Below are 57671 nucleotides of genomic sequence, written 5' to 3'. Positions count from 1 at the left end.
ACCGCCTGCTCGACGTGCTGCCGGTCTTCGAGGGTGACGCCCGCATCACGCGCCGCTTCACCCTCGTGCCCGGCTCCGCCTTCGGTACGGACGCGCTCGCCGCGGTCGGCGCGGCCGGTGGGCGGACGGTGCCGTGGGAGGAGGCGTGCGAGCGGCCGTACGACCTGATCCTCACCGCGAGCCCCAAGGGCGCGCTCCAACTGCTGTCCGGCAAGCGCGTGTTGCTGCCGCACGGTGCGGGCTTCGGGAAGGCCCTGCCCGCGGAGGGCTCGGCCATGATCGCGTCCGGCCTCGACCCGGCCTATCTGCCGCAGGACGACCAGCACCTCGTACTGCACGCCCTCGCGCACCCCGGCCAGATCGCCCAACTCGCCGCCGCCGCACCGCATGCCGCCCCGCGGGCCACCGTCGTCGGCGATCCGACCCTCGACCGGATCCTGGCCTCGCGCTCGCTGCGCGACGGCTACCGCCGTGCGCTGGGCACGGGCGGGCGGCGGCTCGTGGTGCTCGCCTCGACGTGGGGCGAGCAGTCGCTGCTGGAGCGACGTCCCCGGCTGGCGGCCGAGTTGGCCGCCGTGCTCCCCGTGGACGCCTACCAGCTCGCGCTGGTCGTACACCCCAACGCGCGTGCCGCGCTGGGCGACTTCGACCTCGCGGAGCGTCTCGCGCCCGCGCGCGCCGCCGGGTTGGCGGTCGGCGCGGGGTACGAGGAGTGGGCCGCCCTCCTCGTCGCCGCCGACGTCCTCGTGACCGACCACGGCTCCGTCGCCCTCTACTTCGCGGCGGGCGGCCCGGAACGCCCGGTGCTCGCCGCGTGCGACGGCGGGGGCGAGGTCATACCGGGCAGCCCGATCGACATGCTGCTCGCGGGGGTCCCGCGGCTGGCGCGGGCCGCGGACCTGCCCGGGGAGCTCGCGGCGTACGGACCGGCGGTCGCCGGGCGGGCGGCGCGGGCCGCCTTCGCGGAGGACCGGCTCGGCCGCTCCCTCCCCCGGCTGCGCGCCGAGCTGTACGCGCTGCTGGGCCTCGACCCGCCCGCGGGCACCGTACGGCCCCGGCCGCTGCCGCCGCCCGCGCCCCCGGCCCGCCTCCCGGCCGCCTTCGACGTGCACGTCCACCGCACGGGCGGCGGCGTACGGGTCGAGCGCGTCCCCGCCGGGCTCGGGCCCGCCGGGCACCACCTGGCCGTCGAACACGGCACCGCGGGCGAGCACTTCGCGCGCACCGCGGGCGTCCTCTACCGCAGGGCGGCGGCGCCCGGGCCCGGCCCGCACCGCGAGAGCTGGACGGCGGAGGGCTGGACCGGCGCCGTACTCGACGACTACGCGGGCTGCCACACCGCGGCGGCGATCCTCCCGGACGGCACGTGCGTGCTGCGCCGCCGCGGCGACCCCGCCCTGTGGGCGCTGCGCACGGCACCCGCCGCGCACGCGGGCCGCGTCGTCCACCCGGACCCGGCGGCGGCCCTCTCCGCCGTCCACGCGGCCCCCGCCACGCTGACCGCGCCGCTGCACGCGGGCACGTACGACTGCCTGATCGGCGACCGCGCCTTCCGCCTCACCCTGGGCCCGGCGCTCCCGGCGCAGGCGGCGTACGTCCTCTGAGCAGGCCGCTACTCCAGCCCGTTGCGCTCCCGGACCGCGGCGGACGCGGTGCGGTGGGCGGCGGCTTCGGCAGGGCGTCCGGCCCGCTCCTCCAGCGCCGCGAGAGCGTCGAGGACGCGGGCCCGGTCGAAGTCGGAGCCGCGGCGGTGGGCGCCGTCCAGGGATGCGCCGTACAGCACGCGAGCCTCGTCCAACGCGCCGCGCCCCGCGAGCAGATGGGCCAGCGCGAATCCCGTGCGGGCGGTGATGCGGTCGCGCCCGTCCGCTTCCGCGGCGGCGTGCGCGCGGGTCAACAGGGCCTCGGCCGCGGCGACTTCGCCCAGCTCGGCGAGGGTCTGGCCGAGGCGGTAGTCCTGGAGCAGGACGCCGTAGTCGTTGCCGATGGAATCCTGGAGGGTGCGCGACTCGGCGTAACGGCCTGCCGCGGAGGCGAGATCGCCCTTGCGGGCGTCGAGCATGCCGCGGAATTCCAGCGCGGAGGCGCGGAGCTTCACCGAATCGTCGTCGCCGGGGAGGAGTTCGGCGGCGGCGAGCGCGGCGGCCATCTCCGGTTCTGCGGCGTCCGGGTCGGACGGCCAGAGCCAGCGGGCGAGTTGGCACCGCATGCGGATCGCGCCGGGAAGATCCCCGGCACGCAGGGCGCTGTCCCGACCGAGCCGGAAGACGTCCAGCAGATCCGCCTTCGGCGGGTGGTCCTGCGCGTACGTCCAGGCGGCCTCGCACAGGGCCACGCACAGCGCGTCCTCCCCCACGGCGTGCGCGAGCCGCACGGCGGCGAAGAGGACGTGCCGGTCCTCGTACATCCACCGCGACGGCGACGGTACGCGCCCGGCCCGCCCGCCGGACGCGGGTACGTCGCCGCTGCCGGGCTCGGCCGCAACGCCGGGTACGGGACCCGCGCCGGGTGAGGCACCGGCGCCGGGGTCGAGCGCAACACCCGCCCCTGCCCCCGGCGCAGCGGCATCGCCGACGGACACTCGTGCCGCGCCCGGCGGAACACCGGCACCCGCGCTCGGCGCAGCACCCGCCTCCGCGCCGGGCGAAACACCAGCCCCCGCGCCAGGCGCAACACCGGCACCCGCCCCCGGCGCATCACCCGCCCCCGCCCCCGGCGCATCAACACCCGCAGCGGGCGCAGCACCGGCGTCGCCGCCGGGCACCCGTGCCGCGCCCGGGCCCTCGCCCGGGGCTCGCGTGGCGAGGAGGACGTCGGGGGCTCCCGGCTCCTCCGGGAGGAGGGGGTGGACGCGGAGGCGCGGGCCCGCGAGGAGGAGGTCGGCCTGCTGCCACTGGCGGGTCTCCCAGCGCAGGAAGCGGCGCAGGGCGGCGGCGCGGTCGTGCGGGCCCGTGGCGGTGGGGGCGGAGTCGGCCGTGCGGCGGGCGTGCGCGCGGCGGGCGTAGGACAGGCGCAGCCGCGCCGCGGGGTCGCGGAAGGCGTCGCGGACATCGGCGAGGCCCTGCGCGTGCAGCTCCTCCAGCGCGCTGTCGCACGCGTCGGCCCCGCGGCCGAGGAGCGCCGCGGCCGAGGCGCGGGTGAAGGAGGGTCCGGGATGGAAGGGCAGCAACCGGTACAACTCACCCGCGGAGGCCGACAGTTCGCCGTAGCCGACGTCGAGGACGCGGTCGACGACCGGTGCGACCTCCTCGTCCAGGACGCCGCGCACCTCTCCGAGCAGCCGGGTCAGCGGGCGCAGCCCGTGCCGGCGCAGCGTGCAGGCGGCGATGCGCAGCGCCGAGGGCGAGCCCTCGCACAGCCGCACCAGCGCGTCCACGGCCTCGGGTTCTGCGGCGAGGCGGCCGTCTGTGACGATGCCCTCCAGCAACTGCCGTGCGGACGCGTCGTCGAGCGGCCCGACCGGCAGGTCGAGGCCCGCGCCGCCGTCGAGGTCGTGCAGCGGGCGGTGGCCGGTGGTGATGAGCACGCCGTCGGAGGCGGGCAGTAGATCGGCGACCTCGGAGCCGTACCGCGCGTTGTCCAGCACGAGGACGACCCGGTTGCGCGCGGTCACGGCGCGGTACTGGCGGCGGCGTGCGGCGAACGCGGCCTTCACGCTCTGCGGTTCGACGTCCAGCGACTCCAGCAGCTGGGTCAGCACGTCGCCGGTGTCGAGCCAGCCGTCCGGGCCGCGGTAGTCGTCGAGGTCGACGGTCAGCACGTGCGTGTAGCCGCCGCTGTCGTGCAGGGCCCGGCCGATGCGGTAGGCGAGCGCGCTCTTGCCGACGCCGGGCGGCCCGCTCAGCGACAGGGCGACGGCCCGGCCGCTGCCCGCGCCCTCGCGTGCGGCCCGCTCGGCGCGGGCCCGCTCCTCGTCCCGGTCGACGAACGGGCGTGGTGCGGCGGGCAGTTCAACCGTCATCGCGAATCCGCTCCCGCCGTCCGCGGCCGTCCCGGCAGCGCCGGGCCCGCCCTTGAGATCCTCGTCCTCACCCTAGATGCCCGGCCGGGCACACCGGGTGCGAACCGCCCACGACGTGCTCCGGCGCCTCGCCGTTTCAGCCGACCGAGGGGGGCGGCGGCGTCCAGCGGCGGGTGCGCGGGACGGCGTCGGACACCCCGTAGTCCTTCCGCAGCTGCTCGGGGATGGCGTAGTGCATGACGCGGCCGCGGGTGAGGGAGGAGAGTTCCAGGGCGGTGGTGAGGTGGCCGAGCCGGTCCAGCGCCCAGGCGCCGAGCGGCGAGCGGTCCTCGATCGTCTCCAGGACGTTCAGCAGGTGCGGGACGGTGCGGACGACGGTGTCCCACGCGGTGTGCGGGACGCGCAGCCAGTCGCCGCACGTGTCGCCGACGAGGTAGCGGATGAGGGCGGAGACGAGCGGGTCGAAGAGCGTGCCGGGCACCACTTCCTCGTACAGGTCGATGAGTTGCCGGGTCAGATGGGCGCCCTCCTCGGACGGTCCCATGTTCGCGACCATGTAGCGGTCGAGGAACAGCCGTGCGTCGTCGAGGGACTTGGGCACGGCGTCCTGGTCGACGCCGAGCATCGCGCCGACGACGCGCCACGCGTAGTAGTAGGCCTCCGCGCCCTCCTGCGTCATGTGGACGCCGAGCCGGTGCAGGCTGTCGAGCACGAGCATCGAGAAGAACATCTGCCCGCCGATCATGTCCTGCTGGCAGATGGGTGTGCCGAGTTCGGCCGCGTCCCAGTGGTCGTCGCGCCGCAGGTGGTGCCGGATCGACGCGTGCAGCAGCCGCACCTTCTGCGCGGCGGGGACGAATTTGCCGCCCGCCTCGAACGCGTCGGGCTGCATCAGGTGGACGGTGAACTGCCCTGTCTCCGCCATGCGTTTGGAGGGGTAGCTGAGGCCGTGCGTCATGGACAGCAGCCGGGCGACGCGCGGCACGACGTAGCAGGCGGGCATGGCGGCGAAGGAGAGGGCGGTGGAGATGTGGACGTTGTTGTCGATGAAGAAGAGCCGCGCCCGCTCCATCTCGCCCCAGTCCACCCACGACGGGGGTACGCGGGTGGCCTCCAGGTAGTCGCGCGCGACGTCCGGGAGCCCGTCGGGCAGCGGTGACCCGGCGGTGGAGACGTACCGCATGAGGGTGTTGAAGGTGCCGACCTCGCCGCGTTCGAAGAGCGCGGCGACGGTGGCGTCGGCCAACTCGTCGCCCGCGTGCAGCAGGGCGTCCATGGAGGTGTCGTCGTCGGTGGCGGTCATGGCGGGGCTCCTCGGCTTGGCGCGCGGATCGCACGCGCGGGTCCTACGCGGCGGAGTCGTCGTGGTCGGGTACGGCGGCGGGGCGCAGTAGCGGGCGGCGGGCCCCGCGCAGGCGGCTGGCCCCACGCGGGGCGCTTGCGCGGGCGCTCAGGCTGTGCGTTCGGTCGCCGAGTGGGCCAGCGCGGTCAGTGCGCCCGCCGCGTACGCCGGGACGTCCAGGCCGCGCAGCGCCTCCAGCGACGCGGCGACCCGCGCGGTGATCATCTCCTCGACGCGTTCGGGCGCCCGGAGCCGCCGCATGACCTCGCGGACGGCCTCCAGCGCGGCGGCTCCCGCGTCGCGCCCGCGGCGGCCGAGGGCGGCGCGCAGCCTGGCCCGGTCGGCGGTGCCCGCGAGCTGCCAGGTCTGGGCGAGCAGCGCGGTGGGGCGGCGGCCGCGTATGTCGTCGGCGGCGTTCTTGCCCGTACGGTCCGGGTCGCCGAAGATGCCGAGCAGGTCGTCGCGCAGCTGGAAGGCCTCGCCGAGCGGCAGCGCGTACGCGGAGTAGCCCGCGCGCAGCCGGCCGCCCGCACCGGCGAGGGCGCCGCCGATCAGCAGCGGGTGCTCCACGGTGTATTTGGCGGTCTTGTAGCGCACGACCTTCAGCGAGGCCTCGGTGTCGGCGGCGGCGCCGGTGCGCAGGATCTCCAGGCACTCCCCGGCGATCAGCTCGCGCGCCATCACCGACCACAGCGGGCGGGCCCGCGCGAGGTAGGCGGCGGGCAGCCCGCTGGTCGCGAACATCTGCCCGGCCAGCGCCATGAGCAGGTCGCCGACCAGCATCGCGAGCGAGCGCGCGGCCGCGGGCGCCCCGGGAAGGCCGCGGACTGCGGGGCGCAGCGCGAGGTGCGCGGTGGGGCGGCCGTGCCGCAGCGGGCTGTCGTCGATGAGGTCGTCGTGCACGACGGCGGCGGCGTGCACCAGTTCCATGGACGCGGCGGCGCGCAGCAGCGCGTCGCTCTCCGGCTGCCCGGCGGCCCGCCAGCCCCAGTAGCAGAAGGCGGCGCGCAGCCGCTTCCCGTCCACCGCGGCGGCCGCGACCTGCTCGGCGACCGGCGCCAACTGCGGGTCGATGGCCGCGAGTTGCGCGGCCTCCGGGCCGACGAAGTCGTGCAGCACCTCGTCCACCCGGGATTTGAACGCCGCGGGATCCCACCGCTGCGACCAGCGCTCCGGCCCGCGCCCCAGCCACTGATCAGGGCCGCGCTCAGGCACCGCCCCCACCGGCCCCCCGCGCCGCCGCGCGCGACTGCCGGGCCAGCACCTCCAGATGCGCGGGCGGTACGTGCACATGCCGGTCCAGCGCCAGCCGCCCCCGCGCGGCGAGGTCCCGCCCCGCCTGCTCGGCGAGTTCGGGCCCGTCCGCCCGCCCGAGCAGATCCCGCAGCGCCCCGACGGCCGCCCCCAGCGCCCCGAGCGCCACATCGGCGACTCCGGCGGCGACCAGCACGGCCTGCCCGTCCAACCCCGCCCGCATTGCCGACCGTTCCGCCATCGCAACCCCCGTAGGCTCGCAACTTCCGCGCGGCACATGCCAGATGCCGTCCCCACGAGCGTCACCCGGCGATGTCGGGTCCCGAGGGCGGAACTCACGAACGAGGTATCAGGCCGTTCTGACGTGCGAATCCGGCCATCGGCGCGTCGCGTGCTCACGGAACGGGAAGCTCCGGCCCCGTATCCAGGTTTCTGCAAGCTTCCTGCAAGGGTCCCGCCAGAAATCCGTCCACGCGCCCGGGCATCCCGTCACCAGTGCGGGCGGCGGTCCGCAGCCCGCGGCAGACAGACAAATCCTGGGGGATTTCGTGTCAGCGTTACGACCGATCGGGAGGATACCGGGTGCGTCGACGCGCCAGTATCTGACGGTTGTCGGGTGCAAGAGGATCCTGGTGGTGGCCCAGACCGTCACCTACGTCAAGCGGCTCACGGACGTGCTGTCCGTGGTCGACGGGGACTTCCGGGTGCAGGTGGTCTTCACCGTGCCACCGCACCCGTTCGGGGACGAGGTACCGGCCTTCCTCGCCCGCATGGGATGCGCGGTCATCCCGTGGGAAGAGGCCCTGCGGATGGAGTTCGACCTCGCGCTCGCCGCGGGGCGGATCGGTGCCGGAGGGATACGCGCGCCGCTGGTGACCATGCCGCACGGCGCCGCGTACCTCAAACGTGTGCTCGGGACGAGCGATCCCGGTGTGGCCGGGCTGCGCCGGGTGGACCTGACGGCCGCGGGGAAACTGCCCGCGGCCGTCGTCCTTCCGCACCGCGCCGACCTGCGCGACCTGCGGCGGCAGTGCCCGGAGGCGGTGCCGCTCGCGCGGGTGGTCGGCGACCCGGTGCACGACCGGATCGTCGCGAGCCTGCCGCTGCGCAGACGCTTCCGCCGCGCGCTCGGGCTCACCGGGGGCCGCCAGCTCGTGGTGGCCGCCTCGACATGGGGGCCGTGGTCGTCCTTCAGCCGCTTCGAGGCGCTGCTGCCGCGGCTGCTCGGCGAACTGCCGCGTGAGTCGCACCGGGTGGCGATCCTCGTGCACCCGAACGTCTACGCGGGGCACGGCGCCTACCAGGTACGTTCGTGGATGGCCAGCTGCCGGCGGGCAGGCATCGCGCTCGTGCCGCCCGAGGCGGACTGGCGCAGCGTGCTCGTCGCCGCGGACGGCATCATCGGCGACCACGGATCGGTCACTCTGTACGGAACGCTGACGAAAGCGGCGCTGCTGCTCGCCGGTCCCGTCACGGAGGAGACCAACCCGGCCTCGCCCGCCGCCGCGCTCGCGCGCACCGTACCCGCGCTGTCGCCGGGCCACCCGCTCGTCGACCAGCTCGCCTACGCCGCCGCCGAGCGGCGGGAGCCCGAACGGGCCGCCATCGCGGCCCGGATCACGTCGGAGCCGGGCCGCTTCCTGCGCAACATGCGGACGCTGCTCTACCAGCTCATGGGCCTGGGCGAGCCCGCGCACGCCGCGCTGACCGAGCCCCTGCCGGTGCCCCCGCCGTGGCAGGCGCTGGTGGGCGGCCCGGACCGGAGGTCGGCATGACGGGCCTCGTGACCGTACGCCGCCACCCGCCGGGCACCCTCCCGCCGGGTACGGCCGGGGTGACGGTGACGCTGCGCTGGGGGGTGCGGCGGGTGACGCTCACCGCCGTGCCGGGACCGGCGGGCCCGCCCCCGGCGGTGGGCGCGCTCCCCGCGTACGCCGCCGCGCTCGACGAGCACTTCGCCGTCGACACGGACACCTGCGCGGACGGGTGCGCGGCCGCGTACGCCGACGTGCTCACCGGCAGCCGCCCCCGCACGGCGGCCGAAGCACGCGCGTGGCTCGCGACGGCACTGGAGCGGCACCCCGGCGCGGCGCTCGCCGCCGTCCCCCGCACGGAGGGCGGCTGGGCGGTGGCCGGGGCGGCGCACCCCGCCCCGCTCGTCCTGGGCGCCCCGCCCCTCAGCCCGGCGCGGCACCCGGCCCACCACCCGCTGCTGCCGTCCTGCCTGCACGCCTGCCTCGTCCTCGTCCCCGGCGCGACCCTGCGCGGCCTCGCGGCGGCGGCGATCACGGTCACGCGCTGCTGCCCGGAGCCGTGCCGGGACGCGTGCGGGGCGGGTTGTACGGGTCGGCACCCGTCGGGCTGCCCGGAGCCGTGTCGGCACCCGGCGAACTGCCCGGAGCCGTGTCCGCACCCGCCGGGCTGCCCGGCGCCGCATCCGGAGCCGCACCCGCACCCGGCGGGCTGCCCGAATCCGCACCCGCATCCGGCGAACTGCCCGGCGCCGCACCCGGACCCGCGTCCGGACCCGCGTCCGGACCCGCGTCCGGAGCCTCGCCCGCCCGCGCGAGCACGCTCGCATCCGTGGGCCGGTCCGCTGCTGCCCGTCCCGCGGGGTGCGGCTGCGCGGGCAGAGCGGCCCGCAGCCGGTCGGCGTCCGGCGGGCTGGTGAGCTCGTAGCAGGACAGCGCCCGCGCGTGCAGGGCGGCCGCCGCAAGGTGGTCGCCGCGCTCGCGGGCGCTGTCGCCGAGCATCTCCAGGGTGCGGGCCTGCCAGTGCGCCGCGCCGGACGCGGTGAAGACGGCGAGCGCGCCGTCCATCGCGGCCGCGCCGCCCTCGTGGTCGCCGCCCATCGCGCGGGCCCGGCCCAGCAGGGCCTGGTTGCGGGCGGCGTCGTGCGTGTCGCCCACCGCCGTGTGCACCGCGCGGGCCCGCGCGAAAAGCTCCGCGGCGCTCTCGGGTTCCCGCGCGGCGAGCGCGATCTCGCCGAGGACGGTACGGGCCAGGGCCGTACCCCGTACGTAACCGCACGCGTCCCAGCGGGAGATGGCCTGCTCCAGGTACGGCACGGCCGCCGCGGGACGGCCCGCCTCGCGGTGGCAGCGGCCGATGCCGAGGAGCGCCTGGCCCTCGTCGCGGATGTCGCCCGCCGCGTGCGCGGCCCGCCGCGACTCCTCGTAGCGGGCGATCGCGGCGTCGAAGCGGCGGGCGGCGTTCAGGCCGATGGCACCGGAGTTGAGCATCTGCCGCTCGGCGCGCGCGTCGCCGTCGGCGCGGGCGGCGGCGAGCCCGATGTCGTACGCCTCGATCCACAGGTCGTGGTGGCGCATGCGCAGGAAGAGCGGCCACATGGCGTCGGCGGTCTGCCAGGCGAGGGCGTGCCAGCCGCGGGCGGCGGCCGTCCGCAGCAGGGTCATGAGGTCGTGGCGGCGGGTGTCGAGCCAGCGGGTCGCGCCGAGGTCGTCGGTGAAGGGCGGCGGCAGCTCCGCAGGCGGGTGGACGTAGTCGCGCGGGAGTACCAACTGCACTGCGGTCAGGCGTGCTTGGGCCGCCGTGGCGGTGTGCAGGTACCAGTCGCAGACGCGCCGCAGCGCCGTGTCGGGCCCGCCGTCGGCGGTGTCGGCGGCGCCCAGCGCACCGGCGTGCACGCGGACGAGGTCGTGGAAGCGGTAGCCGGGGCTCTGGCCGCCGTGCTCGGGGCCGGTCGCCTCCAGCAGGTTGGCCTCGGTGAGCTGGTCGAGGCGGTCCTCGGCCCAGCGCTGCGGGCGGGCGCACGCGGCCGCGGCGGTGGGCGGGTCGAAGACGGCGAGCGGGAGTTGGCCGAGCCGGCGGTAGAGGAGCGCGGCGTCCGGGCCGAGGGTGGCGTAGGTCGCGTCCAGGGCTTTGCGCACGGTGGTCTCTCCTTCGACGTCGAGGGCGTCGAGCCCTTCCGCGTCCGGGGCGAGCGCGTCGGCGAGGGCCGCGACGCGCTGCCGCGGGCGGGAGGCGAGCCGCGCGGAGGCCAGGCACACGGCGAGCGGCAGGCCCGCGCACAGGTCCACGATCCGATGGGCGTCGGCGATCTCGCCGCTGACACGCTCGGCGCCGATGCCGCGGGAGAGCAACTCCACCCCGTCGGCCCGCCCGATGCCGTGCAGGCGGTGGAAGGCGGCGCCGTCCAGGCCGAGTCCGGTGAGCCGGCTGCGGCTGGTGACGACGGCGACGCTGCCCGGCCCCACGGGCAGCAGCGGGCGTATCTGCGCGGCGGTGAAGGCGTTGTCGAGCAGCACCGCGACCCGCAGGCCCGCGCAGCGCGTGCGCCACTCCGACGTCTGCTCGGCGAGGTCGGCCGGTACGGCCGCGGCGCCCAGCGCGCGCAGGAAGCGGCCCAGGACCTCGCCGGGCGGCGCGGCCCCCTCCGTGGTGTGGCCGCGCAGGTCGGCGTAGAGCAGCCCGTCCGGGAAGTCGGCGGCCCGTCCGCCGAGCCAGCGGGAGACGAGCGTGGTCTTGCCCACGCCCGCGGGCCCGTTGACGACGATCAGCGGCACCGCGCCCGCGCTCGTACCGCCCGGCCCGGCCACCAGCGCGTCGAGGTCGGCGAGTTCGGCGCGGCGGTTCACGAAATGGCCGGGAACAGGCGGTAATTGCCGCGGCACGGCGCGCGGCGCCGCCGCGTGCAGGTGCACCCCGCCGTGGATGTCCCTGGCCTGGATCGCGGGCCCGCCGAGCTGGGCGTCTCCCGCGATGCTGTTGCGGTGGGTCTCGTACGGCGAACGGTCCATCTGCGCCCCTTTGTCGGCCCGCCGGTGATCCGGCCAGCACGGCGCATGTGCGCCGCGCATATGCCAAACGCGCGCACGGCGCACAGGAGACGCACGCCCGGGCCGCCGCGGCAGCTATTCGGCCAGCCCGTCCACGGTCCCTGGTGACCATTCGCACGTTCGTGTCATGCTCATCATCAAGGAGAACCAGCGGGGAATGAAGGACGGCCAGCCGGGGGAAGGCGGGCGCTGGTGGATTTCCGACTGCTCGGACCGGTGGCGGTGCACACCGGCGGACAACACCTCGCGCTCGGCTCGCCGAAGGAGCGCACCGTCCTCGCCGCGCTCGCGCTCGACGTCGGCCGCGCGGTCCCGATCGACACCCTCATCGGCCGCCTCTGGGACGGCGCCGCCCCGCCCCACGCACGCGACAACACCCACTCGTACGTCTCCCGGCTGCGCGGCCGGCTGAGCCGGGCCGCCCGCACCCCCGACGCCCCGCGCATCGCCCGCCGGGACCACGCGTACGTCCTCGAAGCCGACCCCGAGGCCGTCGACTGGCACCGCTTCCAGCACCTGCTGCGCCGCGCGGCCCAGGCCGACGACACGACCGCGCTCCGCCTCTACCGCGAGGCCGACGACCTCTGGCAGGGCGAGGCCCTGACCGGCCTGACCGGCCTGTGGCCCGAGACCGTACGGCGCTCGCTCGGCGAACGCCGGCTGGCCGCCGCGGTCTCCCGCATCTCCCTGGACCTGCGCCTCGGCCACTACCGCGCCCTCGTCCCCGACCTCGACCAGCTCGCCGCCGAGCACCCGGACGACGAGACGCTCCTCGGCCTGCTCACCCTCGCCTACTACGGCAGCGAGCGCTACACCGACGCCCTCCGCGTCTACGACCGCGCCCGGCAGCTGCTCATGGAGCAGTACGGGACGCGCCCCGGCGAAGCCCTCAAGCGCATCTACGTGGGCGTCCTGCGCCAGCGGCCCGTCGCGGACCTGATCCGCGAGGCCGTCGCGCCCCGTCCCCCGGCCACGGCCGCCGCTCCCCCCGCGCCACCCGCGCAAGCCCCCGCCCGGCACGTCCCGCGCGTCCTGCCGAACCAGCCGCCGCTCATCGGGCGCCAGGACGAACTCCGCCTGCTCACAGCGGCGTTCAGGTCCCCGGCAGGCACGGGGGAGGGCACCGTCGTCGCCCTGGAGTCGGTGAGCGGCATGGGCGGCATCGGCAAGACCGCGGTCGCGGTGCAGAGCGCGGTGGCCCTCGCCCCGCACTACCCCGACGGCTGCGTGTGCCTCGACCTGCGCGGCCACTCCGCCGTCCAGGAGCCCATGACCACCGCCGACGCACTCACCCGCCTGCTGCGGGAGTTCGGCACACCGTCCGCCGAACTGCCCCTGGACGTCGTCGAACTGGCCGAGTTGTGGCGTACGACGCTGACGCGGCGGCGGGCGGTCGTCGTCCTCGACGACGTCGCCGACGCCGAGCAGGTCCGCCCGCTGCTGCCGCACGGCACACCCTCCCTCATCATCCTGACCAGCCGCCGCCACCTCACCGGCCTCCCGGCCGCGCGCGCCCTCCACCTCGACGTCCTCCCGCCCGCCGACGCGGCCGCCCTCTTCCGCCGCTTCGCCGGCGACGACCGCACGTCCGACGACGCGGCCGTCGCCCGCATCGTCCACCTCGCGGGCCTGCTGCCGCTGGCCATCGAACTCGTCGCCAACCGCTTCCAGGCCCGCCCCGCCTGGACCCTGGCCACCCTCCACGACCGCCTCACCGGCCCCGACCGCCTGGACCAGATCCACGACACGGCCGGCACCGCCCTGCGCACCGCCTTCCAGCTCTCCTACCTGGGCCTCCCCCTCCCCCAACGCCAGGCCTTCCGCCGCCTCAGCCTCCACCCGGGCCCGGACATCACCGTCCCGGTGGCGGCGGCGATCCTCAACGTCGCGCCGGGCGACGCGGAAAGGCTCGTCGAGGGGCTGCTGTCCGCGCACATGCTGCGCGAGCCGGTGGCGGATCGGTGCACGTTTCATGATCTTCTGCACGAATACGCCGTTCAATTGGTCACGAGCGAGGACGACGAGCCGCTGCGCGAGCACATCGCCCTACGGCTGATCCACTATTACGCGCAGACCGCGGACCGGGCGGACCGCATCGCCTACCGCCGCGAGCCGCACGATTCCGCGGACGCGGCGGCATCCCTCGCGGTCTTTGCTGACGCCCCCTCAGCAATAGCCTGGCTGACGGCGGAACGGGAGAACGCGCTCGCGGTGCAGCGGATGGCACTGGCGCGCGGCCACACCGCGCTCGCGGCCCAACTCGCTTTCTCCCTGGCGGGATACCTCAACGCGGAGTGCTACTGGCCCACCGCGGTGGACCTCCTCACCCGCGCGGTGACCCAGTGGCCCCCCGACGCCCCCACCCCGCACCTGTGCCGCGCCCTCCTCCGCCTGTCCGACGCCCTGGCCAGCACGGCCCAGTACGACCGCGCGGCCGACGCCGCCCGCCGCGCCCTCGACCTGGCGGTGGCGCTGGCGGACACGGCGGCGGAGGCGGAGGCGCTCCGCGCGGTGGGTTCGATGCACTGGCATCGGGGGCAGCATCAGGACGCCCTCCGGCATTACCAGCGGGCTTTCGTTTCCGCGACGCATTCCGGAAACGCGCAGCTGGTCATTCGCCTGCACAACAACCTGGGAGTGGCCCGCCTCTATCTGGGGGACAACGACCGCGCCCTGGAGCATTTCCGCCGCGCGCGGAGCGGTTTCGACGAACTCGGGGACGACAAGTTCGCCGCGGTGGTCATGAACAACATCGGCGACCTGCTGCGCCGGAAAGGCGAGCTCAATCGCGCGCGTGAAGCGTTCGAGGAATCGGTCGCCCTGCTCGACAGCGTGGGAAATCGGTACGAGCAGGCCACCGCCCGGGGCAGTCTCGCCGACCTCCTCGTGGAACTCGGGGATTCCGCGGCGGCTCTCGAACTGTGCCGGGCGGCCCTTCCGGTCTACAGGTCACTGGCCGACAGCAAGAGCGAGGCCGACACCCTCATCAGCATGGGCGGAGCGCTGCGTCTCCAGGCCGACCACGACCGCGCCACGTCCTGCCTCGCGGAAGCCCTGCGCCTCGCGCGGGACATCGGTGCGGCGAACCAGGAGATCCAGGCGCTGCGCGGGCTCGGCCACGTCGACCTGGACGCGGGGCGGCTCGACGCCGCCGCACAGCGTCTGCAAGCCGCGCTCGCGACGGCGGTCGCAACGCAGGACCTCGACGAGGCCGTCGAGTGCGGAATTCTGCTGGCCGCCGTTCGCCGCGCATCGGGCTTACCCCACGAGGCCTACGCACTTCTCCGACAGGCGTTCGACGCCGCACAGGCCCAAGGACATCGCGAAACCGCAAACATTGGCCAGCGATTGACGGAGCTGGGGCGGCATCTGGCAGGATGATCTTCCGCGTTCCCAAACCGCACCGGCACGCGGATTGGGAACAGGTGTGCCTACGCATGCAATGCGCCCGAGGTGCACCTCTTTTGCACGCCCGCGTGCCGAAGCCCGGTGCAATGGTGCGGCAGTCACCCGTTATTCGCACGTCAGGAACAGCGTGAAAATCACCTGCACCAGAATCGCCGTTGCCTCCGGGCTCTGCTGTCTCGCATGGCTGGCCGCCGGCCAGACCGCCACCGCGGCGGCACCGCCGCAGACCGGCCTTGCAACGGTCGCCAGCATTCCGCATATGCCACTGGCAAGTCAAGCCATAGCCGTGGCCCTCCCGGCACGGATCGCGGCGGACGCCTCCGAGGCGATGGAACCGGACAGGTGCATGGTCCTGTAGGACCCGCCGGCCGGGCGGGCTCGGGGGCACAACCCGGCCCCGCCCGGCCGCAATCCGCCCACCCCTACCGAAAGCACCCGCACCGCGGCCGGCCCGCGCACACTATGGACTTCCGGATCTGCAAATTACACAGTGTTTCTTGTCAACTTGCGTTGCCCAGGGGCATATAGTGACGTGGCGTCACCGCGCGCCGCCCGAACGCCTGGCACGTACGCCTCCCGTTGAGAGGAACGCACACCGTGGCCTTACCGAGCAACGACTTCCCGCGGCGGTCCGGTATCGGATCGTCCGGTACGGCGACGGCGTCCGCGTTCCGGCCGGGGGCCGGGATGACGGCCGGGCTGGGGTTCGCTCTTCCCGCGCGGGGAGAGGCGATCGCCGTGGCGCGGCGGCGGGTGCGGGCGTACCTGGGCGGGGCGGGGTGCGACGACGACACCGTCGAGACCGCGGCTCTGCTGGTGAGCGAGCTGACGACCAACGCCGTACGGCACACCGCGAGTCCGGTCTTCGAGTGCCGGGTGCATTTCGACGGCGTACGCGTGCGGCTGGAGGTCGAGGACCACGGCGGGACGCCGGACCGGCCGCAGCGGCGGGAGCCCGGACCGGGGGACGTGGACGGGCGCGGGCTGCTGCTCGTGGACGCGCTGTGCGCGCGCTGGGACGTCGCCGAGGCCCCGTGCGGCGGCCGGATCGTCAGCGCCGAGCTGATCCCGCAGGGGTAGGGACGCGGACGCCCCGCGCACGAAGCACACAGCGCGGGGCGAACGGAGTTCCGACGAGGGGCAGTTACGGCTTGCGCGCGACACCCGCGTACATCGCCACCTCGTCGTCCCGGACGGAGTCCTCCGTGCCGGGCTCGGGCTGCCAGCGGTGGATGAGGGTGACGCCGGGCTCGGTCAACTCCAGCCCGGCGAAGAAGGGTTCGACGTCCGCGCGGGTGCTGTCGCGGACCGGCAGGCCGCGCTTGGTGTATTCGGCGGTGACGGTGCCCGCGTCGTCGGGGTCGGTGTTGGTGGTCACCGTGGTGATGGTCAACAGGCTCCCGGGGGCGAGCCGGTCGAGGTAGCCGCGGACGAGCGCGTACGCGTCCTCCTTGTCCGGGACGAACTGGAGGACGGCGATGAGCGACAGCGACACCGGGCGGCTCAGGTCCAGCGTCTCGGCCACCTCCGGCGAGCCGAGGATGGCCTCCGGGTCGTGCATGTCCGCGCGCAGGTAGGCGATCCTGCCCTCGGGGGTGCCGGTGAGCCGGGCCGCGGCGTGCACGAAGACGATCGGGTCCTTGTCGACGTAGACGACGCGCGCCGCCGGGTTCACCTCCTGCGCTATCTCGTGCAGGTTCGGCGACGTCGGGATGCCGGTGCCGATGTCCAGGAACTGGTCGATTCCCTGCTGGGCGGCGTAACGCACCGAGCGGTGCATGAACTTGCGGTTCTCCCGCATGGAGGTGCGCAGGTTCGGCCACCCCGCGAGCATCTGCTCGGCCGCCTCGCGGTCGACCTGGTAGTTGTCCTTGCCGCCCAGGATGAAGTCGTAGACGCGCGCGGAGTGCGCGACGCTCGTGTCGATCAGCGGCGGTTCGCCGTCCGTGCCGTCGACGTCGGGCCGGGCCAGGTCCTCGGACATGCGTGCTTCCCTTCGCTGCGGGGCGCCGCCCGCCCCTCCCGGCTGCCCCGGAAGGTCCGCTGAGCAGCGGCGCCGTTGACACTGTCGTAACGTCACATTGCGCCAACCGTACGCGAGTTCGCGCCGCCATCTGGCCTCGGTGGCCAACTCCGCGCGCACCCGCATGCGTTCACGGAGCGATGTCGTACGGGGTCCCCGCGCGCAGGCTGAGGGTGCGGTGGGCGCCGGGCCAGCGGACGGTCAGGGTGGTGTCGCGCGCGGCCCGCAGCGTGGCCGCCGACAGGGCGCCGCCCGCCCAGGCCAGCCGCTCGACGGTGACCGCTCCGTGCGCGCGCAGCCCGCTGACCGCGCCCTCCGGCCAGGCGGGCGGCAGCGCGGGGAGCAGCAGAAGTTCGGAGCCGCGCGACTGCACGAGCATCTCGGCGATCGCGGCCGTGGCCCCGAAGTTGCCGTCGATCTGGAAGGGCGGGTGCGCGCACAGCAGCGAGGGGTAGACCCCGCCGCCGTCGCTGTCGCCCTCGACGGGCCGCAGCATCACGCCGAGCAGCCGGTGCGCGGCGGCCCCGTCGCCGAGCCGCGCCCACAGGGCGGTCTTCCACGCGGTGGACCAGCCGGTGCCCTCGTCGCCGCGCAGCTCCAGGCTGCGGCGGGCGGCGGCGCGCAGCCGCGGGTCGGTGAGGGTGCGGCCGAGGTGCAGGCCGACGAGGTGCGAGACGTGGCGGTGGTGCGGCTCGGTCTCGGGGCGCTCGGTGTGCCATTCGAGCAGTTCGCCGCGGCTGCCGACGCCTGCCGGCCGCAGCCGCGGCAGGGCGGCGGTGAGGGCGGCGACCAGCTCGGGGTCGGCGGCCGGGCCCGCCTCGGCGGCGGATTCGGTGAGGAAGCCGAAGAGTTCGCTGGCGAGGGTGAGGTCCATCGTGCTGGAACGGTCCACGGACGCGGGCCCGTCGGGGGTCGTGAAGCGGTTCTCCGGCGAGGTGGCGGGGGCGGTGATCAGGTGGCCCGCGGGGTCGTCGGGGTCCTCGTGCAGCAGCCCGAGCAGGAAGCGGGCCGCCTCGGCGGCGACGGGCCAGGCGCGGTCGCGCAGGAAGCGGCGGTCGCGGCCGTAGCGCCAGTGCTCGGCGAGGTGGAGGCTGAGCCACGCGCCGCCGAGCGGCCAACTCGACCACATGGGGTCGTCGTTGCCGTCCCCGACCGGCCATGTCGCTCGCCACAGATCGGTGTTGTGGTGGACGGTCCACCCGTCCGCCCTGTACAGCTCGCGGGCGACCTCGCGCCCGGCGTCGGCGAGATCGGCGACCAGGTCGAGCAGCGGGCCGTGGCATTCGGGCAAAGCGGCACTCTCTGCCGGCCAGTAGTTCATCTGCGTGTTGATGTTGACGGTGTAGTCGCAGTGCCAGGGCGGGGTGACGGAGTCGTTCCACAGCCCCTGGAGGTGGGCGGCCTGCGTGCCGGGGCGGGAGCCGGCCAGCAGCAGGTAGCGGCCGAAGTCGAAGAGCACGGCGGCCAGTTGCTCGTCGCGCGGCCCGGCCTCCGACGCGCGCAGCCGTACGTCGAGGGGTTCCGCCGGCTGCGGGCCCGACCCGACCCGCAGCCGGACCCGGCCCATGGCGGCGGAGTGCTCGGCGGCGTGTACGGCCAGCAGGTCCGTTCGGCCGCGGGCCAGGGCGACGGCTTCGGCGGCGCGCGCGAGGCATTCCTCCGGGTCGGTGCGCGGGGCGCGGTTCCAGGCGGTGAAGCCGGTGCGGACGTCGACGAGGATCGTGCACCGCGCGGCGTCGCGCACCCGCAGGACCCCGTCCGCGACCGAGACCGTACCGCCGCCCTCGCCCGGCTCGCAGGACGCGCGGACCAGCGCGGCCGCCGCCATGCCGGTGTCGCCGTGCTCGACGACCGGGCGGCGCTCGGCGTCGTCGCCGACGTGGGAGGGGGCGTGCAGCAGCAGCGCGAGCCCGTCGCCGTCCACCGCCCGTACGGCGTGGCGGAGTTGGGGCGTGCGCCAGCTCAGCTCGGCGGACAGGCGCCCTTCGGGGGCCCGCAGTTCGATGACCAGCAGCCCGGTCGCGGTGTCGGCGAAGACGGTCTGCTCGACGCCGTCCGCGACGTGCCGGGCCACGCCCGTGTCGAGGTCCAGCTCGCGGAAGCGGAACGGGAGGGGCGCGCCGCCCGGTCCGGTGACGCGCAGTACCAGGTCGCCCACGGGCTGGTACGCCTCCGCGCCGCGGCCCTGCGCGGCCTTGAGCCGCTCCCCCGCGGCGGTGTGCCGCCCGGCGCGCAGGTCGGCGCGGACGTCGTCGAGCAGGCCCGCGGGTACGGCGGGGTGCCCGGCGGGCGGCGGGCCGGACCAGAAGGTGTCCTCGTTGAGGGAGAGCCGCTGGTCGTGCGGCGGCCCCCAGACCATCGCGCCCAGCCGCCCGTTGCCGACGGGCAGCCCGTCGACCCAGCGCGCGGCGGGGCGGTCGTACCAGACCGGCGAGGACGGCTCCGGCGTCACGTACACGGCAAACCTCTGATCGCATCAGCTCCCCAGCCGCAGGCGAGCCTACCCCCGTGATCCCGGCGGGGGCCATGGCGGAACCCCCGCCGGGATCGGGTCGACGCGCTGCTCAGGCGCCCGGACGGGCCAGCAGCAGCTCGGTGTTGTGGTCCCCGGCGGCGCCGATCTTCGCGGCGGGCGTGGCGTAGGGGTCGTTGTAGGACAGCTCGCGGTAGAGCGCCGCGAGGCCGCGCTCGGAGGTGTCGCCGAAGTCGGTCGCGTAGGGCGCGGCGGATTCGATGAGCGTGGTGAAGAGCGACAGCGTCCCGTCGCCGTTGTCGGCCACCTCGATGATCCGGGCGTGCTGCGGGAAGTCCACGTGCGAGGCGGTGTTGATCTCCCAGAAGGACCGCTCGGCGACCGCGTGCGCGTGCGGGGTGATCTGGTTGGCGTGCGTGTGGCCGTTGACCCACCCGAGCACGTTCGGGTAGCGCTGGAGCAGGGCGACCAACTCGGCTCCGCTGTGCCGGGCTTCGAAGAGGTTGTACGGGTCGGGCAGCGTGTTGCCCATCGTGGTGCTCGTGTGGTGGCTGAAGACCAGCACGTAACTGTCCTGCGAGCCGCGCCGCACCACGTTGCCGTCGCTGTCGTACCAGTGCGTGCTGTTGGCCTGGAGCACCGACTCCAGCCACTTCAGCTGCGCGGTGCCGATCGAACCGTCCGCCCAGCCCGCCCGGTTGGTGGTGTCCAGGCTGATGCCGAGCACACCGGGGGCGACCGGGAAGGTGTAGTAGAGCTTGCCGCTGTCGGCGGCCGACTGCGTGAAGCCGTGGCCGTACGGACCCGAGCCGGTGTAGGCGGAGTTGAGGTGCGCGGCCGCGAACTGCTTCGGGGTGAAGGGCGCCCGGCGCGCGTCCGGTGTGACCTTGCGGACCGGGCCGGACGCGAGGAGCTGCCCGAGCAGCACGACCGCGCTCGCCGGGTCGTGCTGGATGGCGTCCGCGAGCTTGGCGGCGGTCGCGGAGTCCAGGCCCTCGATCTTGTTGCCGCCGGTGTAGAGGGAGCCCAGCAGGCCGAGGTCCGGGAGGGTGCCCTCGATGCTGTCGTCGTGGTTGCCGACCGTCGTGTACCACGGGGCGCGCAGGCCGGTCGCGGTGAACGGGCGGCCCGCGGAACTCAGGAAGCCGGGGACCTGCGGGAAGCCCTTGGCCTTGTAGTCGTCGCGCAGGGACGACTCCGGATTCCAGTAGTTCGAGGAGTTGGAGTTCTGCACGCCCTCGTAGCGGCTGGTGTCACCGGTGGACGGGGTGATCGCGCCGCCGCTCATCACCGACAAGTACCAGTCCAGCTCGACGAGTTCGTGGTTGTCGGTGTTGTCGCCGGTGGCCATCACGAGCGAGAAGGGCTGCCCCGTGTACGGGCCGCCCGCGAGCGCGTTGACCCGGTCCACGAGGGAGGCCGCGCCGCGTACGGTCAGGGTCTCGTGCGGGCGGTACGCCGAGTCGATGAAGGGCGCGAGGTATTCGAACCGCACCGGGGACTCGGTGTCCGCGAGGTGCAGGTCGGTGAACTGCACGAAGGAGGCGAGCCCGGTACGGCGGTCGTCGCGCCCCGCCGCGCCCGCGGCCAGCTCCGTCCGCACCACGACCGGCCACCCCGGCCCGGCCGCCAGCCGCACGTACGGTCCGGCGCCCGCCGGGGTCGCGACCTGCTCCAGCGTGGTGCCCGCCACCCGCACGGCCCGCGCCGCGGTCGTGGCGAGCGCGCGGTCGTACGCGGCGGCGGACGCGTACGGGCTGTCCGCGAGGGTCAGCCCCGCGGCGACCGCCGCGGCACCACCGAGGAACGTGCGCCTGCTGTATGAGGCCATGCCGAACTCTCCTGACGCGGTCGGGGATCCGTCCTCACCCCCCGCCTACCGGCGGGTAATCTCCGTGCGCCAGCATCATGACACTCCCTGGCTATGACGTGAACACGTCCTAACCAGGTGCAGTCGCTTTCCCCCCGCGCCGGGGGTGCGCCTGCTGCGCCGGGCGCGCCCGTAGGGGCGCGGGGAACTGCGCGAGCAACCCACCACCGGCCGGTGGTCCGGTACGGACCGAACTGCCCCTTCGGGCCGGTGACGACGTGACGGTACGTCGTGGCTGGTCGCGCAGTTCCCCGCGCCCCTGAGGTCGCCCGGCGCGGCAACCGCATCCTCCCCCCGCCCCGGGGGTTGCCCGGCGCGGCAAGCGCAGGCCCCCCCCGAGGGCTCAGCTCTCGAACGTGAAGGCCCTCACGCAAGCCGCGCCGCGCACCGTGAGGGTCAGGTCGTGGACGCCCCGCACCGCGGGCAGGTCCAGCGAGACGGAGGTCCAGGTGTAGCGGGATCCCGTCGCGGGGATCGGGAGGGTCCCGAGGAGTGCGCCGGAGGCCCGGACCTCCAGGGCCGCCCCGCCGGAGGCTAGCGCGACCTCCGCGGTGAAGGCCCGGGCCCCGCCCAGGTCCGCGGCGCGGTAGACGAGGGAGGCCTCCTCCCCGGCAGGGGCCACCGCGTCACCCGCGGAGCGCGTCGCGTCCACGAGCCGGGCCCCCTCGTGGTCGTCGAAGTCCACCGCGGCGACCCGGCTGCCGACGACGGCGCGGGGTGCGGGTGCGGGCCCGGTCACGGTCAGCGGCGCGGCCAGCGGGAGCGCCCCGGCCGACCGCCCGGCGAGCACCTCGTACGCGCCGGGCTCGACGGCGAAGCTGCCCTCCCGCACGGACCAGTGCGCAAGCGCCTCCGCCGCCGTCAGCGGGAAGTCCAGCCGCGCGGACTCGCCGGGCGCCAGCCGGGCCTTGCCGTACGCGGCGAGCTTCAGGAGCGGCGCCTCGTACGTCCCGGCGGCGCACGCCCGTACGTACAGCTGCACGGTCTCGATGCCCGCGCGCGCACCGGAGTTGGTGACGGTGACGCTCGCGGTGAGGGTGCCGTCGCGGTCGACGGAGTCGGCGGAGAGGGTCAGGTCCGAGAGCGTGAAGTCCGTGTAGGACAGGCCGTGCCCGAACGGGTAGAGCGGCGCGGCCCGGTGGTATTGGTACGTCCAGCCCGCCTTGACGATGTCGTAGTCCAGCCGCTCGGGCAGCGGGTCGTCCGCGCGGTACCAGGTCTGCGGGAGGCGGCCCGCGGGGTCGGCGGCGCCGAGCAGGACGGCGGCGAGCGCGTGGCCGGTCTCCTGCCCGGCGTGCGAAGTCCACAGCACGGCGGGGACGTTGGACTCGGCCCAGTCCACGGCGTACGGGTAGCTGCTCATGACGACGAGCACGGTCTCGGGACGCACGGCGGCGACGGCCTTCAACAGCCGTTCCTGCGTGGGCGGGAGGGTGATCCCGGCGCGGTCCTGGGTCTCGCGGCCGTTGATGATGGGGTCGTTGCCGAGGACGACGACGGCGATGTCCGCCCGCGCCGCGGCCGCGACCGCCTGCGCGATGCCGTCGCGGACGACGGTGAGCGTGAAGTGCTCGGCGTCCTCGGCGAGTTCGGCGCTCATTGTGACCGCACCGGTCGCCGGGTCGACGACCGCGTACCGCCCGCCGTGGATCGCGCGCAGCGCCACCGCGCCGCTGTCGCCGACCGGTTCGAGCCGGAAGGTCTCGTGCACGTCCCACCCGGCGGGCTGGACGCGGTCGGCCGCGAGCGAGCCGTCCGCGTCGACGAGCCCGGCGTAGCGCCCGGTGCGCACATTGCGCAGGGTGAGCACCCCGAGGTCCCAGTCGAAGAGGTCGAACAGCCCGGCCCCGCCCCCGGAAGCCGCGGCAGCGGCGTCGGCATCGTTTCCGGCCGCCCCCACCGACAGCCGGGCGTCCTCCCCGAAGGCGCCCAGCAGCCCGCCCGTCGACGCCGCCCGCAGGGTCACGCGGTCGACGCCCTCGATCGCCTCGACGCCGCCGCCGACCGCCTCGACGGCCTCCCGCAGCCCGTCCGCGGCGGTCACCCGGTAGGGCATCGTGCCGCTGTACCAGTCCTCGAAGAGGCTGTCCGCGAGCGGCCCGACGACCGCGACGCGCCTCCCGTCCGCCGCGAGCGGCAGCAGGCGCCCCGAACCACCCTCCACCGCACCGTTCTTGAGCAGCACGACCGCCTCCGTCGCGGCGCGCAGGGCGAGCGCGCGGTGCTCGGGGGAGTCGACGGCCGACCAGGGCGTGTCCGCGTACGGGCCGCCGTCCGGGTCGAACTCGCCGAGCCGGAAGCGGATCGACAGCTGCCTGCGCACCGCGCGGTCGATGTCGGCGGCGGTGAGCAGCCCGCGCTCGACGGCCTCCGTGAGGCGGGCGACGGTCACGGAGGGGTCGTCGCCGTGGTCGGTGAAGCTGTCGATACCCGCGACCAGCGCCGCGGCGTGCGAGACGGCGTGGTCGTCGAAGTAGTGCTCGTCCTCGACGAGGTTGGACGGCGCCTCGGCGTCGCTGACGACGTACAGCTCCTCCCCCGTGGGCTCCGCCCACCGCCGCAGCTCGCTCTCCAGCAGCGGAGTGACGTGGCAGGGGCGGCCGTTGACGAGGTTGTACGCGGCCATGACGCCGGTCGCGGAGCCCTCGGCGACGGGCTGCCGGAAGGCCGCGAGGTCGTACTCGTGCAGTACGCGCGGCCGTACGCCGGAGGAGGTGGTGGTGCGGCCGTCCTCGTTGTTGTAGGCGAGGAAGTGCTTGAGGACGGGCGCGGTGCGCAGCCGCCGCGGGTCGTCGCCGGCCAGGCCGCGGCAGAAGGCGTGGCCGAGCCGCGCCGAGAGCAGCGGGTCCTCGGAGTAGCCCTCCTCGTTGCGGCCCCAGCGGGGGTCGCGCAGCAGGTTCACGACCGGCGCCCACGCCTGGAGGCTGATGCGGCCCTCGCCGAGGGCCGGGGCGCGGTGGTGGTGGTACGCGCGCAGCTCGGTGCCGGTCGCGGTGGCGATCGCGTGCAGCAGCTCGTCGTCCCAGGTGGCGCCGAGGCCGACGGCCTGCGGGAAGACGGTCGCAGTGCCGAGCCAGCCGACGCCGTGCAGCGCCTCGGTGCCGGTGCGGAAGGCGGCCACGCCCAGCCGCGGGATGCCGGGGGCGTACTGGTGCAGCATCGCGATGCGCTCGGCGGGGGTGAGGCGACCGAGCAGGTCCTCGATCCGTTCAGCGTGCGGCAACGACACGTCGCGGAAGGGGAGTTGCCGCGCGGCGGGGTCCACGGGCGGGTCCGCGGGCGGCTCGGCGGGCAGCTCGGCGGGCACGGAGACGGTACTCACAGCGGAAAACCCCTTGCGAAGTGCGGCGTTGGGCCGCGACTGGAGGAGGACAGGGCAGGCCGTACGTGGGCGGTGCGGGTGCGGGTGCGGACGCCGCGGGGACGGCACGCGGACACACACCCGAAGTGAAACGCTTCGACGCTGACATGCGGTCCGTGGCCGTGTCAACCATGTCGCGAGGATTGATCACCACCGCCCCCGTAACCCGTTACTGTGCCCGGTTCACCTGCCCTGATCAGCCCTGATCGGCCTGACGTGGACGAACAGCCGAACGAGGAAGAGTTTTTGCGCAACCACTTGTCGAACGTGTAGGCCGTCGTTACTCTCGCCGCAACGTCGAAGCGCTTCGATTGATGCGGACGGCATCCCCCTCTCGCTGCGACGCCCAGGATTTCTCCCACCTGCCTTGCACGACGCTCGTCACGGAACCTCTCAGGCGAAGGGCCGCCCCATCATGAGCATCGAGTTGAACCGCAGATCCTTTGTGAACGGCGCGGTCGCCGTCGCCGGAAGCGCCGCGCTGTCCCCGCTGCTCGCCGCGTGCGGTGGCGGCGGCAAGAACAGCGAGACCAAGCGCAAGGGCGGCACGAACACCAAGAAGGGCGCCGCCGCGGCCCTTCCGTCGTACGTGCCGAACAACGCCGTCCAGGCCGACATCCCCTCGGCGGCCGGCGCGGCCGGGGCCATGACCGACCCGGGCTTCCTCAAGTACCCCGCCAGTCCGGCGAAGTCGGTCGCCGCGGTGCCCGGCGCGGGCGGTTCCTACACCACGCTGACCCCGCTGTGGGGCACCATCCCGTCGGCGAACAACTCCTTCTACCAGGCCATGAACAAGGCGCTGGGCGCCACGCTCACGATGAAGCCGGCCAACGGCGTCACGTACGACACGACGATCACGACGCTCACCGCCGCCGGCAAGCTCCCCGACTGGGTGCAGCTGCCGGGCTGGTGGAATGCCAACTTCAAGGTCGGCGAGCTGTGCGGCACCCAGCTCGCGGACCTCACCCCCTACCTCGCGGGCGACAAGGTCAAGAAGTACCCGAACCTCGCGGCGCTGCCGACCGGCGCGTGGACGGCCGGCATGTGGCAGGACAAGCTGTACGGCATACCGAGCTTCTCCACCGGTTTCGGCCTGCCCGGCCAGTTCTTCTACCGGGCGGACGTCTTCGAGGCCAAGGGCATCAACCCCGACGACGTGAGGTCCGCCGACGACTTCATGAACCTCGGCAAGGAACTCACCAACGCCAAGGGCAACGTGTGGGCCTTCGACGACGTATGGCAGTACATGTTCCAGATCTTCGACTTCTCCTGGAAGTTCGCCGTCACCGACGGCAAGCTGGTGCACAAGTACGAGCAGCCGGAGCTGCTGGAAGCCCTCAACTGGTGCTACAAGCTCGCCAAGTCGGGCTACATGCACCCGGACGCGCTGGCCGGCAACAACAACGACGCGAAGACCCGCTTCTACGCCGGCAAGGCCCTCATCAACGGTGACGGCACGGGTGCCTGGAACGAGGCGGACGCACAGGCGGGCATCGCGGCCACCAAGGGCTACCGGCGCGGCTCGTTCAAGCCCTTCTCGGCGGACGGCACCAAGGCGCCGCGGCTCTTCCTCAGCTCCTCCGCGGGCGAGTTCAGCTACCTCAACTCCAAGCTCAAGCCGGAGCAGATCGAGGAGTGCCTGCGGATCGCCGACTACCTCGCGGCGCCGTACGGCTCGCTCGAATACCAGCTGGTCAACTTCGGTGTCGAGGGAACCGACTTCACGATGGGCGCCAACGGCCCGACGCCCACCAAGTCGGGCCTGGCCAACGTCCAGGCGCAGACGTACCCCTTCCTCGCGACGGGGGTCAACGTCATCAACAACCCGGATTTCCCGCAGGTCACCAAGGACCGCTGCGCGTGGAACGCGGAGGCGGCCAAGTACGCCTACAAGCCGGTGTTCTGGAACATGAACATCACCGTGCCGCAGCGCTACGCCACCGCGGACGCCGGGCAGGCCGTCGAGGACACCATCAAGGACGTCTACCACGGCATCAAGCCGGTCTCGGCCTTCCAGGACGCGGTCAGCACCTGGAAGGGCAGCGGCGGCGGGGACGCGATGGTCGCCTGGTACCAGTCGAACGTCCTCGACAAGCTCGGCACGGGCCAGTAAGGGGAAGCGGACCATGGCCTCGACCGTCGCCGACCAGGGCGAGGACGAACAGCAGCACCCGGGCGACGGTCCCGAGGGCGGCGCCGCCGGGAAGCCCTCCCGGCGCGCCGCCCGGCGGCGGGCCCGGCAGGCCCTCGCGGCCCTGCCCCACCAGAACCGGCTGACCTGGCGCGTCCGGCTGCGCCGCGACAAGTCGCTGATCCTGATGACGCTGCCGGCGATCGCCCTGCTGCTCGTCTTCAGCTACCTGCCGCTGTTCGGCACCATCACCGCCTTCCAGTACTACGACCCGCTGGACGGCATCAGGAACAGCGAGTGGGTGGGGCTGTACCAGTTCCGCCAGCTCTTCGGGGACCCGCTGTTCTGGCACGCGTTGGAGAACACCCTCTACATCAGCGCCGTGCAGCTCGTGCTGTTCTTCCCGATCCCGATCCTGCTGGCGCTGCTGCTCAACTCCGTCCTCAACTCCCGTCTGCGGTCGGTCATCCAGGCCATCACCTTCCTGCCGCACTTCTACTCGTGGGTGCTGGTCGTCACGCTCTTCCAGCAGATGCTGGGCGGCGCGGGCCTGCTCAACCACTTCCTGCGCCAGCACGACCTGGGCACGTGGGACGTGATGACCAACCCGCACACCTTCTCGCTGCTGGTCACCTCGCAGGTGGTGTGGAAGGACGCGGGCTGGGGCATCATCGTCTTCCTCGCCGCGCTGTCGGCCATCGACCAGAACCTGTACGAGGCCGCCGCGTCCGACGGCGCGGGCCGCTGGCGGCGGATGTGGCACATCACGCTGCCCGGCATGCGCAGCGTGATCGTGCTGATGCTCGTCCTGCGGCTCGGCAACACGCTGTCGGTCGGCTTCGAGCAACTGCTCGTCCAGCGCTTCGCCGTGGGCCACGACGCCGCCGACGTCCTCGACACCTTCTCCTTCTACTACGGCATCGGGACCCAGAACTACAGCTACGGCGCCGCCGCGGGCATCTTCAAGAGCGTCATCTCGCTGCTGCTGATCTGGGGCGCCAACAAGCTGGCCCACCGCTTCGGCGAGGACGGACTGTACCGGAAATGACCACTCTCACCGCACCCCCCGCGCGGGTGGCCACCCGGCGGCGCAACCCCAACCGCCCCTCCTGGGAGGAGCCGCCGTCCCCGGTCGGCCAGGGCGTCAAGGGCCTCACGCTGGGCGCCGTGGTCCTGCTGATCCTGCTGCCGCTCTACTGCGTGATCCTCACCAGCTTCTCCACCCCGGGCGCGATCAACCGGGCCGGCGGCCTGGTCATCGTGCCCGACGGGCTCACGCTCGACGCCTACACCACGATGCTGCGCGACAGCACCGTGCGGCAGTCGCTGGTCGTGACGCTCGGCATCACCGTCGTCGGCACCGCGATCTCGATGGTCGTGTCGATCCTGTGCGCGTACGGCCTGTCCCGCGCGCGCTCGCTCGGCCACCGCTTCCTGCTGCTGCTGCTCGTCGTCACGATGTTCGTCAACGGCGGCCTGATCCCGACCTTCCTGGTCGTCAACGGGCTCGGCGGCCTCGGGCAGTACTGGGCGCTGATCCTGCCGAGCGCGGTGAGCGTCTTCAACATCCTGGTGCTGCGCAGCTTCTACTCCAACACCGCGGGCGAACTCATCGACGCGGCGCGGATGGACGGCGCGAACGAGTGGCGCATCCTGTGGTCGGTGGTGCTGCCCACCTCCCGCGCGGTGACGGCCGTCATCTCCCTTTTCTACGCGGTCGGTTACTGGAACACCTTCTTCAACGCCATGCTCTACATGCCGGCCGACCACGAGAAGTGGCCGCTGCAGATGGTGCTCTACGAGTACGTCAACCGGGGTATGAACATGCCGGGCCAGGTGAACGGCGGCTTCGGCGTCGCCGGCCACTCGCAGACCGCCCCGCTGTCGCTGCAGATGGCGGTTGTCGTCCTCACCCTGCTCCCCATCACCATCGTCTTCCCGTTCATGCAGAAGCACTTCGCCAAGGGCATGCTCACCGGAGCGATCAAGGGCTGACGCCGCCCACCCCCCGACAGGGCCGGTCCCGCACGCCCATCCCCCGCTGCGTGACGGGACCGGCCCCCGGGCGACACCATGGACAACCAGCGGCACGACACGAAGGGTTCACCAGCATGGTGACTTTGGCCGAGGTGGCCAAGCACGCGGGAGTTTCCGCGAGCACCGTCAGCTACGTCCTCAGCGGCAAGCGCTCCATCTCGTCCCCGACCAGGGAGCGCGTGGAGAAGGCGATCAGCGACCTGGGATACCACCCCAACGCGGGCGCCCGCGCGCTGGCGGGGAAGCGTTCGCACATCATCGCGCTGGTCGTTCCGCTGCGCACCGACGTCTACGTGCCGGTCATGATGGAGATAGCGATCTCCGTGACGGTCGCGGCCCGCAGCTTCGGCTACGACGTGCTGCTCATCACCAACGACGAGGGCCCGGAGGGGCTGCGCCGGGTCGCCGCGAGCGGGCTCGCCGACGGGGTGATCCTGATGGACGTCGAACTCGACGACGCCCGTATCCCCGTCCTGCGCGAGACCGGTACGCACGCCGCACTCATCGGGCTGCCCGCCGACACCACCGGACTGGCCTGTGTGGACCACGACTTCGCGGGCGCGGGCGCGCTGTGCGCCGAGCACCTCGCCGACCTCGGGCACCAGGACATCGCTTTCATCGGCTACGCCCCCGCCGTCTACCAGCGGCACGCCGGTTACGCCGAGCGCACCCTCAGCGGCTTCCGCGAGCGCGCAGCCGAACGCGGGCTGCGGGTGCTGCACCGCCCCTGCGAGGGCAGTTACGAATCCACCGCGGGCGCGCTGTCCCGCATCCTCGCCGACCGCCCCGCGACCACGGGCTTCGTCGTGCAGAACGAGGGCGCGATCGGCCCGCTGCTGAGCCTGCTGCGCACCAGCGGCCGGGTCGTGCCGGAGGACGCGTCGGTCGTGGCGCTGTGCCCCGAACCGCTGGCCGAGCAGTATTCGCCGCGGCTCACCGCGGTGACCGGCCCCGCGCACGAACTCGGGCGGCAGGCCGTGCAGTTGGTGATGAACCGGCTGGACGACCGGGCCACTGCCGAGGTCAGTCTGCTCACCCCGGTGCTCACCCCGCGCGAGAGCACGGGCCCGGCGCCGGTGCGCTGAATCCTTCCCCCGCTCGTCACCTTCCGCCCCCGAAAGGTCTCGTCATGCCCACTTTTCGCCTCTGCGGCGCGGAATTCCCCTTGCGTGTAACGGAGTCGACGTCATGAGCGACGGCACGGGCAGCCCGCTGGACGGCGTGCTGCGGCGGCTCGGCGGGCGGCTGGCCTTCGGCGGCGACTACAACCCCGAGCAGTGGGACGAGGCCGTGTGGAAGGAGGACGACCTCCTGATGCGCTGGGCGCACGTCAACCTCGCCACGGTCGGCGTCTTCTCCTGGGCGCTCATCGAACCCGAGGAGGGGCGCTACGACTTCGGCTGGCTCGACGCGCACCTGGACCGGCTGCACGCCGGGGGCGTCTCCGTCGACCTCGCCACCCCCACCGCCTCGCCGCCGCCGTGGTTCACCCTCGCGCACCCCGACGCGATGCCCGTCACCGCCGAGGGCGTACGCCTCACGCACGGCAGCCGGGACACGTACTGCCTGGCCGCGCCCGCCTACCGGCAGGCCTGCGTGCGGATCGCGACCGCGCTGGCCGAGCGGTACGGCGACCACCCGGCCGTCGCGATGTGGCACGTCCACAACGAATACGCCACCGTCTGCCACTGCGACCACGCGGCCGCGGCCTTCCGGGTCTGGCTGCGTGCCCGGCACGGCACGCTCGACGCGGTCAACGACGCCTGGGGCACGGCCTTCTGGAGCCAGCGCTACGGATCCTGGGAGCAGATCCTGCCGCCGCGCGCCACCCAGTGGCACCGCAACCCCGGACTCGCCCTGGACTACCGGCGGTTCTGGTCCGACCTCGCGCTCGACGCGTACCGCGAGCAGCGCGATGCGATCCGCGCGCACACCACGCCCGACCGCCCCGTCACCACCAACCTGATGCTGCCCGGCTACCAGGTGCTGGACCTGTGGGCGTTCGGCCGCGAGGTCGACGTCGTCGGCATCGACCACTACCCCGCCGCGCCCGGCATCGACGCCGCCGCCGACACCGCCTTCGGCGCCGACCGCGCCCGCTCCTTCGGTGGCGGCAAGCCGTGGCTGCTGATCGAGCAGGGCGCCAACACCGTCTACACCGCGGACCGTACGCTGCCCAAGGAGCCCGGCGACCTGCTGCGCCTGACCCTCGCGCACATCGCCCGCGGCTCGGAGGGCGCGCTCTTCTTCCAGTGGCGGCAGTCCCGCGCCGGGGCCGAGATCTGGCACTCCGCGATGGTCCCGCACGCCGGGCCCGACTCCCGGGTCTTCCGCGAAGTGACCGACGCGGGTGCGGTGGTGTCCCGGCTCGGCGAGCTGGCGGGCTCGGTCGTACGGCCGCGCGCCGCGGTCCTGCACGACGCCGACTGCTGGTGGGCGCTCGACGGGCAGGGCCTGCCGTCCGCGTCGCTGGACTACCACCGCGAACTGCGCCGCGCGCACCGCGCGTTGTGGGACGCCGGGGTCATCGCGGACTTCGCGCACCCGGCCGACCCTGACCTCGGCCGCTACGAACTCCTCGTCGCCCCCGCGCTGTTCCTGCTCTCCGACGCGGACGCCGAACGCCTGCGCGCCTACGTGCACGGCGGCGGCACGCTCCTCGTCCAGCACTTCACGGGCGTCGTCGACGAGCGCCACCACGCGCGGCTCGGCGGCTACCCTGCGGAGCCGTTGCGCATCGCGCTGGGCGTGCGGGTCGAGGAATACCGCCCGCTGCCCGCGGAGTTGACCACCCCGCTCTCCGACGGCTCGCAGGCCACCGAGTGGAGCGAGCTACTCCGCCTCACCGACCCCGCGGACGCCGTCGCCTCCTACACCGAGGGCGCCCTGGCGGGCGAACCCGCCCTGACCCGCCACGCGTACGGCTCCGGCACGGCCTGGTACGCCTCCACCCGCCTCGACGACCCCTCCTACGCGGCCCTCGTCACCCGCCTGCTCACCGAATCCGGCGTCCGCCCCGAGACCGCCGTCCCCCCGGGCGTCGAGGCGGTCCGCCGCCACGCCCCGTCCGGCGACCGCAGCTGGCTCTTCCTGATCAACCACACCCCGGCCCCCGTCACCGTCCCCACCGCGGGCCACGACCTCCTGACCACCCGCACCATCCCCCCGGCCGGCCTCACCCTCCCCCCGGGCGGCGCGGCAATCCTCCGCCAAGACCCTTCACCCTCCTGACCGGCCGGCGCACCGCCCCGCCCCACGCCGGGACGGTGCGCCGGCCCCGAGGCGAGTACGGTACGTAGTCCGACTCTCACCGTCGGCCAAGGAGGCTCCATGAACGCCCACCAGGCCCGCCGCGTCGAAGCCGTCCTGCGACGCCTGGGCGTCCCCGGCGTCATCGCCCCCGAGGACCCAGCACGCCCGGAAGGCCCGTTCCGCGTCTACGACTCCGCCGATCCGGCCGCCCGCCGCGACATCACGCCCGACGCCCTGGCGTCGCTCGCCGCCCGCTTCCCCGACGAGGAGCGCCCTCCGGGGCCGACCCGCGGCTTCGTCGTCCCGCCTCCGGCGGCGTGACCTGGGGCTGGAGGTCTTCGTCCACCCCGCGCCGGGTTGCCGGGGTTGTCGGGTCCGCGGTCCCGGGCGGGCCCGGCGCGGGCTCTTGACCTGGGCGAATGGGCACGCCTAGTCTCTGCTGGCCCCGCCGGGATCGGCGTGGACCGGGTGGCCGGGCGGGCGACTGGTCCTTGGGGGGACGAACAATGCGGTGGTACATCCGCGCGCTGAGAAAATACGCCGACTTCGACGGGCGGGCGCGCCGCAAGGAGTACTGGATGTACACCTTGTTCACGGTCATCGGTTTCCTGGTGGTCGGCTACGTCAAGCTCAAGATGAGCAGCGAAATCCCCTACTACACCTACCTGTTCGCGTTCCTCATTCCGTCCACGGCGGTGACCTGCAGGCGGCTTCACGACATCGGCAAGTCGGGCTGGTTCGCCCTGCTCGGCTTCATCCCGCTGATCGGCGTGATCATCATGCTGGTCTTCACGACCACCGAGGGCGATCGCGGGCGGAACGCCTACGGGCTGGACCCCAAGCAGGACGACCCCACGGCGTACGCCGCGCACCCCGGCTACTGATCAGCCGGGCTAGGCTGCGCGCATGGACGCGCACGTGCTTCTCGTCGCCACGATGGTCTGCGAGCCCGCGGACGCCGACGAATTCGCCCGGATCCTCGGCGAATTCGGGGCCGCCTGCCGGGAGGAGGATGGCTGCCTGGCGTTCGAGGTGCTGCGGTCCGAGGAGGCGCCGGGGCGGTTCGTGAGCATCGAACGGTACGCGGACGCCGCGGCGTTCGCGGCGCACCGGGCGTCGGAGCACTTCCGGGAGGTCGGGCTCGGCCGGGTCATGCCGCTGACCATCGCGCGGGACGTGCAGCTGTACGTACCCGCGGGGGACGTCACGCCTGCGGCGAAGTGATGCCGATCCCGCGGGGGGTTGCCGTCGTCGTACGCGACGGCCGGGTGCTGCTCATCAAGCGGTATCTGCTGCGGGTGTTCGCGGACGCCTGCGCCATGTGCCTGGGCACCGGGGCGGAAGGGCCGGAGTGCCGGGGGCACCACTACGCCGTGCTAACTGGAGTACGAGCGGGTTCCCGAGAGTGCTGAGCGGCGCGTCGTTCCATCTCAGCTGGCTGGAGGCCCACTGGGCTCGCTGAGCGACCATCCCGGATTTTAGGCCGTTCTCCTGAATTTCAGGAGTTGCTGCTGTAATTTCTGGGTCCGTGGCAGATCTCAGGACACGCGTGCTCTCCCTCGTACCACCGCCCAGCGAACCCGCAGGGGCGGCGTTGCTGGGTGGTGAACCAGGGCTGAGTGATGTGCTGCTGTTGCAGCGCCGGTACGCCGGCGGGGCCGATGAGGAGGACGAGCAGCTGTTCTTCATGGACACGCTCGTCGAGTACCAGTGGGCACGAGATGTGGCGGGCTTGGCGTCCTCGACGTTGGACGGGCTGACGAAGCCGGTGATCGAGGTGTGCGACCACTACGGCGTCGTGCCGTGGCGACTGACGCCACGTCACGTCGATGCCTATTTCGCCGGAGTCGGCAAGCGCCAGCCGCCGACTGTGCGTTCGAAGCTGAACCGGATCGACCACTTCTTCGCGTTCCTGGAGCAACGCTACGCGCACGAGATCTTCCAGCGATTCGGTGCGGCGGTCGAGTCGCCGATCGATCCGTTCAACCGACATGCACACCGCGGCGACTTCGGCCTGCGGGTGCCGCCTTCGGCGCGAGCGGTTGGCGAGTTCTTCGCCGGCTGGCGGCGGGAGCTGGCGCACGCCCGCAAGGAGGCGGTGGCGTGCCGGGACTACGTGATGTCGAAGTTGATCTACATATCCGGGGTGCGGGCCTCAGAGCTGTGCCAGATGCGCGTGAAGGACCTGCACTGGGAAGCGGGCGACTTCGGGCGGTTCGTCGTCCAGGGCAAGGGCGCCCGAGGGTCGGGGCCGCGGCAGCGCGAGGCGTTCTTGTTCGCCGAAGGCCGTGAGTTGCTGTGGTGGTACGTGGAGGAGGTGCGAGGGCTGTTCTCGGACGACCCCGAGCACCCTGAGTCGCCGGTATGGCCTTCGGAGCGTCTGGCCCGGGATCTCGGCGGCGAGCCGAGTCCGGTGGGTCCAGCAGTGACGACTTCGACGCTGCGGAAGGCGCTGGCGCGCGCCTCGGCGGCCCATCTGTCGGGCCCGGTCGAGCGGATCTTTCCGCATCTGCTTCGGCACGCTTGTGCCACACATCGCTACGAGGCCGGGATGTCGCTGTGGGAGGTACAGAAGTTGCTTGGCCATGACTGGACGACGACCACGGTTCGGTACATTTTGTCTGCTCAGAGCGATCCGGAGATGGCCAGTCGGCGTTCGTCGGCTCGGGCTGCACAGCGGTTGCGCGTGGACGCGGGGGGTCTGTCGTGAAGTGGAACTTGCGTTGGGCGGCGGCCAATCGGGGCATCTGGAGGCCCAGCGAGCTGATGCCTGTGTTCGAAGAGGTCGGGTTCACTCCATCGCTGTCGAAGGTCTCGGCCCTCTGGTCGGGGACACCGGTGACGGTGCGGCTGGAGGATCTGGACTTGATCTGCGCCGCGCTGCAGTGCACGGTTGCCGACCTGCTGGTCGCCGAACCCGCGGCCCGGAAGACTGTGGCTGCCCAGGGTGAGGAACTGGCAAAGGCCGCAGGTGACTTGCCGCGACCGGTGCCGCGCCGGTCGAGTGGGGCGGGGCGGCCCAGGTCGCTCCCGCCGAACTGAGATGGCCCGAGCGCGTATACGCGTTCCGTCGCTGGGGCAGTGCGCGGGGTGTCTCGGCTGGGGACCGCGAGCGCAGTCGCCGTTTTGTTCCCCGTGCCACCAGTGGCGCTCCAAGCCTTACCACCCGGCGGCCGAGTGCAGACGCTGCAAGCGGCTGTGGCGGGTCAACAAGGAAGGCTTCTGCCGTGCATGCGTCGTGGCGATCACCGAGTACGACGCGGCCTGGTACTACGAGCCCGCCCAGGCCCCACGCCACCCGGTGTGGACCCAGCTCGCGTTCTGCCTGCCGGCCTCCATCCGGCGGCCCGCGACGCCCACCGGCACCTACCGCCTGCAGACCGACGGCCGCTACCACGCACCTGACTGGGCACGCGCCCAGCGTCCCGCCGCCATCATGGACGACGGGCAGATCTGCCCGCCGGCAGTTCGCGGACAGATGGCCTTGTTCCCCGCGCCTTATCGACTGCAGGAGCACCACGCCGTCTTGCTCCGCGGTCGGTTCCAGGGCGATCTGGAACGACTGAAACCGCTGGTCAACGAAGTACAGGCCGAGCACCGCCTGAGTCGCACCTGGCGCGTCAGTGCGGTGGACGCCCTGACTCTTGCTCTGGCGGCCCGCGACGCCGCAGGCCAAGACTTGGTCGACGCCGCCATCCTTGATGCCCTTCCTCACCAGCACTCCGGAGTCACCGCGGTCCTGAACAGGGCCGGGTTGCTGGCCCCCGGTCTCGACCACGGGGTGGCCGTGCTGCCGCATGCTCAGCGGGCCCGCTCCCAACCTCAACCACGAAGTTGCGATCACTGCCTTTCGTGGGGCCGAAACCAAGTGTGCAACGCTTGTAGGCACTGGCGTCGCAAATATGCTGACCAGCAAGGACGTTGCAGACGGTGTGGCGCCGGGCCGCTTCCCCTTCAGAACGGCCGATGCCGCGACTGCACGAGCCTTCGCCTGCGGATGGGACCCGACACCGAGGCCAGCACCTGGCGACAGCTGCGGTTCGCCGGGTCATCCCTCCCGGCGGGCGTCAGCGCAAGTTGCCCCGAAGTCCACCGAGCAGATCGACTGGTACTCGCCCCACCGGCCGTGCAACACGCAGGCCAGTTGACGCTCTTCGATGCGGACCGGGACTGGCGCCCGCTGGTCAACGCACTACTGCCATCCCCGCCGCCTTCGGTGATGGCCATCCTGGCGGATTTCGCCTCGTACACCACCGAGCACCGCTGGAGCCAGCAGTCCCACGAGTCCACAGCTCGGGTTCTGCGGGTGGCCGCCACCTGGTTGGGCGCCGACACCACCTTCCGTGAGGATGACCTGCGGGCGCTGAACCGCGCGCGCCCCAGCCGCGGTGGTCGCATCGGCGGGCTGGTTGCCTTCCTGAACCAGCGCGAGCAGCTCCTGGCCTCGCCCCCGCGCCGCAACCGCAACGAGGCCTTCGTTCAGCGCACCATCGCCGCCTTTCCACCCCGAATCGGCGACGAACTCGGAACCTGGGTAAGGGTTTTGCGCGGAGCCACCCGTTCCCACCACCTCGCCACCGACTACGGCACCATACGCCGCTACCTCGTCTACCTGGCCACGCCGCTGGCTGACTGGACCAGCTGCTACACCACCTTGCGTCAAGTGACCACGGCCGACGTGACCACGGCCGTCACCGCGGTCAAAGGCCCTCGCGCCCACGAGCGCGCAGTGGCCCTACGGTCGCTCTTCCGCGCCCTGAAGCACGCCAAGCTCGTCTTCGCCGACCCCACCCGCGGCCTGCATGTCACCCGCCGCGAACTGCTGCCCGCCACCCTGGCCCCCGACCGGCTCGCCGGGCTCCTCGATGTCAGCACCAACCCCGCCAACCGCCTGGTCCTGGCCCTGGCCGCCCTCCACGCAACCAACGGCACCGACCTGCGCAACCTCACCCTCTCCGACGTCCTGCTCACCCGCCGGCAACTCCTGATCCGTCGCCCCCACGGCCGCCACGTCGTCCACCTCGACGACACCACAACCGCTCTACTGCACGCATGGCTCCGCCACCGACACCGGCGCTGGCCACGCACCGCCAACCCCCACCTCCTCATCACCCAGCAGACTGCCAGTACCACCGATCCCGTCTGCACGGACTACATCTACAAGCGCTTCACCCCCGCCGGTGTGACTCTGCGTGCTGTTCGCGCCGACAGAATCCTGGACGAAGCCCGCGAGACCGAAGATCCGGTCCACCTTGTCCGTGTCTTCGGACTCTCTGTCACCACGGCCATGAAGTACATCCACACAGCTCACCCCCACCGCGGCGGCCCCGTCCCCCGATGACGGGTGGCTTTGTTCACGAGGAGCGGTTCTAGCTCTTCTGTGATTCAGCTACGCTCAGTAATTAGCCGGGGCCGGGGGCACTGCCACTCCTTGAGTCAGAACGGCGGTTCATCGGCGTAACCACCCGCCCAGGAAGCGCGTTCGGCTATGCGACGGGCACGAAGTTCGCGAGCGCTCAGGTCATCCGCGTTCTCCAGGCCGCTCGTGTCGTGTCCCCACGCCTTCAGCGCGTCGAATACACGGTCGCGCTTGTAGCGGTCCGTGCTGGTAGCCAGCAGGTTGCGGGCTCGGTTGGCCAACTCTCCTCGGTGCAGAGCGAGAGCCGGATGCTCTACCAAGGGGATGGCGGCAACGACGGCTGCGGCACGTACCTCCGCGTCGTCGTGGCCAAGGAGAGGCTGGACGGCGGAGTAGAGCACTGGACGCAGGTCGCGAAACGCGCGCATCTCCTGATAGTCGTCGAGAAACTCTTTCCCGCAGTGGCGTTCGCCGACGGCCACGTTCTCGTCGTCGGCGTCGTAGGCGGTGCTGCTGAGCCAGTCCAGGAGTGCCGCGCGGGTGGGACGATGCGGCGCCCGGTCCGCATCCTGTCCGTAGTCGCCCGTCGCGGTGGCCGGATGGTTGAGAATGGCCGCCACATACAGCGCTACGGGCAGGGTGGCTTCGTAGATGCTGTTCTGGTGGGTCACCGCCCCGAGGGCGTCGACGACGGCCGCAGCTCTCGTGCCCGGATCGGGATCGAGGAGGCGTGCCAGCGCCGCCGGAAGGATTTCGCCTGTCCCGCACGGGGTGGCCAGTGACGCCCAGTCCGTCTCATCCAGGAGCGTCTGGTGATGCGGGAGCTCGTCCGGCAAGGCGGTGTCGGTTTGGCTGGGTGCGTCGGTCACAGGCCGAAGCTATAGCGCTTTCGAGCGAGCGGTGTACTTGTGCTGTCGCAGCCCGCGCCGGATGCCGGCTATAGCCGAGCGGGACGATCGTGGCGTCGACGAGTTCGCGACGCGCAAGGGCCGCGCATCGCGGACAGAGCCACCCTTGAAACTGCCCCGCCCCTGACGCAAGTTGACCGCGAACCCGGCATACTCAATGCCGTTGACGAACCCCCCTCGCGTGGGTTCCTGCAACTCCCCGACCAGAAATCGGCGAACCCGCTCGCTTCGCCCGGCGGGCATGTGGAGGACGGGGAGAGCCACGAGGACGCCGCCGTACGGGAGTTGGCCGAGGAGACGACGCTGCGGGCCCGCGCGGGGGAGCTGCTCTGGACGGGGCTGCACAACGGGCGGCCCGCTTCCTATTACCTCATGGAGGACGTCACCGGCGAGCCCGTCCTGTCCGGGCCGGAGGCCGAGGAGGACTGCGCGGAGAACCGCTTCGAGCTGCGCTGGGCCGGGCCCGCCGACTTCGACGCGCTCGGCCTGCACCCCGCCGACGTGCGCGAACCCCTGGCCCGGCTGCTCCGCGAAAGGCGTTGATCGCGCGCGGAGCAGCGACGTAGCGTGCCGGGCATGACGAACGTACGCATCGGCGTGATGTACGACCGCGCGTGGGATCCGGCCGGGCTCGTGGGCTTCGCGCGGCAGGCGGAGGAGATCGGGCTGGACGATCTGTGGGTCGTCGAGGACCTGGGCTGGAACGGCGGTGTGTCCGCCGCCGCGATCGCGCTGGGTGCGACGACGCGGCTGCGGGTCGGGATCGGGATCGCGCCCGCGCCGTTGCGCAGCCCCGCGCTGCTGGCGATGGAACTGGCCACGCTGGAGCGGGCGTTTCCGGGGCGACTGGTCGCCGGGATCGGGCACGGCGCGTCGAACTGGATGGCGCAGGTCGGCCTCGCCCCGAAGTCGGCGCTCGCGATGCTGGAGGAGACGTTCACGGCGGTGCGGGCGCTGCTGCGCGGCGAGAAGGTCGAGCTGGACGGGCGCGAGGTGCACATCGACGGCGTACGGCTGGTGCACCCGCCGGAGGTGGCACCGCCGCTGGTCGCCGGGGTGGTGCAGCCGCGCTCGCTGGAGCTGGCCGGGCGCGTCGCGGACGGCACGCTGCTCGCCGAGGGCCACGGCCCGGACGACGTCCGCACTGCGTGGGAGCTGGCCCGCAAGGGCGGCGCCGGGGACGGCTTCGGCGTCGTCGCGTACGCGGCGGGCGCGATCGACGACGACCCCGACCGGGCGGCCGCCGCCCTGCGGGAATTCCTGGCGGGCCACGCGGCCTGGCTGGGCCGGACACCGGACGAGCTCTTCACCGTCTCCGGTACGGCCGCGCAAGCCGCCACGCGCATCGAGGAGTTGGTGGACGCGGGCGCGCAGACCGTCATCCTCCGCGTCTTCGGTCCCGAACCGCTGGGCCAGATGGCCGCGTTGCTGGCGGCCCGCGCGGCAGAGCCGGCCGAGGGCTGAGCCCGCCCGCCGGGCACGACGCGGGCCGCCGCCACGAACCGCCCGGCGGCGCGCCGGGGCTCCCGCTGAGCCCTACGCCCCGATCGCCCGCACGTTGGGCGCCCCGCGCAGCTCCCCGCGGTCGGACAGCAGGCGGCGCAGGGCGCGTTCGGCGGCGGGGTCGGCCGGGGTGACGGCTACCAGGTACTGCTCGGAGCCGTCGCACGTCGCCAGCACGTTGTAACGGACCGTCAGGTCGCCTGCGGAAGCGTGCCGCAGGCGCTTCGTGCCGTGGCTGCGGGTGCGGACGGTGTGGTCGTCCCACCACGCCGCGAACTCGACGCTCACAGAGCGCAGTTCGGCGACCAGCGCCGCGAGCCGCGGGTCGTCGGGGTGGCGGGCGGACTGGGCCCGCAGATTGCCCACCGTCTCGCGGGCCACCCGCTTCCAGTCCAGTTGCGCGGCGCGCAGCCGGGAGCCCGGCGCGAAGAGCAACCACGCGGTGTTCGCGGCCTCGCCCGTGCCGAAGTCCTCGCCGAAGAGGGCGGAGGCGGCGGCGTTCCACGCCAGGACGTCCATCCGGAAGTCGACGACGTACGCGGGCCACAGCGGCATTCCGTCCAGCAGGACCCGCAGCGAGTCGGCGACGGGCACGGGCGCGTACGCGATCGGCGGCGCCTCGCCCCGCGCGACCAGGTGCAGATGCTGGCGCTCGCTCGGCGTCAGGCGCAGGGCCTCGGCGAGCGCGTCCAGCACGGCGGTGCCAGGCACGCCCACCCGGCCCTGCTCCAGCCGGATGTACCAGTCGATGCTGACGGCGGCGAGCTGCGCGACCTCCTGCCGCCGCAGCCCGGGGGTACGGCGGCGGCCGACGTCCGGCAGCCCGACGTCCCGCGGCGTGAGCCGGGCCCGCATCGCCCGCAGGAATTCCGCCAGTTCGGGCCGCCGCGGCCCACCGCCGCCGCCGGAGCCCCGCCGCCTACCCTCCCCGGTAAAGCCCGCGCCCCCCGCGCCACCCACAGCCCCCGCGCCACCCACAGCCCCCGCGCCACCCGCAGCACCGGCACCACCCACAGCCCCCGCGCCAGCCGCACAGCCCGCGCCCCCCGCGCGGCCCGCACCGCCCACGCCACCCACAGCCCCCGCCCCACCCATCCCGCCCATCCCGCCCATCCCCCCATGATCCGCGCCCCCGCCCACCCCCGTCCAACGACAAAGCCCCCGCAGCCTGGCACTCCGGATGCCAGGTTCCGCGCAGCCTTCCCCGCCCTCCCCGCACCGCCCGATCGTGGAGCCCCACGACAAAGCACCAGGTCACCGGAGGACAGGACGCCATGAAGCCCACCATCCGCACCGCCGCCACCGCCGCCGCGGCCGTCGCAGTAGCCGCCGCCACCGCCGTCACCGCCCAGGGCAGCGCCCCGCGGCAGCCGGCGTACGGCCACCAGCAGATCCGCTCGGGCATCCCGGAGGGCGCCGCGCGCTTCGCCGTCACCAGCCCCGACGTCCGCGACCACGGCACCTTCCCCGCCGACGCCTGGGCGAACGCCTTCGGCTGCGCGGGCGGCAACAAGCAGGTCCGGCTGGCCTGGCACGGCGCGCCCGCGGGCACCCGCAGCTACGCCGTCACGATGTACGACCCGGACGCGCCGTCCGGCTCCGGCTTCTGGCACTGGGAGACCTGGGACATCCCCGCGTCGGCCCGCGCCCTGGGCGCGACCCCGCCCGCGGGCAGCGTGGTGGGCACCAACGACGCCGGGGCGAAGGGCTATCTGGGGCCGTGCCCGCCCGCCGGGGACGTGACGCACCACTACCGGATCACCGTCTACGCGCTGGACGTCCCGTCCCTGGACCTGCCCGCCGAGACGCCCGCGACCGTCACCACCTTCACGATGTCCGGCCACATCATCGGCCACGCCGACATGACGGTGACGGCCCGCCGCTGAAAAGCCACCGCCGAAAAGCCGCCGCCGAAAGCCCTACGACGAGGGCCGCGCCGGGCCCCGGAACGGCAGCGTCTGCCGGTAGACGACGCTCGTGGTCGTGCTCCCGAAGGCGGCGAGCGCGTCCACGAGCGTCTCCAGATGCTCCATCGATGTCGCCGCGACCTTGAGCGTGTAGCAGTCGTCGCCCGTCGTGCGCAGGCACTCCAGGATCTCCCGCCGGTCGGCGAGCAGCCGGTGCAGCGGCTGGTGGCGGTTGCCGGGGTATTTGAGGCGGACCACGGCGAGCACCGGGTAGCCGACCTTCGACAGGTCCACCGCCGCGTGGTAGCCGGTGACGACGCCGAGCGATTCGAGCTGCCGGACCCGCTCGGTGGTGGCCGACGCGCTCAGCCCGACCCGCCGCCCCAGCTCGCTGAGCGAGATCCGCGCCTCCTGCTGCAACTGCCCGACGATCGCCCAGTCGACATCGTCCAACTCGTAGGGATTCACGGCCATACGGCGATACTACCGGCAGATTCACCGCAACAGCCCCTCGTCACGAGGAGAAGTCCCTTCAGCACGCCCCATCCGCCGGGATAGCCTCGACGCCATGCAACTAGGCGTCAACGTCCCGAACTTCGGGCCGGGCACCGACCCGGGCGTACTGCGCGAATGGGCGAGCCGCATCGAGGAGCTGGGCTACGACCTGCTCATGATGTCCGACCACGTCACCGTCACCCCGGACGTCGCGGAGCGCTACCCCGAGCCGTTCTACGAGCCCTTCACCACCCTCGCGTGGCTGGCCGGACTCACCCGCACCGTACTGCTCGGCACCACCGTCACCGTCCTGCCCTACCGCCACCCGCTGCTGGTCGCCCGCATGGCGGAGGGGCTGCAGCAGCTCAGCGGCGGGCGGTTCGTGCTCGGCGTCGGGGCGGGCTGGTCGCGGCAGGAGTACGCGGCCCTCGGGGTGCCCTTCGCCGACCGCGGCCGCCTCACCGACGCGCATCTGGCCGCGCTGCACGAGGCGCGGCCCGGCGGCGCGACGCCCGTACCGCTGTGGGTCGGCGGCAGCAGCCGGGCGGCGATCCGGCGGGCGGTCCGGCACGGCGACGCGTGGCACCCGCTGCGCGTCGCCCTGCCCTGGCTGCGCGCGACGCTGGCCGCGCACGGCGACCTGCCCGCGCTCGCGCCCCGCATCGCCCTCGACGTCACCGCCGCCCCCGCCACCGGCCCGGACCGCCCCGCGGGCGTCGGCACGCTCGACCAGATAGCGGACGACCTCGCCGAGCTGGAGCGCCTCGGCGCGACCGCCGTCGTCCTCGACCCCTACCAGGGGGACCCGCAGCAGACCCGCACGCCCGAACCGGCCTGGCAGGCCCTCGCCGCCCTCGCCGCCCACCGGAGGACCACCCCATGACCGACCCCGTCCCCGACCCCACCTCCGTCCCCGACCCCGCGGCCGCCGCCGAACCCTCCTCCGCCCAGGACCCCGGCACCGGCTCCGACCCCGGCACGGGCACGGCCCTCACCCCCGCCGACGAGGCGCTGCTCCGGCGGGCCATCGCGCTCGCCGCCCGCGCCGTCGAGATCGGCGACGCGCCCTTCGGCTCCCTCCTGGCCGGCCCGGACGGCGCCGTGCTCGCCGAGGAGCACAACACCGTACGGCGGGACGACGACATCACCGCCCACCCGGAGTTGAAGCTCGCCCGCTGGGCCGCCCGCGAGCTGGACGCGGAGGCAGCGGGCCGCACGACGATGTACACCAGCTGCCAGCCCTGCTCGATGTGCGCGGGCGCGATCATGCGCTCGGGTCTCGGCCGCGTCGTCTACGCCCTGTCCACCGGCCAACTCGTCGCGCTCCACCCGGAGTCGGGCGCCTGGCCGACCGTCCCGCTGGGCGGCCCGGCCCTCTACGACGAGGCCCGCGCACCCGTCGAGGCGTACTACGGGGCGGGCTGACGGCCCCGCGGGCGTGCCCGCCGGTGGTCACGGACACCGGCGGGCACGCACGGCGTCACGAGTAGTCGACGCGCCAGGCACTGCAGTTGTAGTCGACGCCGGACTTGCGCCGGCACACCTGCCACTCGACCTCGCTGCCCTCCGCGAAGGAGTAGTTGCACACCTTCGCCGCCCCCGCCTCGCCGTTGGTGTTCAGGCAGGTGTGGAGGCCGCCGTTGGGGCCGTAGAGGTAGCCGACCACGGCGTAGCCGTCCGCCGAGTAGTCGTGGACGGTGAAAATCTCCCCGTACGACTGGTAACTCGCGCCGCCCCCGGTGATGTTCGTGCTGCTGTCGGCCGACGCGGACTGCGACCCCAGCAGCGTCACCGCGGCCAGCGCGCCCGCCCCGGCGAGCAGGGCCAGCGGGCGTGCGCGCCGCCCTCCGGCGCGGGACGTACCGCCGCGCGCGGTGCGTGCCTCGGACGTGCTGCCTGCCTCGGACACGGTGCCTTCCTCGGACTTCCTCATCTGCGGAAACCGCCTCTCCCGTCCGGCCGGCCGCTCCCCCCGGGTGCGGCCGGCGGTGGATGTGCGGGCGGGCGTGGCGCCGCTGGCGGCGTCCCCGCCGGCCCGCCGCGTTGACGGGTCCGACTCTCGCAGCGGGCGGCCGCCCGGTCGTTGGGGCTGAGCGCAGTGCCGTTGTGGCCGCGTGCACTACTGCCGGGCGGCGTGCCGGTAGTCGCTCGGGGTCATGCCGTAGGCGGCGCGGAAGGCCCGGCTGAATTCGGCGGGCAGCGGCAGTCCCCAGCGCGAGGCGATGGCGGCGATCGGGACGTGCGCCAGGTGCGGGTCGCCGAGGTCGCGGCGGCACCTGTCCAGCCGGCGCTGCTTGATCCAGGCCGCCACGGAGGTGCCCTGGCGCTGGAAGAGCAGGTGCAGGTAGCGCAGCGAGATGTGGTGCGCGGCGGCGACCGCGGCGGGTGACAGCTGCCGGTCGCCCAGGTTGTGCTCGATGAAGTCGTGGATGCCCGCGGTGAGCGCCCGGGTGCGGCTCTCCGGCGGTACGGCGTCGCGGGCGTCCGCGTGGTGGGCGAGGCAGGCGGTGACGAGGTCGACCGCGGCGGTGCCGAGGCGTGCCGCGTCCTGCCGTCCGCGGCACACGGGCTCGGCGACGACGCCGGTCAGGAACTGCCTCAGCAGCCGCCCCATCCCGGCGTCCCCGGGCAGCGGCACCGCGAGCAGCCGCTCGGCCCTGGCCGCGGGGAGCGGCAGGGCGGTCCTGGCCAGGCTCACGATGATCACCTCGACCCCGCCGCCCGGCTCCCGGCCCTGCGGCACGCGCGCGTCGAAGGGGCGGGAGCTGGCGTAGAGCAGCAGCTCCCCCGCCGCCGGGGTCGCGTCGCGCCGGAGCTGGCTGAGGGTCTGCACGCCCTTCAGGGTGAGGGCGAGGTGGTACGTCTCGGCGTCCGACCGCCGGACCAGCGCGGGGGTGCGGCAGGACCGCAGCGAGGGATACGAGACGGACGCGACCTGCACATCGCCGAGCCGGAGCATGCGGATGCTGGCCCGGAAGTCGTCGGCGGCGTCGCTGGTGAGGACGGTCGGGGTGAGTTCGTTCGACGTCACGTGCCGCCACCACGCGAAGCGGTCGGCGACCGGCAGATCCGCACTGTCCAGAACCGCGTCGAACATCCGCAGCACCCCCGGCACCCCGTGTCGCCCCCGTTTTCCCCATCGTGCACCCGCACACCCCCGCCGCGGCGGTACGGATCCGGCCTCCTGCGGCGGCTGCGGCGCGCGTTTCGGGAGGCCCGCGCAGGTCTGATACGCTGATCTAGCGACAACGGCCTGCGGGCGGTGCCCGGCCAGTCACGGAGGGTGAAGCTCTCGGGGGTCGCAAAATCCGTGCGAGAGCATGGCACCTGGTGTGTCAGACTTATCCCGCACGAAAGCAGTGCAAACGCAGTACAAGCAGTACAGCAAGGTCCTGTGGAGCAGTTTGGAGTGCTCGCCACCCTGTCAAGGTGGAGGCCGCGGGTTCAAATCCCGTCAGGACCGCTGCGGCTGGGTAGCTCAGTTGGTACGAGCGACCGCCTGAAAAGCGGTAGGTCGCCGGTTCGACCCCGGCCCCAGCCACCGCACGGTGGAGGCCCCGTTCCCTTGAGGAGCGGGGCCTCCACCGTTTTCCGTCGGCGCCCGGTACGGGTCAGCGCCCGCCCGGGTGCCGGTGCCGCCACCCCACGAAGACCGCGGTCGACACCGCCGCCCACGCCGCGAGCACCAGGAACGGGAAGGCGTGCTGGTGGCCCCCGAAGTAGACGGCGGTGTGCTGCGCGTTCACCGACCCGCCCGGCGGCAGCCACCGCCCGATCCGCCCCAGCAGCGACGGCAGCAGGGGCCACGACACCGCGCCGCCGGACGAGGGGTTGCCGAGCAGCACCATCAGGCCCCACGTCGGCAGCATCGCCCACCGCCCGACCAGCGTGTTGAACATCGTGAAGACCATGCCGGACGTGAACATCGTGAAGGCCAGGATCGCCCACGACTCCGCGAAGGGCAGCCGCAGCGCGCCCAGCCCCCAGTCGACGACGGCGGCGATCGCGAAGCCGCCGAGCATCGCGTACGCGACGATGAAGGCGATGCGCTCCGCGGGGTTGAGGGCGCGGGCGTGCACGCTGAGCTGGATCGCGCCGACGAAGCCGAGGATCACGGCGGCCAGCGAGACGTAGAAGATCGCCAGGCCGCGCGGGTCGCCCTTCTGGAGCGGGTTGATGTCGCTGACGGTCACCGGTACGCCGATCGCGCCGCCCACCGCGGGCGCGGTCTGGGCGAGCAGCTCGGCGACGCTCGCGCCGGACGCCGAGGACACGTACAGCCGCGGCGCGTCCATCGCCTCCCCCACCTCGGCCCGTCCCGGCTCGCGCAGGATCGCGAAGACCCGCTGCTCCTCGACCGCGTCCCTGGCCTGCGCGAAGGTGTCGTAGTGGTGCAGCCTGAGCGACGCGCCGAGCGCCTTCTCCATCCCCGCGACGAATTCGGCCCGCTTGACCTGCGAGGTCGGGATGCCGGTGACGGCCGTCGGGATGAGCCGCGGCGTGGGGCTGGCCATGGCGTACGTGTACGACCCGGCGAACAGCCCCGCGGCGGCGGCGATCAGCACGACCAGCACGCAGGCGGGCCAGAAGGGTGAGCTCCGGAGCCCCTTCCACCCCGCCGCTGCTCTGGCCCTCATGCCTCGACGCTAGCCAGGACCTGCGGCCCCCGCCCCCGCTGTTACGCCCGCCGGGTTCCGCTGCCGCGGAGGGCCAGCGTTTTTAGGGGCGCGGGGAACTGCGCGAGCAACCCACCACCGGCCGGTGGTCCGGATCGGACCGAAGAGACCCTTTGGGTCGGTGACGACCCGCGCCACCGTCGTGGCTGAGCGCGCAGTTCCCCGCGCCCCCTAAAACGCTCGCCCCGCGCCGCAGGCGCAAGCTCCGAGTGGCGCGGGCGGCGAAATCGGTTCGCTCCCGGCCCACCGCAGGTGCGAGCATGAGGACCGTATGTCTACTTACGCGACCCACGACCTGGCCCGCCGCCTCCCCACCCTCTCGTTGCGCGACGAGCAGCGGCTCGGGCGGCGGCTGGAGGGCGTCCGGCGGATCAGGAAGGCCGAGGCGCGCGACGCCGTGCTCGCCGAGATCGGCCGGGAGGTCGACCGCGGGGAGCAGCGTATAGCGGCCCGCCGGGCGAATGTGCCGGAGATCACGTATCCGGCGGCGCTCCCGGTGAGCCAGAAGCGCGACGAGATCCTGGCGGCGATCCGCGACCACCAGGTGGTGATCGTCGCGGGCGAGACGGGCTCGGGCAAGACGACGCAGATCCCGAAGATCTGCCTGGAGCTGGGCCGCGGTGTGCGCGGCCTGATCGGGCACACGCAGCCCCGCCGTATCGCGGCCCGTACGGTCGCCGAGCGCGTGGCGGAGGAGCTGCGGTCGCCGCTGGGCGAGGCGGTCGGCTGGAAGGTCCGCTTCACCGACCAGGTCGGCGAGCAGACCCTGGTCAAGCTGATGACGGACGGCATCATGCTCGCGGAGATCCAGACGGATCGCGAGCTGCGTGCGTACGACACGATCATCATCGACGAGGCGCACGAGCGCAGCCTCAACATCGACTTCATCCTGGGCTACCTGGCCCAGCTCCTCCCCCGCCGCCCGGACCTGAAGGTCGTCATCACGTCGGCGACGATCGACCCGGAGCGCTTCTCGCGGCATTTCGGCAACGCCCCGATCGTCGAGGTCAGCGGCCGGACGTATCCGGTGGAGGTGCGGTACCGGCCGCTGCTCGAAGAGGGCGGCGACGACGCGGACCGCGACCAGATCACGGCGATCTGCGACGCGGTCGACGAGCTGCAGGCGGAGGGGCCGGGCGACATCCTGGTCTTCCTGTCGGGCGAGCGGGAGATCCGCGACACCGCGGACGCGCTGGGCAAGAAGAACCTGCGGCACACCGAGGTGCTGCCGCTGTACGCGCGGCTGTCGTCGGCCGAGCAGCACCGGGTCTTCCAGCAGCACGCCGGGCGCCGCGTGGTGCTGGCGACGAACGTCGCGGAGACCTCGCTGACCGTCCCCGGCATCCGGTACGTGATCGACCCGGGCACGGCCCGCATCTCGCGCTACAGCCACCGCACGAAGGTGCAGCGGCTGCCGATCGAGCCGGTCAGCCAGGCGAGCGCCAACCAGCGCAAGGGGCGCTGCGGCCGTACGTCGGACGGCATCTGCATCCGGCTGTACGACGAGGAGGACTTCCTCTCCCGCCCCGAATTCACCGACGCCGAGATCCTGCGGACGAACCTGGCCTCCGTGATCCTGCAGATGACCGCGGCCGGGCTCGGCGACATCGCCCGCTTCCCCTTCATCGACCCGCCGGACAGCCGCAACATCAAGGACGGCGTCCAGCTGCTGGAGGAGCTGGGCGCGCTGGACGCCGCCCAGAAGGACCCGCGCAAGCGGCTCACCCAGACCGGCCGCAAGCTCGCGCAGCTGCCCGTGGACCCGCGGCTGGCCCGTATGGTGCTGGAGGCGGAGCGCAACGGCTGTGTGCGCGAGGTGATGGTGATCGCGGCGGCGCTGTCGATCCAGGATCCGCGCGAGCGGCCCGCGGACAAGCAGCAGCAGTCCGACCAGAGCCACGCACGCTTCCGCGACGAGGGCAGCGACTTCCTGTCCTTCCTGCACCTGTGGACGTACGTCCGCGGCCGGCAGCGGGAGTTGTCGTCCTCGGCCTTCCGCCGGATGTGCCGCGGGGAGTTCCTGAACTACCTGCGGATCCGCGAGTGGCAGGACATCTACAGCCAGTTGAAGCAGGTCGCGAAGTCCCTGGGCATCACCGTGACCGAGCCGAGGTCGGACGACGACGCGGCCGATCCGGTGCGCGTGCACCAGTCGCTGCTGGCCGGGCTGCTGTCGCACATCGGGCTGAAGGACCCCGAGGCGAAGAACGAGTATCTGGGCGCCCGCAGCGCGAAGTTCGCGGTCTTCCCCGGCTCGGCGCTGTTCAAGAAGCCGCCGCGGTGGATCATGTCGGCGGAGCTGGTGGAGACGTCCCGGCTGTGGGCGCGGGTCAACGCGAAGATCGAGCCGGAGTGGGTCGAGCCGCTCGCCCAGCACCTGGTCAAGCGCAGCTACAGCGAGCCGCACTGGGAGAAGGACCAGGCCGCGGTGATGGCGTACGAGAAGGTGACGCTGTACGGCGTCCCGCTCGTCGCGCAGCGCAAGGTGAGCTACGGGCGCATCGACCCCGAGGTCTCCCGCGAGCTGTTCATCCGCAACGCCCTGGTCGAGGGCGACTGGCGCACCCACCACCAGTTCTTCCACGACAACCGCAAGCTGCTCGGCGAGGTCGAGGAGCTGGAACACCGCGCCCGGCGCCGCGACATCCTCGTGGACGACGAGACGCTCTACGACTTCTACGACGCCCGCATCCCCGAACACGTCGTGTCCGGCGCGCACTTCGACTCCTGGTGGAAGGAGCGGCGGCGCGACGAGCCGGAGTTGCTGACGTTCGAGCACGCGATGCTGATCAACGAGAACGCGGAGGCGGTCACCAAGGCCGACTACCCCGACTCGTGGCGGCAGGGCGCGCTCAAGTTCCGTGTCACGTACCAGTTCGAGCCGGGCGCGGACGCCGACGGCGTGACCGTCCACGTCCCGCTCCAGGTCCTCAACCAGGCGGTGCCGGACGGCTTCGACTGGCAGATCCCGGGCCTGCGCGAGCAGGTCGTGACCGAGCTGATCCGCTCGCTGCCCAAGCCGATCCGCCGGCATTACGTGCCCGCGCCGAACTACGCGAAGGCGTTCCTGGAGCGCGCGGTCGCCGGGCCCGACCCCCTGCCGTCGGTGCTGGCACGGGAGTTGCAGCGGATGGTCGGTGTGCCCGTCACGGCCGAGGACTTCGACCTCGCGAAGGTGCCGGACCACCTCAAGGTCACCTTCCGGGTCGTCGACGAGCGGCGCCGCACGGTCGCCGAGGACAAGGATCTGGACGCGCTCAAGCTGCGTCTGAAGCCGAAGACGCGCGCGGCCATCACCAAGGCCTTCGAGCGTGCCTCGGACCCCGCGCTGGCCTCCGTGGAGCAGCGCACGGGCCTGAAGGACTGGACGGTCGGGGCGCTCCCCCGCACCTTCGAGACCCGGCGGGCCGGGCAGCCGGTCAAGGCGTATCCGGCGCTCGTCGACGAGGGCGCCACGGTCGCGGTGAAGCTCTTCGACACCGAGCCGGAGCAGGCCGCGGCGATGTGGCGCGGCACCCGCCGGCTCATCCTGCTGAACGTCCCGGTCAATCCCGCGAAGTTCGTCGCCGACCAGCTCTCCAACCAGCAGAAGCTGAATCTGTCCCGCAATCCGCACGGCAGCATCCAGGCCCTCTTCGAGGACTGCGCCACCGCGGCCGCGGACCGGCTGATCGCCGACCACGGCGGCCCGGCGTGGGACGAAGAGGGCTACCGCAAGCTCTACGACGCTGTGCGCGCGGATCTGGTCGAGCTGACCGTCCGCACGGTCCGCCAGGTCCAGCAGGTGCTGGCCGCCTGGCATTCCTGCGAGCGCCGGCTGAAGGACACCGCGAGCCCGGCGCTGCTGGCCAACACCGCCGACGTCCGCGAGCAGCTCGCCGCCCTCGTACGCCCCGGTTTCGTGACCGAGGCGGGCCTCAAGCGGCTTCCCGACGTCATGCGCTACCTGGTGGCCGCCGACCGGCGCCTCCAGCAGATGCCGACGGGCGTCCAGCGCGACGCCACCCGTATGGAGAAGGTCCGCGAGATCCAGGCCGAGTACGCCGAGCTGCTGGCCGCCCAGCCCGCGGGCCGCCCCGTCCCGGCGTCCGTCCGCGAGATCCGCTGGATGATCGAGGAGCTGCGCGTGAGCTACTTCGCCCACGCCCTGGGTACGGCTTTCCCCGTCTCCGACAAGCGCGTCTTCAAGGCGCTGGACGCCGCCTGGGCCTGACCGCGGCCCTCTCGCGACCGAGTTCGACCGCACCCCCTGACCTGCTGTAGAGTCTGTTCCGCAGCGAGGTCCTGTGGAGCAGTTTGGAGTGCTCGCCACCCTGTCAAGGTGGAGGCCGCGGGTTCAAATCCCGTCAGGACCGCAGTAGTTCGACCCGGAGACCCGGTTCCGCAAGGAGCCGGGTCTTTTTGCGTGCCTTCGTCCGGTGATGCGCCCGGCCTCTCCCGACACCCCCTTCCGGCGCGGGAGTTCACTACCGCACCGCGCGCAAGATCCACAAGTCCGCAGCATGTGACGGGAGTCACGTGAACTCGTTCCGGAATCACGGAACCTGACGCCCTCCGCAGGGCCGTCGATTTAATATGTGCAATGGCACCACGTCCGAGACATCGTGCCAAGGCACGAAAGAGGGCGCGAACACGGCACAAAAACGAATCGCACCGGACCCGGCGGAGTCCGATGCGATCGCGGTGAAGCTGTGGTGCTGCTGTGGTTCTGCTGTCCTGCTGGTGCGGATCCGGCGGGATCCGCGTCATACGAAGCAACTGCCGAAGCACTGCTGATGGAGCCGGTGGAGCTGGGTCCCTTGGGGTGCCTGATGGGGGCAGGCGATCCGCCGGGACCGGGCGCCGCTTAGGGGGACGGCGTCCAAAAGTGCCGGTCAGGCCTCGCTGCGCTGCTGCGGAATGCCCGCGAGCAGCGCACGTACCTCCGCCTCGCGGTAGCGGCGGTGGCCGCCCAGCGTGCGGATGGACGTGAGCTTGCCTGCCTTGGCCCAGCGCGTGACCGTCTTGGGGTCGACGCGGAACATGGTCGCGACCTCGGCAGGGGTGAGCAACGGCTCGGCATCAGGGGTGCGAGCGGTCATGAGCGGCCTCCTTGAGAGAACCGAACCAGCGCGGTTCTTTCCTCTGAATTCTGCACCTTGACCCGCGTTGCCCGAAATGGCAGGCGCGGGCCGAGTCGGTAATAGGACGAACGGCTTGTCCTCGGCACTACAACTACACCATCCGTCCAGCCGCGTCGGCCAAACCGATGGATTTGCCCTCTCAGGTGTTCAAGCTCGGCGGAAGCCGATGGACCGTGTCATAACGGACAGTCACGCGAGCGTGACGATCAGTCACAGCACGATCAACTGCCACATCCCCACCTTCGAATCGAGCCCGAGGCGGACCCGTTGTCCCATTTTGGCATGACAGATGGTGATCCAGGCAAGACTCCAGGTACGTGCTCTCCATCACGCTTGACCCGATAATCCGAATCGCCTCAGTTCGAGAACTGCAGCTCCCGCACCGCCCGCCAGCGGTCGGTCAGCCGCTCGTACGCGACGCCCGCCGCCGCCGAGTCGCCCTCCCGCAGCGAGGCCAGGCCCTCGGCGACGTCCGCGGCCGAGCGGTCCTCGGCCAGCCGCTCGGGGCCCATGATGTGCACCAAGCCCCCGTAGTCCAGCTCGACGAGCGAGCGCGGGTGGAATTCCTCCAGCCAGCGGCCGACGTCCACGAGCCCGTCGATCAGCGGGCCGCCGTCGTCCAGCGCGTCCTTGAGCACCCGAAGCCCCCGCGCCACCCGGCGGCGGGCCTGCACCATCGGGGTGCGGTAGCGCAGCAGCGGCTCCTTGCGCTCCCCCTCGCCCGCCGGCTCGTACTCCCGCTCGTCGTCGCCGACGAGGACGAACCAGCGCACGGGGACGTGCCAGGTCGCGGTGCGGATCCAGGGCCGGGCGTCCGGGTTGCGCTCGCGCCAGGACTCGTGGTCGGCGGCGGCCTGCCGGCGGACGACCGGCGGCAGCATCGCGTCCAGCACCGGCGGCGCCAGCTGCTGCCCGAAGGTCTCCAGCGCGAGCCAGCCGCGCAGCCGGGTGCGCCAGGGGCAGATGTGGGTGACCCCGCCGATGTCGGCGACGAAGGCGTCCGCGCTCTCGTGCACGGGAACGGCGATCGGCGGGACGGGCACGAGCCCCGCCAGCGACTGCCGCAGCTCGTCCTGCGCGGTCCGGCAGGTGCCGGCCGCGGCGTAGCGGTACCAGTGGGTGCGTTCGGGCTCCGGAAAGGCCGCCAGCGGCTCGTAGACGCGCAAATAGGCCGCGTACGGGACCACTACCGGTGAACCGCTCACACCCGCTCCTCGCGCCGCCGTGCCGCCGCGGCGTCCCCGTCGATCATCCGCGGCGTCCCCGTCGATCGTCCCACGCGCCCGCACGCCCGGGAGGTGATCCCGGCCACTGGTCACGCCCACGGGCGACCCGCCGGCCGGGGTGCGCCGTAGGGGGTGGTGTGGGGGCCGCGCGCCACGCCGTACCCCCCGGGAGGGCCTACGCTGAGCCCAGCATCGCGCCTCCGCCACCCGTACGGGGGCGAGAGCCATCCGCAGCACTGGGCAACCGGACTATGGGAGTCACCACCGTGACCGACGTAACCGACACCGGGAGTGTCATCGCCAAGCTGTTCCGATCGGAGCAGGGCGGGCACGAGCAGGTCGTTCTCTGCCAGGACCGCGCGTCCGGCCTCAAGGCCGTCGTCGCGCTCCACTCCACCGCACTGGGCCCCGCCCTGGGCGGTACCCGTTTCTTCCCCTACGCCTCCGACGAGGAGGCCGTCGCCGACGCGCTGAACCTCGCCCGCGGCATGTCGTACAAGAACGCGCTTGCCGGTCTCGACCACGGCGGCGGCAAGGCCGTGATCATCGGCGACCCGGACACCGACAAGACCGAGGCCCTGCTGCTCGCCTACGGGCGCGCGGTCGCCTCGCTCGGCGGCCGGTACGTGACGGCGTGCGACGTCGGCACCTACGTCGCCGACATGGACGTGGTCGCGCGCGAGAACCGCTGGACGACCGGCCGCTCCCCGGAGAACGGCGGGGCGGGCGACTCCTCGGTGCTCACCGCGTGGGGCGTCTACCAGGGCATGCGCGCCGCCGCCCGGGTGCAGTGGGGCCAGGCGTCGCTGCGCGGCCGCCGGGTCGGCATCGCGGGCGTCGGCAAAGTCGGCAAGCACCTCGTCGAGCACCTGCTGGAGGACGGCGCGGAGGTCGTGCTGACCGATGTGCGGGCCGCCGCGGTCGAGGCCGTCACCGCCCGGCACCCCGAGGTCTCGGTGGTGAGCGACGCGGAGGTGCTGGTCCGCACCCCGCTGGACGTGTACGCGCCCTGCGCGCTCGGCGGCGCGCTCGACGACAAGACGGTGGCCGCCCTGACGGCGACCGTGGTGTGCGGCGCGGCCAACAACCAGCTCGCCCACACCGGCGTCGAGAAGGACCTCGCCGACCGCGGCATCCTGTACGCGCCCGACTACGTCGTGAACGCCGGCGGCGTCATCCAGGTCGCGGACGAACTGCACGGTTTCGATTTCGACCGGGCCAAGGCCAAGGCGACGCGGATCTACGACACGACGCTGGCCATTTTCGAGCGCGCGAGCGCCGACGGGGTGCCGCCCGCGGTCGCCGCCGACCGGCTCGCCGAGCAGCGGATGGCGGACCGGACACCGGCCGACGAATGGCTGCGTCCGTGAACGGGCCGGGGGTACTCGCGAGTATCCGCCAGTAGCCGGGAGTGACGCACGTGACCGAACGCACGGCCCGATAGCAAGTTGGTGCTAGAAGAAGGTAAAATCGGGCCTGACCAGGCAGGACAGGGCCACGAACAGCCCCTGTTCCGACGCGCGTCGTGCGGGCGACGTACCGTGCGGCGTCGGAAGCAGGTACCGTTGAGGCCCTACGGGTAGGTCGTCCGCGAGGACGCCTTCCGCATCATGAACGCGTGTCAAGACTCGGGGCCGCTGAGCCCCGCCGTTAAGGGGGTCGAGCCATGGGGCGCGGCCGGGCCAAGGCCAAGCAGACGAAGGTCGCCCGCCAGTTGAAGTACAACTCTGGCGGCACGGATCTTGCCCGTCTGGCTGACGAGCTGGGCGCATCGTCGTCGATGCCGGTGAATCCGGAGTCCGTCGAAGACGATGACGACGACGACGAGCTGGACGACGACGACCCGTACGCTCAGTACGCGGATCTGTACAACGATGACGACGACGACGAGGGCGACGAGTCCTCGGGTTCGTCATCCGCGTCGTCGCAACGTCGTCGCGCTTGACGCGGTAACGACACCCGCAACGGCACCACCTGCGGTGACCCGGTCGGGGGCGGTCAGCCTCCGACCGGGTTTCGTCGTGCCCGCGGTCCCGGACGTCACCCGGCGTAGTCGCCGATCATCCGTACGGCCCCGTCGCCGTCCTCGCGTGCGTTGACCTCGCCGGCCACCCAGGCGTCCACCCCGCGGTCGGCCAGCACGCTCAGCGCGACCTCGACGGATTCCTGCGGGAGGACGGCGACCATGCCGACGCCCATGTTGAGGGTGCGCTCCAGCTCCGAGCGCTCGATCCGGCCCTCCACCCCGACCAGGCCGAAGATCGGCGCGGGCACCCAGGTGGAGCGGTCGACGGTGGCGTTCAGCCCGTCGGGGACGACCCGGGCCAGGTTGTTGGCGAGCCCGCCGCCGGTGATGTGCGCGAAGGCGTGCACCTCGGTCGTACGGGTCAGGGCCAGGCAGTCCAGCGCGTAGATCTTGGTCGGCTCCAGCAGCTCCTCGCCGAGGGTGCGGCCGAGCTCCGCGATCTCGCGGTCCAGCGCCCAGCCGTTCGCCTCGCTCAGCACATGGCGGACCAGGCTGTACCCGTTCGAGTGAAGCCCGGAGGACTCGATCGCGATCACCGCGTCACCCGAACGGATGCGGTCCGCGCCGAGCATCGCGTCCGCCTCGACCACGCCCGTCCCGGCGCCCGCGACGTCGAAGTCGTCGGCGCCCAGCAGGCCCGGGTGCTCGGCGGTCTCGCCGCCGACCAGCGCGCAGCCGGCCAGGACGCAGCCCTCGGCGATGCCCTTGACGATGGCCGCGACCCGCTCCGGGTGGACCTTGCCGACGCAGATGTAGTCGGTCATGAACAGCGGCTCCGCGCCGCACACCACCAGGTCGTCGACGACCATGCCGACCAGGTCGTGGCCGATGGTGTCGTAGACGCCCATCCGGCGGGCGATGTCGACCTTGGTGCCGACGCCGTCGGTCGCCGAGGCCAGCAGCGGGCGCTCGTAGCGCTTGAGGGCGGAGGCGTCGAAGAGGCCCGCGAAGCCGCCGATACCGCCGACGACCTCGGGACGGGACGCCTTGCGCACCCATTCCTTCATGAGCGTGACGGCCCGGTCGCCGGCCTCGATGTCGACGCCGGCGGCGGCGTAGCTCGCACCGTTTGTCTCAGGCATTGCAGGCACTTTCGTGTCGGGGAATCGCGGAAGCGGCCGGGCTCACGGCCTGCGCAGGGCGTCGGCGGCGTCCGCGCCGCCCGCCAGCTCGACCTCCAGCAGCTGCTTGCCCAGCAGCTCGGGGTCGGGCAGCTCCATGGGGTATTCGCCGTCGAAGCACGCGCGGCACAGGTTCGGCTTGGCGATCGTGGTCGCCTCGACCATCGCGTCCAGCGAGATGTACGCGAGCGAGTCCGCGCCCAGCGAGGCGCCGATCTCGTCGACGCTCATGCCGTTGGCGATCAGCTCCGCGCGGGTGGCGAAGTCGATACCGAAGAAGCACGGCCACTTCACCGGCGGCGACGAGATCCGCACATGGACCTCGGCCGCGCCCGCCTCGCGCAGCATCCGCACCAGGGCCCGCTGGGTGTTGCCGCGGACGATCGAGTCGTCCACCACCACGAGCCGCTTGCCGCGGACGACCTCCTTGAGCGGGTTGAGCTTGAGCCGGATGCCGAGCTGCCGGATGGTCTGCGAGGGCTGGATGAACGTCCGGCCGACGTAGGAGTTCTTGACCAGGCCGGAGCCGTACGGGATCCCGCTGGCCTCGGCGTAGCCGATCGCGGCGGGCGTACCGGACTCCGGCGTGGCTATCACCAGGTCGGCCTCGACGGGCGACTCGGCGGCGAGCTTGCGGCCCATCTCGACCCGCGAGAGGTAGACGCTGCGGCCGGCGATCTCGGTGTCGGGGCGCGCCAGGTAGACGTATTCGAACACGCAGCCCTTGGGGCGGGCGGGCGCGAAGCGCGAGGTGCGCACGCCCTGCTCGTCGATCGCGACCAGCTCGCCGGGCTCGATCTCCCGGACGAAGCTCGCACCGCAGATGTCGAGGGCCGCGGTCTCGGAGGCGACGACCCAGCCGCGCTCCAGCCGGCCCAGCACCAGCGGGCGGATGCCCTGCGGGTCGCGGGCGGCGTAGAGGGTGTGCTCGTCCATGTAGACGAGGCTGAAGGCGCCCTTGATCTTCGGCAGCACCAGCGGGGCGGCGTCCTCGACGGACAGCGGGTTGCCCTCGGCGTCGCACTGCCCGGCGAGCAGCGCCGTGACCAGGTCGGTGTCGTTGGTCGCGGCGACCTTGGTCGCCCGGCCCGGGGTCTGCGGCAGCTCGGCGACCATTTCGGCCAGCTCCGCGGTGTTGACCAGATTGCCGTTGTGGCCGAGCGCGATCGAGCCGTTGCCGGTGGCCCGGAAGGTGGGCTGCGCGTTCTCCCACACCGAGGCGCCGGTGGTCGAGTAGCGGGCGTGGCCGACGGCGATATGGCCGGTCAGCGAGCCGAGGGAGGTCTCGTCGAAGACCTGGGAGACCAGGCCCATGTCCTTGAAGACCAGGATCTGCGAACCGTTGCTCACTGCGATGCCCGCGGACTCCTGTCCGCGGTGCTGCAGGGCGTACAGCCCGAAATAGGTGAGCTTGGC

The 57671-nt window shown here is 72.9% G+C and carries 43 protein-coding genes and 3 tRNA genes (2 of these 46 cut by a window edge); 26 read left to right on the top strand and 20 right to left on the bottom strand.

The genetic code is table 11. The features are described 5' to 3' along the window. The coding region annotated (locus ACH4SL_RS00995) for a translation initiation factor 2 (RefSeq protein WP_398441160.1) crosses the window boundary (this coding region is incomplete at its 5' end): on the top strand, positions 1 to 1604 show 1604 of its 1650 nt. Its footprint begins 46 nt before the window's first position. Between the two features lie 8 nt (positions 1605 to 1612). Here ACH4SL_RS00995 and ACH4SL_RS00990 read toward each other — a convergent pair. From ACH4SL_RS00990 to ACH4SL_RS00975, 4 genes are all read right to left on the bottom strand, one after another. Continuing rightward, complete coding sequence (locus tag ACH4SL_RS00990; RefSeq protein WP_398441159.1) at positions 1613 to 3961, bottom strand: hypothetical protein; 2349 nt, start codon at positions 3959 to 3961, stop codon at positions 1613 to 1615. A gap of 136 nt (positions 3962 to 4097) precedes the next feature. Then, the gene (locus ACH4SL_RS00985) at positions 4098 to 5264 is read right to left on the bottom strand and encodes an oxygenase MpaB family protein (RefSeq protein ID WP_398441158.1); all 1167 of its coding nucleotides are present in this window, start codon (positions 5262 to 5264) and stop codon (positions 4098 to 4100) included. Positions 5265 to 5411: 147 nt separating this feature from the next. Continuing rightward, on the bottom strand, positions 5412 to 6518 hold the full coding sequence (locus ACH4SL_RS00980) for a polyprenyl synthetase family protein (RefSeq protein WP_398441157.1): 1107 nt from the start codon (positions 6516 to 6518) through the stop codon (positions 5412 to 5414). Next, complete coding sequence (locus ACH4SL_RS00975; protein WP_398441156.1) at positions 6511 to 6798, bottom strand: polyprenyl synthetase; 288 nt, start codon at positions 6796 to 6798, stop codon at positions 6511 to 6513. Before ACH4SL_RS00975 ends, ACH4SL_RS00980 begins: the two co-directional genes overlap by 8 nt. A gap of 394 nt (positions 6799 to 7192) precedes the next feature. Here ACH4SL_RS00975 and ACH4SL_RS00970 point away from each other — a divergent pair, with 394 nt between their 5' ends. Beyond that, positions 7193 to 8332, top strand: coding sequence for a hypothetical protein (locus tag ACH4SL_RS00970; protein WP_398441154.1), 1140 nt, complete (start codon positions 7193 to 7195; stop codon positions 8330 to 8332). A gap of 516 nt (positions 8333 to 8848) precedes the next feature. Here the strand turns inward: ACH4SL_RS00970 and ACH4SL_RS00965 are convergent. Continuing rightward, entirely contained in the window at positions 8849 to 11317 is a 2469-nt protein-coding gene (locus ACH4SL_RS00965; RefSeq protein ID WP_398441153.1) for an ATP-binding protein, read from the bottom strand. A 231-nt stretch (positions 11318 to 11548) separates the two neighbouring features. Between ACH4SL_RS00965 and ACH4SL_RS00960 the strand changes: the two genes are divergently transcribed. Continuing rightward, positions 11549 to 14737, top strand: a complete 3189-nt coding sequence (locus ACH4SL_RS00960; RefSeq protein ID WP_398441151.1) for an AfsR/SARP family transcriptional regulator — start codon at positions 11549 to 11551, stop codon at positions 14735 to 14737. A 132-nt stretch (positions 14738 to 14869) separates the two neighbouring features. Here ACH4SL_RS00960 and ACH4SL_RS00955 read toward each other — a convergent pair whose 3' ends face one another. Then, complete coding sequence (locus ACH4SL_RS00955) at positions 14870 to 15016, bottom strand: hypothetical protein (protein WP_398441150.1); 147 nt, start codon at positions 15014 to 15016, stop codon at positions 14870 to 14872. A 345-nt stretch (positions 15017 to 15361) separates the two neighbouring features. On the opposite strand from ACH4SL_RS00955, the gene ACH4SL_RS00950 reads away from it, so the two are divergent. Further along, positions 15362 to 15844 carry an ATP-binding protein gene (locus ACH4SL_RS00950; RefSeq protein ID WP_398441149.1) on the top strand — a complete coding sequence of 161 codons (483 nt, stop codon included), beginning with the start codon at positions 15362 to 15364 and terminating at the stop codon, positions 15842 to 15844. A gap of 64 nt (positions 15845 to 15908) precedes the next feature. On the opposite strand, the gene ACH4SL_RS00945 is transcribed toward ACH4SL_RS00950, so the two are convergent. The 4 genes from ACH4SL_RS00945 to ACH4SL_RS00930 form a co-directional block, all read right to left on the bottom strand. Continuing rightward, complete coding sequence (locus tag ACH4SL_RS00945; RefSeq protein ID WP_398441147.1) at positions 15909 to 16748, bottom strand: SAM-dependent methyltransferase; 840 nt, start codon at positions 16746 to 16748, stop codon at positions 15909 to 15911. Positions 16749 to 16917: 169 nt separating this feature from the next. After that, entirely contained in the window at positions 16918 to 19245 is a 2328-nt protein-coding gene (locus ACH4SL_RS00940; protein ID WP_398441146.1) for a glycosyl hydrolase family 95 catalytic domain-containing protein, read from the bottom strand. 106 nt (positions 19246 to 19351) lie between these two features. Next, positions 19352 to 21091, bottom strand: coding sequence for a TIGR03767 family metallophosphoesterase (locus tag ACH4SL_RS00935; protein WP_398441145.1), 1740 nt, complete (start codon positions 21089 to 21091; stop codon positions 19352 to 19354). Positions 21092 to 21473: 382 nt separating this feature from the next. After that, positions 21474 to 24452, bottom strand: coding sequence for a glycoside hydrolase family 3 C-terminal domain-containing protein (locus ACH4SL_RS00930; protein WP_398441144.1), 2979 nt, complete (start codon positions 24450 to 24452; stop codon positions 21474 to 21476). Positions 24453 to 24906: 454 nt separating this feature from the next. Here ACH4SL_RS00930 and ACH4SL_RS00925 point away from each other — a divergent pair, with 454 nt between their 5' ends. The 11 genes from ACH4SL_RS00925 to ACH4SL_RS00875 all read left to right on the top strand — a co-directional run bounded on the left by ACH4SL_RS00925 (position 24907) and on the right by ACH4SL_RS00875 (position 37252). Continuing rightward, positions 24907 to 26604, top strand: coding sequence for a Tat pathway signal sequence domain protein (locus ACH4SL_RS00925; RefSeq protein ID WP_398441143.1), 1698 nt, complete (start codon positions 24907 to 24909; stop codon positions 26602 to 26604). A 13-nt stretch (positions 26605 to 26617) separates the two neighbouring features. After that, complete coding sequence (locus ACH4SL_RS00920; RefSeq protein ID WP_398441142.1) at positions 26618 to 27670, top strand: ABC transporter permease; 1053 nt, start codon at positions 26618 to 26620, stop codon at positions 27668 to 27670. After that, the gene (locus ACH4SL_RS00915) at positions 27667 to 28617 is read left to right on the top strand and encodes a carbohydrate ABC transporter permease (RefSeq protein WP_398441141.1); all 951 of its coding nucleotides are present in this window, start codon (positions 27667 to 27669) and stop codon (positions 28615 to 28617) included. Before ACH4SL_RS00920 ends, ACH4SL_RS00915 begins: the two co-directional genes overlap by 4 nt. A gap of 116 nt (positions 28618 to 28733) precedes the next feature. Next, complete coding sequence (locus ACH4SL_RS00910; RefSeq protein WP_398441140.1) at positions 28734 to 29744, top strand: LacI family DNA-binding transcriptional regulator; 1011 nt, start codon at positions 28734 to 28736, stop codon at positions 29742 to 29744. A gap of 103 nt (positions 29745 to 29847) precedes the next feature. Continuing rightward, on the top strand, positions 29848 to 31890 hold the full coding sequence (locus tag ACH4SL_RS00905) for a beta-galactosidase (RefSeq protein WP_398441139.1): 2043 nt from the start codon (positions 29848 to 29850) through the stop codon (positions 31888 to 31890). Positions 31891 to 31989: 99 nt separating this feature from the next. Continuing rightward, positions 31990 to 32232, top strand: a complete 243-nt coding sequence (locus tag ACH4SL_RS00900; RefSeq protein ID WP_398441138.1) for a hypothetical protein — start codon at positions 31990 to 31992, stop codon at positions 32230 to 32232. Positions 32233 to 32417: 185 nt separating this feature from the next. Beyond that, complete coding sequence (locus ACH4SL_RS00895) at positions 32418 to 32795, top strand: DUF805 domain-containing protein (protein WP_398441137.1); 378 nt, start codon at positions 32418 to 32420, stop codon at positions 32793 to 32795. Between the two features lie 22 nt (positions 32796 to 32817). Then, the gene (locus ACH4SL_RS00890) at positions 32818 to 33135 is read left to right on the top strand and encodes a putative quinol monooxygenase (RefSeq protein ID WP_398441136.1); all 318 of its coding nucleotides are present in this window, start codon (positions 32818 to 32820) and stop codon (positions 33133 to 33135) included. Between the two features lie 304 nt (positions 33136 to 33439). Then, entirely contained in the window at positions 33440 to 34621 is a 1182-nt protein-coding gene (locus ACH4SL_RS00885) for a tyrosine-type recombinase/integrase (RefSeq protein WP_398441135.1), read from the top strand. After that, on the top strand, positions 34618 to 34953 hold the full coding sequence (locus ACH4SL_RS00880) for a helix-turn-helix domain-containing protein (protein ID WP_398441134.1): 336 nt from the start codon (positions 34618 to 34620) through the stop codon (positions 34951 to 34953). The genes ACH4SL_RS00885 and ACH4SL_RS00880 overlap by 4 nt, the downstream gene beginning before the upstream one ends. A gap of 196 nt (positions 34954 to 35149) precedes the next feature. Then, positions 35150 to 37252 (top strand): hypothetical protein, encoded by a 2103-nt coding sequence (locus ACH4SL_RS00875; protein ID WP_398441133.1) that lies wholly within the window; start codon positions 35150 to 35152, stop codon positions 37250 to 37252. A gap of 95 nt (positions 37253 to 37347) precedes the next feature. Here the strand turns inward: ACH4SL_RS00875 and ACH4SL_RS00870 are convergent, their stop codons facing one another. Further along, positions 37348 to 38139, bottom strand: coding sequence for a hypothetical protein (locus tag ACH4SL_RS00870; RefSeq protein ID WP_398441132.1), 792 nt, complete (start codon positions 38137 to 38139; stop codon positions 37348 to 37350). A 39-nt stretch (positions 38140 to 38178) separates the two neighbouring features. Between ACH4SL_RS00870 and ACH4SL_RS00865 the strand changes: the two genes are divergently transcribed. Beyond that, the gene (locus ACH4SL_RS00865) at positions 38179 to 38721 is read left to right on the top strand and encodes an NUDIX hydrolase (protein WP_398441131.1); all 543 of its coding nucleotides are present in this window, start codon (positions 38179 to 38181) and stop codon (positions 38719 to 38721) included. A 33-nt stretch (positions 38722 to 38754) separates the two neighbouring features. After that, complete coding sequence (locus ACH4SL_RS00860; protein ID WP_398441130.1) at positions 38755 to 39642, top strand: LLM class flavin-dependent oxidoreductase; 888 nt, start codon at positions 38755 to 38757, stop codon at positions 39640 to 39642. 72 nt (positions 39643 to 39714) lie between these two features. On the opposite strand, the gene ACH4SL_RS00855 is transcribed toward ACH4SL_RS00860, so the two are convergent. Then, positions 39715 to 40776, bottom strand: coding sequence for a helix-turn-helix transcriptional regulator (locus ACH4SL_RS00855; protein ID WP_398441868.1), 1062 nt, complete (start codon positions 40774 to 40776; stop codon positions 39715 to 39717). A gap of 179 nt (positions 40777 to 40955) precedes the next feature. Here ACH4SL_RS00855 and ACH4SL_RS00850 point away from each other — a divergent pair, with 179 nt between their 5' ends. After that, positions 40956 to 41567, top strand: a complete 612-nt coding sequence (locus tag ACH4SL_RS00850; RefSeq protein ID WP_398441129.1) for a YbhB/YbcL family Raf kinase inhibitor-like protein — start codon at positions 40956 to 40958, stop codon at positions 41565 to 41567. A 33-nt stretch (positions 41568 to 41600) separates the two neighbouring features. Here the strand turns inward: ACH4SL_RS00850 and ACH4SL_RS00845 are convergent, their stop codons facing one another. Further along, positions 41601 to 42062, bottom strand: coding sequence for an Lrp/AsnC family transcriptional regulator (locus ACH4SL_RS00845; protein WP_398441128.1), 462 nt, complete (start codon positions 42060 to 42062; stop codon positions 41601 to 41603). Between the two features lie 94 nt (positions 42063 to 42156). Here ACH4SL_RS00845 and ACH4SL_RS00840 point away from each other — a divergent pair, with 94 nt between their 5' ends. Both ACH4SL_RS00840 and ACH4SL_RS00835 read left to right on the top strand, forming a co-directional pair. Continuing rightward, on the top strand, positions 42157 to 42966 hold the full coding sequence (locus ACH4SL_RS00840) for an LLM class flavin-dependent oxidoreductase (protein ID WP_398441127.1): 810 nt from the start codon (positions 42157 to 42159) through the stop codon (positions 42964 to 42966). After that, positions 42963 to 43508, top strand: a complete 546-nt coding sequence (locus ACH4SL_RS00835; protein ID WP_398441126.1) for a nucleoside deaminase — start codon at positions 42963 to 42965, stop codon at positions 43506 to 43508. Before ACH4SL_RS00840 ends, ACH4SL_RS00835 begins: the two co-directional genes overlap by 4 nt. Before the next feature lie 55 nt (positions 43509 to 43563). Here the strand turns inward: ACH4SL_RS00835 and ACH4SL_RS00830 are convergent, their stop codons facing one another. After that, complete coding sequence (locus ACH4SL_RS00830; RefSeq protein ID WP_398441124.1) at positions 43564 to 43992, bottom strand: hypothetical protein; 429 nt, start codon at positions 43990 to 43992, stop codon at positions 43564 to 43566. A 210-nt stretch (positions 43993 to 44202) separates the two neighbouring features. Further along, a complete protein-coding gene (locus ACH4SL_RS00825; RefSeq protein WP_398441122.1) occupies positions 44203 to 45180 on the bottom strand; it encodes a helix-turn-helix domain-containing protein in 978 nt (325 codons plus the stop codon). Positions 45181 to 45471: 291 nt separating this feature from the next. On the opposite strand from ACH4SL_RS00825, the gene ACH4SL_RS00820 reads away from it, so the two are divergent. Both ACH4SL_RS00820 and ACH4SL_RS00815 read left to right on the top strand, forming a co-directional pair. After that, positions 45472 to 45546, top strand: a tRNA-Asp gene (locus ACH4SL_RS00820). 4 nt (positions 45547 to 45550) lie between these two features. Further along, positions 45551 to 45624: transfer RNA gene (locus tag ACH4SL_RS00815), tRNA-Phe, on the top strand. A 70-nt stretch (positions 45625 to 45694) separates the two neighbouring features. On the opposite strand, the gene ACH4SL_RS00810 is transcribed toward ACH4SL_RS00815, so the two are convergent. After that, positions 45695 to 46720 (bottom strand): ABC transporter permease, encoded by a 1026-nt coding sequence (locus ACH4SL_RS00810; RefSeq protein ID WP_398441121.1) that lies wholly within the window; start codon positions 46718 to 46720, stop codon positions 45695 to 45697. Between the two features lie 310 nt (positions 46721 to 47030). Between ACH4SL_RS00810 and hrpA the strand changes: the two genes are divergently transcribed. Together hrpA and ACH4SL_RS00800 are read left to right on the top strand one after the other, a co-directional pair. Continuing rightward, positions 47031 to 50972 (top strand): ATP-dependent RNA helicase HrpA, encoded by a 3942-nt coding sequence (gene hrpA / locus ACH4SL_RS00805; protein ID WP_398441120.1) that lies wholly within the window; start codon positions 47031 to 47033, stop codon positions 50970 to 50972. Between the two features lie 67 nt (positions 50973 to 51039). Continuing rightward, a tRNA-Asp gene (locus tag ACH4SL_RS00800) sits at positions 51040 to 51114 on the top strand. 519 nt (positions 51115 to 51633) lie between these two features. On the opposite strand, the gene bldC is transcribed toward ACH4SL_RS00800, so the two are convergent. After that, positions 51634 to 51840 (bottom strand): developmental transcriptional regulator BldC, encoded by a 207-nt coding sequence (bldC, locus tag ACH4SL_RS00795; protein ID WP_003949541.1) that lies wholly within the window; start codon positions 51838 to 51840, stop codon positions 51634 to 51636. Between the two features lie 398 nt (positions 51841 to 52238). Continuing rightward, positions 52239 to 53087 carry a hypothetical protein gene (locus tag ACH4SL_RS00790; RefSeq protein ID WP_398441119.1) on the bottom strand — a complete coding sequence of 283 codons (849 nt, stop codon included), beginning with the start codon at positions 53085 to 53087 and terminating at the stop codon, positions 52239 to 52241. A gap of 287 nt (positions 53088 to 53374) precedes the next feature. On the opposite strand from ACH4SL_RS00790, the gene ACH4SL_RS00785 reads away from it, so the two are divergent. Both ACH4SL_RS00785 and ACH4SL_RS00780 read left to right on the top strand, forming a co-directional pair. After that, positions 53375 to 54478 (top strand): Leu/Phe/Val dehydrogenase, encoded by a 1104-nt coding sequence (locus ACH4SL_RS00785; protein WP_398441118.1) that lies wholly within the window; start codon positions 53375 to 53377, stop codon positions 54476 to 54478. A gap of 296 nt (positions 54479 to 54774) precedes the next feature. Then, positions 54775 to 55053, top strand: a complete 279-nt coding sequence (locus ACH4SL_RS00780) for a DUF3073 domain-containing protein (RefSeq protein ID WP_398441117.1) — start codon at positions 54775 to 54777, stop codon at positions 55051 to 55053. A 95-nt stretch (positions 55054 to 55148) separates the two neighbouring features. Here the strand turns inward: ACH4SL_RS00780 and purM are convergent, their stop codons facing one another. Both purM and purF read right to left on the bottom strand, forming a co-directional pair. Then, positions 55149 to 56216, bottom strand: a complete 1068-nt coding sequence (gene purM / locus ACH4SL_RS00775; RefSeq protein WP_398441116.1) for a phosphoribosylformylglycinamidine cyclo-ligase — start codon at positions 56214 to 56216, stop codon at positions 55149 to 55151. Positions 56217 to 56258: 42 nt separating this feature from the next. Beyond that, positions 56259 to 57671, bottom strand: partial view of an amidophosphoribosyltransferase gene (purF, locus tag ACH4SL_RS00770; protein ID WP_398441115.1) — the 3' portion only. The gene runs 105 nt beyond the window's last position; 1413 of the gene's 1518 nt are visible here — the last part of the coding sequence; its start codon lies off the right edge, out of view; its stop codon occupies positions 56259 to 56261.

It is taken from the genome of Streptomyces sp. NPDC021020 (genome assembly GCF_044333285.1).
Classification (GTDB): domain Bacteria; phylum Actinomycetota; class Actinomycetes; order Streptomycetales; family Streptomycetaceae; genus Actinacidiphila.
This window is presented reverse-complemented; position numbering and strand designations above follow the sequence as displayed.

Bases quoted from the DNA above. Each gene is read 5' to 3' on its own strand.
- ACH4SL_RS00990 (WP_398441159.1), bottom strand. From the start codon at position 3,961: ATGACGGTTGAACTGCCCGCCGCACCACGCCCGTTCGTCGACCGGGAC.
- ACH4SL_RS00985 (WP_398441158.1), bottom strand. From the start codon at position 5,264: ATGACCGCCACCGACGACGACACCTCCATGGACGCCCTGCTGCACGCG.
- ACH4SL_RS00975 (WP_398441156.1), bottom strand. From the start codon at position 6,798: ATGGCGGAACGGTCGGCAATGCGGGCGGGGTTGGACGGGCAGGCCGTG.
- ACH4SL_RS00965 (WP_398441153.1), bottom strand. From the start codon at position 11,317: ATGGACCGTTCGCCGTACGAGACCCACCGCAACAGCATCGCGGGAGAC.
- ACH4SL_RS00955 (WP_398441150.1), bottom strand. From the start codon at position 15,016: ATGCTGGCGACCGTTGCAAGGCCGGTCTGCGGCGGTGCCGCCGCGGTG.
- ACH4SL_RS00945 (WP_398441147.1), bottom strand. From the start codon at position 16,748: ATGTCCGAGGACCTGGCCCGGCCCGACGTCGACGGCACGGACGGCGAA.
- ACH4SL_RS00935 (WP_398441145.1), bottom strand. From the start codon at position 21,091: ATGGCCTCATACAGCAGGCGCACGTTCCTCGGTGGTGCCGCGGCGGTC.
- ACH4SL_RS00925 (WP_398441143.1), top strand. From the start codon at position 24,907: ATGAGCATCGAGTTGAACCGCAGATCCTTTGTGAACGGCGCGGTCGCC.
- ACH4SL_RS00920 (WP_398441142.1), top strand. From the start codon at position 26,618: ATGGCCTCGACCGTCGCCGACCAGGGCGAGGACGAACAGCAGCACCCG.
- ACH4SL_RS00915 (WP_398441141.1), top strand. From the start codon at position 27,667: ATGACCACTCTCACCGCACCCCCCGCGCGGGTGGCCACCCGGCGGCGC.
- ACH4SL_RS00910 (WP_398441140.1), top strand. From the start codon at position 28,734: ATGGTGACTTTGGCCGAGGTGGCCAAGCACGCGGGAGTTTCCGCGAGC.
- ACH4SL_RS00905 (WP_398441139.1), top strand. From the start codon at position 29,848: ATGAGCGACGGCACGGGCAGCCCGCTGGACGGCGTGCTGCGGCGGCTC.
- ACH4SL_RS00900 (WP_398441138.1), top strand. From the start codon at position 31,990: ATGAACGCCCACCAGGCCCGCCGCGTCGAAGCCGTCCTGCGACGCCTG.
- ACH4SL_RS00895 (WP_398441137.1), top strand. From the start codon at position 32,418: ATGCGGTGGTACATCCGCGCGCTGAGAAAATACGCCGACTTCGACGGG.
- ACH4SL_RS00890 (WP_398441136.1), top strand. From the start codon at position 32,818: ATGGACGCGCACGTGCTTCTCGTCGCCACGATGGTCTGCGAGCCCGCG.
- ACH4SL_RS00860 (WP_398441130.1), top strand. From the start codon at position 38,755: ATGACGAACGTACGCATCGGCGTGATGTACGACCGCGCGTGGGATCCG.
- ACH4SL_RS00855 (WP_398441868.1), bottom strand. From the start codon at position 40,776: ATGGGTGGGGCGGGGGCTGTGGGTGGCGTGGGCGGTGCGGGCCGCGCG.
- ACH4SL_RS00850 (WP_398441129.1), top strand. From the start codon at position 40,956: ATGAAGCCCACCATCCGCACCGCCGCCACCGCCGCCGCGGCCGTCGCA.
- ACH4SL_RS00845 (WP_398441128.1), bottom strand. From the start codon at position 42,062: ATGGCCGTGAATCCCTACGAGTTGGACGATGTCGACTGGGCGATCGTC.
- ACH4SL_RS00840 (WP_398441127.1), top strand. From the start codon at position 42,157: ATGCAACTAGGCGTCAACGTCCCGAACTTCGGGCCGGGCACCGACCCG.
- ACH4SL_RS00835 (WP_398441126.1), top strand. From the start codon at position 42,963: ATGACCGACCCCGTCCCCGACCCCACCTCCGTCCCCGACCCCGCGGCC.
- ACH4SL_RS00825 (WP_398441122.1), bottom strand. From the start codon at position 45,180: ATGTTCGACGCGGTTCTGGACAGTGCGGATCTGCCGGTCGCCGACCGC.
- ACH4SL_RS00810 (WP_398441121.1), bottom strand. From the start codon at position 46,720: ATGAGGGCCAGAGCAGCGGCGGGGTGGAAGGGGCTCCGGAGCTCACCC.
- hrpA (WP_398441120.1), top strand. From the start codon at position 47,031: ATGTCTACTTACGCGACCCACGACCTGGCCCGCCGCCTCCCCACCCTC.
- bldC (WP_003949541.1), bottom strand. From the start codon at position 51,840: ATGACCGCTCGCACCCCTGATGCCGAGCCGTTGCTCACCCCTGCCGAG.
- ACH4SL_RS00780 (WP_398441117.1), top strand. From the start codon at position 54,775: ATGGGGCGCGGCCGGGCCAAGGCCAAGCAGACGAAGGTCGCCCGCCAG.
- purM (WP_398441116.1), bottom strand. From the start codon at position 56,216: ATGCCTGAGACAAACGGTGCGAGCTACGCCGCCGCCGGCGTCGACATC.